This is a genomic window from Serratia sp. ME47 (assembly GCF_903970925.1).
Lineage (GTDB): Bacteria > Pseudomonadota > Gammaproteobacteria > Enterobacterales > Enterobacteriaceae > Serratia > Serratia ureilytica.
In genome coordinates, this window is record NZ_CAJCKE010000017.1 from 56849 (window position 1) to 112653 (window position 55805).

Sequence of the window (55805 nt, forward strand, 5' to 3'; positions counted from 1 at the left end):
GACATGCTGCGCTATGCGCGCCTGATTGAAAACGCGCTCTCGGTCGGCCTGGGCGCCGGCGATCCTAAGCAGTCGGCGATGGTCAGCCTGATCGCTCAGCAGGTGCAGCCGCAGCACGTTAACCAGGTGTTCACCGGCGTCGGCGCCAGCCGCGCGCTGCTGGGCCAGAACGACAGCGTGGTCAACGGCCTGGTGTCGCCGACCGGCCGCGTCGGTTGGGTGAAGATCTCTACCGGCCCATTGAGCGCCGCGGCGCCGGATGGCATCGTGCCGGTGGAAACCGCCATCGCCCTGCTGAAAGACATGGGCGGCAGCTCCATCAAGTATTTCCCGATGGGCGGCCTGAAGTGCAAGGACGAGTACCAGTACGTAGCCAAGGCCTGCGCCGAGCATGACTTCATGCTGGAGCCGACCGGCGGTATCGATCTGGAGAACTTTGAGCCGATCGTCGAGATCGCGCTGGCGGCCGGCGTGAAACGCGTGATCCCGCATATCTACAGCTCGATCATCGACGCCACCAGCGGCGATACGCGTCCGCAGGACGTGAAAGCCCTGCTGGCGATGACCAAAAAGCTGGTGGGCTGAACGCACAATGGGATGAGGTAAACGCTGGGAGGCGAAGGTTTTCCCGTGGCGCGGCATGCCGCGCCGTTACCTATATTGAGGACTACTATGCGAAACTGGCAGGCTCCAACCCGACGCACCGCGTTGTTTATAGCGCTGCTGGCCGTGACCGGCCCGGCGCTGCATGCTGAGGATGCAATGAACTCCACGTCATCTCATTTTGCCTATATCGGCACCTACAATCCCAACGGCGAAGGCGTTTACCGAGTGCGGGTCGATCCGGCCAGCGGCGCGTTGAGCCAGGTTACGCTGGTCAGCAACGTGCCGAATCCGGCGCAGCTGACGCTGGGCGCTGATGGCAAGACGCTGTATGTCGCCAGCGAAGTGGCCGATTTCAACGGCGGCAAGCACGGCGGCATCACCGCCTACCGGATCAATCCGGCCGATGGCGCACTGACTCAGCTCAACCAGGTGGATTCGCAGGGGGCGGGGCCGGTGTATCTCACCTCGACGCCGGACGGGCAGCATCTGCTGGTGGCGAACTACGTCAGCGGCAGCGTGGCGGTCTTCCCGATTGAAGCGGACGGCAGCCTGGGCGCCGCCAGCTCGGTGCAGCAGCAACAGGGCCCGGCGGGCGCGGCCAAACCGGCGGCGGCGGTGAACGGCAGCTTCGCCGTCAGCGATCACAACGGCCCGCATGCCCATATGATCGCCAGCGATCCGAGCGGCAAGTTCGTGTTTTCCACCGATCTGGGATTGGATCGCATCTACCAATGGCGCTTTGACGCCGCGAGCGGCCGGCTGACGCCGAACGATCCGCCGTGGATCGCCGCCTCTTCCGCCGGCGCGGGGCCGCGTCACTTTGTGTTCCATCCGGACGGCGAAACCGTGCTGCTGGTGAACGAAGAGGCCTCGACGTTGACCAGCTACCGTTTTGATCGCCAAAAAGGTACTCTGAAACAACTGCATGCGGTTTCCGCGCTGCCCGCCGACTATCAGGGCACCAGCTTCGCTTCGGGGTTGGCGCTCAGCAAGAACGGCGACACGCTGTACGTCGCCAACCGGCTGCATAACAGCATTGCCCAGTTCAGCGTGGGCGCTCGCGGTGAGTTGAAACCGGTGGCGGAAACCTGGACCCGCGGCGATTATCCGCGTTCGCTGGCGCTGAGCTTGGATGGCCGCTATCTGTATGCGTTGAACCAGCGCAGCGATAACGTCACCCGCTTCAGCGTCAACCCGACGGACGGCAAGCTCAGCTTTGTGGGCGGCTATCTGCCGATCGGCAGCCCCTCGCAAATGACGTTTCTGCCGCCGCCGAAGTAACCCGTGGCCCGCCCGGTTCGCCGGGTGGGCCACCTGATTGACGGACACAGAATGGTGCGATTTCCTTACCCGCGTTTGGCTTACTTGTTCGATGCTTTGCAAACCGAGACTTTGCCGCAGGATGAGCTGGCGAAGCGTTTCGCCGTGTCCACCCGCACGGTGCGGGCGGATATCACCGCGCTGAACGAGATCCTGGACAAATATGGCGCGCGCTTCGTCCATAGCCGCGGGGCCGGCTATCGTTTGCAGGTCGATAATGCCGCGCTGTTCAGCGCCCTGCAGCATCAGGAGCGCCGCAAACACGCCACCCCGCGCAGCGCGCAGGAGCGAGTGCATTATCTGCTGGTGCGTTTTTTGACCTCAGCCTTCTCCCTTAAACTGGAAGATTTGGCTGACGAGTGGTTCGTCAGCCGCGGCACGCTGCAAAACGACATGGCTGAGGTGAGAGAGCGTCTGGCGCACTATCAATTGACGATCGAAACCAAGCCGCGCTACGGCATGAAGCTGTTCGGTGCGGAGATGGCGATCCGCGCCTGCCTGACCGACCTGCTGTTCCAGCTGCAGTTGGCCGACGCCGAGAACCCGCTGCTCAACAACGAGATCCTGCTGCAGCCGCAGGTGGCGGCGTTCGCCGGATTGCTGCACCCGCTGCTGTCGCAATATGCCATTCGTCTGACCGACGAGGGCGAGCAGTACCTGATTTTCTACTGTGCGGTGGCGCTGCGGCGCATCAACGATGGCTATCCGCTGTCGGACTTCGAGGTGGAGGACGGCGACGAGGCGGTGCGCCAGGTGTCGACCCGCCTGGCGGCGGAGCTGCGTGCGGCCTCCGGCAAAGAGATCTCGATGGCCGAAGAGGCCTATCTGCGGGTCAACATCGCCGCGCGCCGCGTGCAGGACGTGCAGCCGACCGAAATCAACGCCGACGATGAAGAAGCGCTGGTGGACTACATTCTTTCCTACATCAACGCACACTATAACTACAACCTGCAGGGCGACGAGCAGCTGCGGGCCGATCTGCTTACCCATATCAAGACCATGATTACGCGGGTGAAATACCAGATCAACATCCCCAATCCGCTGTTGGCCAACATCAAGCAGCACTATCCGATGGCTTACGACGTGACGCTGGCGGCGGTCTCCAGCTGGGGCAAGTACACGCCTTATACGCTGAGCGAGAACGAAATCGGTTATCTGGTGCTGCACATCGGCGTGGGGCTGGAGCGGCATTACAACATCGGTTATGAACGCCACCCGCAGGTGATGCTGGTGTGCGACACCGGCAACTCGACGGTGCGCATGATCCAGGCGCAGATTGCGCGCAAGTACCCGCAGCTGGTGATGACGCGCATCGTCTCGCTGCGCGATTATGAGATGCTCGCGCACATCGACGAAGACTTCGTGATTTCCAACGCCCGCATCGGCGAAAAGAACAAGCCGGTAGTGGTGATGTCGCCGTTCCCGACCGATTATCAGCTGGAGCAACTGGGCAAACTGGTGCTGGTGGATCGCACCCGACCGTACATGCTGGAGAAGTTCTTCGACGCCGAGCATTTCATGGTGCTCAACGAGCCGCTGACGCAGGCGGAACTGTTCAGCCGAGTGTGCGGCCAGCTGGAGCGGGAAGGGTACGTCGGCGCGGACTTTTATCCGTCGGTGGTCGAACGCGAGGCGATCGTCTCCACGCTGCTGGGCGAAGGCATCGCGCTGCCACACTCGCTGGGGCTGCTGGCGAAAAAGACCGTGGTGGTGACGCTACTGGCGCCGCAGGGCGTCGCCTGGGGCGAGGGCGAGGTCGCGCACGTGATTTTCCTGCTGGCGATCAGCAAGAGCGACTATGAAGAGGCGATGGCGATCTATGAGCTGTTCGTCACCTTCGTGCGTGAACGCTCAATGAGCCGCCTGCTGGGCAGCGACAGCTTCGACAGTTTTAAGGCGGTGGCGCTGGACTGCCTGAGCCGGAGTTGAGGGGAATTAATCCGCTTCCGGCAGGAACAGGGCTGGGGGCAGATTGAAGCGTTTGGCCAGCGCCATAATGTGCGGAATGGTCAGCGATCTTTTGCCGTTCAGGATTTGGTTAACCAACGACTTTTTGCCGATCTCATGTTCAAAATCACTTTGGCTGAGTTGGTGCTGTTCCATCAATACGCGAAGCGCGGCCACCCCCTGCGGGAGTTGGGCGATACGCTGGTTGAATGCGGTAAATTCGGCGCTGTTGTCTTCATATTCGGCGATTTTTTTTGCCAACATGTCAATCAGCGGATGGCGTTCATCGTTTTCCAGCAGATATTCCACCAATTCGAGCGCGTCTCGGTAGTCTTGCTGAGCGTGGCTGCCCTGCAATAAGGGTACGGCGCGCAGTAGCGCATCGGCCGCCTTAATGGCATCTGTAATCATGACGAACTCCTTCGATAGTGCTGCATCAGCTTGTCGTATTCGGCGTGGCTAACGATATGCTTTATGAAGACTTTCTGTGTCTCGAAGCTGGCAAAGAACAAGATCCGCAGGTGGTTGCCGCCGACGTCAATGACCCACCATTTCTCTTTGTACTTCATACGATCGAGCGAAGGAAAAAGCGCTTTTAACTCGTCCGGCGTGCGGAACTCACCCCGTCGCAACGCTTTATAAATGGCCTCGAGAGCAGTGGCTTCATTGGGATATTGCTTCGTTGCGTTATTGAACGGTTCCCTGGAAATGATATGCATCGTTCCTTCGATTCCTACCCGGTGAACATTATAGCGACTGCCGGTGAAGTTCACAAATTGTAAACTTTCTGTTGTCCCGCAAGTAAAGCGTGGGGAAACATCCGCCTGTTGTCTGTTTTTGCGTTACACACTATTGCGATTACCGTGGTGGGGGTAAATCCATGACGTGAATTTACAGGCGGTTACGGCTGATTCTGGAAGCGGATTCGCAAAATGAGAAACGGGAGGGCTACGTTATGGGAGGGGCGGAGGCAACACATGCGCCGAGGCGACGCATGGGAAGAGTCTCAGCGACTAATCTTCATCAAACCCGGAGTTGAACAGCTCGACCACCGCCGCCAGCGCGTTGACTTCATCGGGGCCGGTCGCTTCGACTTCGATGTGCCGACCCTGGGCGGAGTCCAGCATCAGCAGCGCGATGACGCTGCTGGCTTCGGCTTCGGTGCCGCTTTCGTTGCGCAGCATCACTTCGGCGTCGAAGCTTTGCACCAGTTCGAACAGTTTCATCGCCGGGCGCGCGTGCATGCCCAGCTTGTTTTTGATTTCAACCGTCTGTTTGACCGTCATTGTTTGCGCTTTTCCAGCGTGCGGTGGCGCGATTGCACGTTCTTGCCGCGCGAGCGGAAGTAATCGGCCAGCTGTTCCGCCACGTACACCGAACGGTGTTTGCCGCCGGTACAGCCGATGGCGACCGTCAGGTAGCTGCGGTTGTTGGTTTCCAGCATCGGTAGCCACTGTTCCAGATAGCTGCGGGTCTGGTAAATGAAGTTATGCACTTCGGTATGGCGATCGAGGAACGACGCTACCGGCTTGTCCAGACCGGTCATCGGCCGCAGCTTCGGATCCCAGTGCGGGTTAGGCAGGAAGCGCACGTCGAACACGTAGTCGGCGTCGATCGGAATGCCGTGCTTGAAGCCGAAGGATTCGAACACCATCGTCAGTTCGCGCTCGCGCTTGCCGAGCAGGCGGGTGCGCAGCATTTCGGCCAGTTCGTGCACCGACATTTCCGAGGTGTCGATAATCAGGTCAGCCCGCGAGCGCAGCGGTTCGAGCAGATCGCTCTCTTCGTCGATCGCGCTTTCCAGCGACAGGTTTTTGCTGGAGAGCGGGTGCAGGCGGCGGGTGTCGCTGTAACGGCGGATCAGCGTGTTGCGATCGGCGTCGAGGAACAGCAGCTGCGGCGAGAAGCTGTCCGGCAGCTGAGTCATCGCGTATTCGAACACTTCCGGCGATTCCGGCATGTTGCGCACGTCGATGCTGACCGCCGCGGAGATATTGCGTTCCGCCAGCGTATTGGCGAGCTGCGGCAGCAGAACCACCGGCAGGTTGTCAACGCAGTAAAAACCCATGTCTTCCAGCGCCCGCAAGGCGACGGATTTTCCGGAACCGGAACGGCCGCTGACAATCATCAGCACCATGTGGCAACTCCCCTGGCATCGCGGCGGCGTTCATCGCCACCGTTAAACTTTGTTATTCCGGCCGTAGCCGGATCCATCATCGTAAAACAGTATCGTTATCCGGGCTGGAAGTCACGCCGGCCGGGCATCACTCGGTGATGATTTGGTAAAGTTCTTCGTCGCTCTGCGCGGCGCGCAGGCGGCGGCATACGGTTTTGTCTGCCAGACGTTTGGCGACCAGCGACAGCGTATGCAAATGGGTTTTGCACTGATCGGCAGGCACCAGCAGCGCAAACAGCAGATCGACCGGCTGATTGTCGATAGCGTCGAAAGCGATGGGTTGGTCGAGACGGATAAACACGCCAACGGCCCGCAGTGTGTCCTCTTCCAGTTTGCCGTGGGGAATGGCGATACCGTTGCCGATACCGGTGCTGCCCATGCGCTCCCGGGTGAGAACCGCGTCAAACACCACCTGCGAAGGCAGATTGAGCTGTTTGGCGGCCAGTTCGCTGATAATTTCCAAAGCCCGCTTCTTGCTGGTGCAGTGTACCGAGCTTTTGGTGCACTCGATGTTTAACACCGAGCTTAATTGCATATATTCGTTGTTCATCTCATCTTCACTTAAAACCGCGCCGCCGGGCGAACCCGGCAAGGCGGTTTTTCGTCGGTTTTGACCCTGATTACCGTTCGGCGCGTCACCCATGCGGGTCACGCGCCGAAGGGAGAGGCGGCGATGGATGCCGCCTCACGGAATGGGTCAGGGTGTCAGTGTTGCTTCAATTTGTCTTTATGTTTGTTCAATTGACGTGCCAATTTGTCGATCAGCGTATCAATTGCGGCATACATATTCTCGTCTTCCGAGGTGGCGTGCAACTCGCCTCCATTCACGTGCACCGTTGCTTCCGCAATTTGCTGCACTTTTTCCACACTTAATACAACATACACCTGATTGATGCGATCAAAATACTGTTCGAGTTTGGCGAACTTGTTGTTCACGAACTCGCGCAACGGATCGGTGATTTCGATGTGGTGTCCGGTAATGTTGAGCTGCATAGTGTCTTCCTTCTCAATAGAGGTCAAACCAACTGTTTGCGCTGGTTCGACGGCGGGATGGACAAAGACTCTCGGTACTTGGCGACGGTGCGCCGGGCCACGATGATCCCCTGATCGGCGAGCAGGGTGGCCAGCTTGCTGTCGCTGAGTGGTTTGGCGGGGTTTTCCGCCGCAATCAATTTCTTCACCAACGCGCGGATCGCCGTCGAGGAGGCTTCGCCGCCGCTGTCGGTATTCACGTGGCTGGAGAAGAAATATTTCAATTCGAAAATGCCGCGCGGGCTGTGCAGAAACTTCTGCGTGGTGACGCGCGAGATCGTCGATTCATGCATCTCCACGGCCTGGGCGATATCCGCCAGCACCATGGGTTTCATAAACTCTTCGCCTTGCTCGAAGAACGCCTGCTGCTGATCGACGATGCAGCGGGTGACCTTCAGCAACGTCTCGTTGCGGCTCTCCAGGCTTTTAATCAGCCACTTGGCTTCCTGAAGGTTGCTGCGGATGAACTGGCCGTCGGCTTCGCTGCGGGCGCTGTTGCCCAGCGCGGCGTACTGCTGATTGATCTTCAAACGCGGCACGCTGTCGCCGTTGAGCTCGACCGTCCATTTGTTCTGCGTCTTGCGCACCAGCACGTCCGGAATGACGTATTCCGACTCGCCGGTATTGATCGACTGCCCCGGGCGCGGATCGAGCGACTGAATCAGCAGCATCGCTTCTTTCAGTGTATCTTCTTTTAGCCGGGTTGATCGCATCAGGCTGCGAAAGTCGTGGTTGGCCAACAGATCCAGATGCTCGCTGATGATCAGCCGCGCTTCGGCCAGATAAGGCGTATCTTTGGCGTATTGGGAGAGCTGCACCAGTAGGCAATCGCGCAGATCGCGCGCGGCGACGCCGATCGGATCAAAACGCTGCACGCGCTTCAGCACCGCCTCGACTTCCTCGAGGGTCACGTTCTCGTCGCCCAGGCTTTCCAGAATGTCTTCCAGCGGGACGGTGAGATAGCCGGTGTCATCCACCGCGTCGACGATGGAAGTGGCGATGGCGGCGTCGGTATCGGAAAACGGCGTCAGATCCACCTGCCACATCAGATAATCCTGCAGCGTTTGGGTGGTCTCGCCTTGATAGACCGGCAGCTCGTCGTCGCTGTAGTCGGTGCCGGTGCCGGACGGCGTGCCCGCGGTATAGATTTCATCCCAGGTGGCGTCCAGCGGCAGCTCTTCCGGCATGTCTTTCTGCTCCAAGGCCTCGCGGGTATCGAGCCCCTCAGTCTCCTGGGTTTCTTTGGCGTCGATTTCGTCGTGCAGATCGGTCTGTTCAAGCAGCGGATTGCTCTCCAGCGCCAGCTGGATCTCTTGCTGAAGCTCAAGCGTGGACAACTGCAGCAGGCGGATCGCCTGCTGGAGCTGAGGTGTCATGGCCAGCTGTTGGCTGAGCCTGAGTTGCAAACCTTGCTTCATAGTTTTCTGTCTACTTCCGTTAACGGTGTCGTCCCGCAGGACGCGCCGGCGCTTAGAGGCGGAACTCTTCGCCCAGATAAACGCGTTTAACCTGCTCGTCGGCCAGAATAGCATCCGGCGTGCCGTGGGCAATCAGTTTGCCCTGGCTGACGATGTAGGCGCGTTCACACACGTCCAGCGTCTCGCGCACGTTGTGGTCGGTGATCAGCACGCCCAGGCCGCTGTCACGCAGGTGCTCGATGATTTTCTTGATATCGATAACGGAAATCGGATCCACCCCGGCGAAGGGTTCGTCCAGCAGAATGAATTTCGGGTTGGCCGCCAGCGCGCGGGCGATTTCGACGCGGCGGCGTTCACCGCCGGACAGCGCCTGGCCGAGGCTGTCGCGCAGATGGGAGATATGGAACTCTTCCATCAGCTCTTTGGCGCGGTCTTCGCGCTGTTCGCTGGTGAGATCGGGACGGATCTCCAACACCGCCATCAGGTTGTCGTACACGCTCAGGCGGCGGAAGATCGACGCTTCCTGCGGCAGGTAACCGATGCCGCGGCGCGCACGGGCGTGCAGCGGCAACAGGCTGATGTCTTCCTCGTCGATCACGATGCGCCCGGCGTCGCGCGGCACAATGCCGACCACCATGTAGAAGGTGGTGGTTTTACCGGCGCCGTTCGGGCCGAGCAGGCCGACGATCTCGCCGGATTTCACTTTCAGGCTGACGTCTTCGACAACTTTACGGCCCTTATAGGCTTTCGCCAGGTTTTCTGCGATGAGTGTTGCCATAAGTGATTAGTTACTCTTTTTTTGCCCGTTTTTGTCTTGCAACTGCGACGGTACCAGAACCGTTGTCACGCGTTTGCCTTTGTCGCTAAACGCCTGCATTTGCTGCTGTTGCACCAGATAGGTGATGCGATCGCCTTTCACGTTGCTGTCGAGCTGCTCCAGATAGGCGTTGCCCGTCAGGGTCACCAGCTGGGTCGCCACGTCGTAACGCACTTTCTGCGCGTGGCCTTTGACCGGCTTGCCGCTGTCCTGCATCTGGTAGAAGGTTACCGGGTTGCCGAACGCTTCAATATAGGTCTTATTCTGATCTCCGCCCGGACGGGTGACCACCACCTTGTCAGCGCGGATATCGATGGTGCCCTGTTTGATCACCACGTTGTCAGTAAAGGTGCTGACGTTGCTTTGCATATCCAACGACTGCTTGAGCGAGTCGATGCTGACCGGCTGGCTGGAGTCGGATTTCAGCGCCAGAGCAGGGGCGCTGGCGGCCAAAACTAAGCTGCCGATCAACAGATTACGGAGTTGGTTTTTGGTTCTGGATTTCATAGTTGGTCTTAACCTTATCAATCAGCTCAGCGGTTTTGGTCCGCAGGTTCCCACGCATTTTCATGCCGTTAGAGGTAAAATTGGTCCCGTAAAGCGTGACTTCGTCATCGGAGGTGACGTCCTGGGTGACCAGGTTTACTTGAGCGTTGTCCGTCTTAATTTTTTCCAGCTGCGAGGTGGTGGTCAGGCTGTTTACCTCGACGTGGCCATACAGATACAGCATCCGGTCTTTCGTCAGTTTGGCGCGATCGGCGCGAACTGACCAGGTGGCCACCGCATTCTCGTCGAACAGCGTCATCACCGGCTGGGTGAACCAGCTCAGCTCGCCGGCGGTGTAATACTTCGCGTCTTCCGCCACCAGCTTATAATTCAGTTTACCGGCCGGATTGTACACCACGGTGACCGTGTGCTGGCTCTGGTAGGTCGGATCCTGATCGTTAGCCGGGCCAGGAGCCGTATCGTCGCTGAAGTCCGTCATGTTCCAGCCGATCAGCGCCAGAACGATCACCGTCAACAGGATGGTGATCCAAAGTTTGGTTTTACTCATATCGACAGCCCTTTGGCGTCCTCCAGCTTATTTTGAGCCAAAAGAATGATGTCGCACAGTTCGCGCACCGCGCCGCGGCCGCCGGCAATGCGGGTGACGTAGTGGGCTCGCGGCGTCAGCAGCGGATGAGCGTCTGCGACCGCGACCGCCAGGCCTACCTGCGCCATCACCGGCCAGTCGATCAGGTCATCGCCGATATAGGCGACCTGATCCGCCGTTAACGACAGTTTATCCAACAGTTCGCGGAAGGCCAAAAGCTTATCGGATTGCCCCTGATACAGATGGGTGATGCCGAGCGTTTGCGCGCGGTCTTCCAGCAGCCTGGCGGAGCGACCGGTAATGATCGCCACCTCGATGTCGGAGGTTTTCAGACAGCGGATGCCGTAACCGTCGCGCACGTTGAACGCCTTCAATTCTTCACCGTTGTTGCCCATGAAGATCAGGCCGTCTGACAGTACGCCGTCAACATCGCAAATCAACAGGCGGATGTTCCCGGCACGCGCCATAACCTCTTGTTCTACCGGCCCGTAGCAGGTTTCTACCATACCCATTCCGTTCTATTCCTTAATTAAACGACGCCGGCGCGCAGCATGTCATGCATATGTACCACACCCAGCAACTGGTCGCCATCGGCAACCAGCAGCGCGGTGATGTGGCGTTGCTGCATCAGATTCAGCGCATCGACCGCCAGGAGGTTGGGACGCACCCGCACGCCGCCCGGCGTCATGACATCGGCGATCTTGGCTTCGTGCAGGTTGATGCCCATATCGAACACCCGGCGCAGGTCGCCATCGGTAAAGATGCCGGCGATTTTCATCAGATCGTCGCAGATCACCGTCAGACCCAGATTTTTGCGGGTGATTTCCAGCAGCGCGTCGCGCAATGAGGCGTCGGCGCTGACGTGGGGCATTTCGTCGCCGCTGTGCATGATATCGCTAACCCGCAGCAGCAGCTTGCGGCCGAGTGCGCCGCCCGGATGCGACAGCGCGAAATCTTCCGGCGTGAAACCGCGCGCCTTCAGCAGCGCGACGGCCAGCGCATCGCCCATCACCAGTGTGGCGGTGGTGCTGGTGGTCGGCGCCAGCCCCAGCGGGCAGGCTTCCTGCGGCACCTTGATACACAGGTGGATGTCCGCCGCCTTGCCCATCGAACTTTCCGGATTGTTGGTCATGCAGATGAGGGTGATCCGCTGCCGTTTCAACACCGGGATCAGCGCCAGGATCTCGCTGGACTCACCGGAGTTGGAGATGGCGAGCACGATATCCTGCGCAGTGACCATGCCCAAATCGCCATGGCTGGCTTCCGCCGGGTGAACGAAGAATGAGGGGGTGCCGGTGCTGGCGAAGGTCGCGGCGATCTTGCAGCCGATATGGCCGGATTTGCCCATGCCCATCACCACCACTTTGCCGCCGCAGGCGGCGATCGTTTCGCAGGCGCGGGTGAAGTCTGCGTTGATGTAGCTGTCGAGCTGAGCCAGCCCGTCACGCTCTATCTGAAGCACTTCTTTGCCGGCCTGTTGAAAATCGAAGCCCGGTTGCAACTCAATGTTCGACATACTCATTCCCGTCGGTTTAGCCGAAAGTACTGAAAGGGTTAAAGAACAGCACCGCAAGATACGCAATAAAGCCGCATAATAACAGCGCGCCGGCCAGGTGGCCGATGCGGTGTTTGCGGCCGATGCACAGCACGCTCAGCAGCACGCTGGCCGCCAGCATCACCCAGTAATCGCGCTGGAAGGCGGCGGCGTCCACGCTGCCCGGCGACAGCAGGGCGGGGACGCCCAGCACGATCACCGTGTTGAAAATATTGGAGCCGATGATATTGCCAATCGCCATATCATCTTCGCCCTTTAATGCTCCGGCGATGGACGTGGCCAGCTCGGGCAGGCTGGTGCCGATGGCGATAATGGTCAAGCCGACCACCAGTTCGCTCAGGCCGAAATAGTGCGCGATCACCGTCGCGTTATCGACCACCATTCTGGAAGAGAGCGGCAGAATGATAAACGCCAGCACCAGCCACAGCACCGCTACGGTATTGCTGCTGTCCTGCGGCAGTTCAGCGATCTGCTCCATGGTCAGGCTGTCGCTGCCCTCGCGCTGCGCCAGCCGGGCGATTTTCAGCATCAGCAGGATGAAACCGGCGGCGGCGGTCAGCAGCAGCACGCCGTCCAGCCTGCTTAGGGTGCCGTCCATCAACACGAAACCGCACAATACTGTGACCGCTAACATCAGCGGCAGTTCGCGCCGCAGTATTTCCGATCGTGCAGCCAGCGGGTGAATCAGCGCCGCTACACCCAGGATCAATAAAATGTTGGTGATGTTGGAACCTAATACGTTGCCAACGGCCATATCTATCTGCCCGTTCAGCGCGGCGGTGGTGGACACGATCAGCTCCGGCAGTGAAGTGCCGATGCCGACGATGGTCATGCCGATGATCAACGGCGGCACGCCAAGCGAACGGGAAATCACGGCAGCACCATAAACTAAGCGGTCTGCACCATACACCAGTAGAAATAAACCAACGATTAATAATGCTATTGCGAGAAACATGCAGGGTCCTTTGTCGGGTATTATCCCGGTTCGTTGGTTAAAGCCGTCAATGCGGCGGTATTGCTTGCCCTCCGGTGCGTGCGCTTGAGCGCAGCAACGGTTTTTCCCGGCTAATTGTTGAACACTTTCGTTTTTTTTCGTTATGGCGCCAATTTTGACCGGGTGGCGCGGAAAAGTAAAACCAATGGCATCATTGGTTGCGAAATGGCAGTAAGTTTTTGTAAAGATGAGACGGATTGCGCCCATTGCTTTAACATCACGGGTAGATTCAGCAAAAGATGAGTCGTAAAGGGTCCATTAACATGCTCCAAAAGGCAGATAATTTGGTCGAAGTGCGCGACATGAGCTTCTCGCGCGGCGACCGGCGGATATTTGAAGACATCAACCTGACGGTGCCTCGCGGTAAGATCACGGCGATCATGGGGCCGTCGGGCATCGGCAAAACCACGCTGCTGCGTCTGATCGGCGGTCAGCTGACGCCGGACCGCGGGGAGATTTGGTTTGACGGCGACAACATTCCCGCATTGTCCCGCCGTCAGTTGTACGACGCGCGCAAAAAGATGAGCATGCTGTTCCAGTCGGGCGCGCTGTTCACCGATTTGACCGTATTCGAAAACGTGGCCTACCCGTTGCGTGAGCACAGCAACCTGCCTGAGCCCCTGCTGCGCAGCACGGTGCTGATGAAGCTGGAAGCGGTCGGGCTGCGCGGTGCGGCGCAGCTGATGCCCAATGAACTCTCCGGCGGCATGGCGCGCCGGGCGGCGTTGGCGCGCGCGATCGCGCTGGACCCGGAGATGATCATGTTCGACGAACCTTTCGTCGGCCAGGATCCGATCACCATGGGGGTGCTGGTCAAGCTGATCGACGAGTTGAACCATGCGCTGGGCATTACCTGCATCGTGGTGTCGCACGACGTGCCGGAGGTGCTGAGCATCGCCGACTACGCCTATATCGTGGCCGATCACCGGGTGATTGCCGAAGGCACCACGCAGCAATTGCAGAACAATCCTGATGCGCGCGTGCGCCAGTTCCTGGATGGTATAGCGGATGGACCGGTGCCGTTCCGCTATCCGGCCGGGGATTATCAGACTGAACTGCTAGGCTTAGGGAGTAAATAAGCTCATGTTATTAAGAGCGTTAGCGTCTCTGGGGCGCAGTGGCATCAACACCAGCGCCAGCTTCGGCCGCGCCGGGTTGATGCTGTTCAACGCATTGATTGGCCGGCCGGAACCCGGCAAGCAGTGGCCGCTGTTGTTGAAACAGCTTTACAGCGTCGGCGTGCAGTCGCTGCTGATCATCATGGTTTCCGGGCTGTTTATCGGTATGGTGCTGGGCCTGCAGGGGTATATCGTGCTTACCACCTACAGCGCTGAAGCCAGCCTCGGCATGATGGTGGCGCTGTCGCTGCTGCGCGAGCTGGGGCCGGTGGTGACGGCGCTGCTGTTCGCCGGCCGCGCCGGTTCCGCGCTCACGGCGGAAATCGGCCTGATGAAGGCGACGGAACAGATCTCCAGCCTGGAAATGATGGCGGTCGATCCGCTGCGGCGCATCGTGGCGCCGCGTTTCTGGGCGGGGATGATCAGCATGCCGCTGCTGACCATCATCTTCGTGGCGATCGGCATTTGGGGCGGCTCGGTGGTCGGCGTGGATTGGAAGGGCATCGACAGCGGCTTCTTCTGGTCGGCGATGCAAGGCGCCGTAGAGTGGAAAAAAGATCTGCTTAACTGCCTGCTCAAGAGCGTGGTGTTCGCCATTACCGTAACCTGGATTGCCATTTTCAACGGGTATGACGCCGTGCCTACCTCTGAAGGGATTAGCCGGGCGACGACGCGTACCGTGGTGCATTCGTCACTGGCGGTGTTGGGATTGGATTTCGTGCTGACCGCACTGATGTTTGGGAATTGATTCGATGCAAACGAAGAAGAGTGAAATCTGGGTTGGGGCATTCATGCTGATCGCGCTGTGCGCCATCGTGTTTATCTGCCTGCAGGTGGCGAACCTTAAATCGATCGGCAGCGAGCCGACCTACCGCGTTTATGCGACGTTCGACAATATCGGCGGCCTGAAACCGCGTTCGCCGGTGAAGATCGGCGGCGTGGTGATCGGCCGCGTGGCGGACATCGAACTCGATCCGAAAACCTACACGCCGCGCGTGGCGCTCGATATCCAGAAAAAGTACGACGAAATCCCGGATACCAGCTCGCTGGCGATCCGCACCTCCGGCCTGCTGGGCGAGCAATATCTGGCGCTTAACGTGGGCTTCGAAGATCCTGATATGGGCACCACCATTCTGAAAGACGGCGGCACCATTCAGGACACTAAATCAGCCATGGTTCTGGAAGATCTGATCGGCCAGTTCTTGTATAAAAGCGGCGGTCAGGACAGCGCCAAACCGGGAGACGCGGCCGCTGAGCCGGCTGCCGGCGCTGCACCGCAACCCGCTGTTCCAAATCATTAAGAGAGGATACCTGCATGTTTAAACGTTTACTGATGGTGGCTCTGCTGGTGGTTGCGCCGCTGGCGAGCGCAGCCGACCAAACCAATCCTTACAGCATGATGCAAGACGCGGCGCAGAAGACCTTCAGCCGTTTGAAGAACGAACAGCCGAAGATCAAGCAGGACCCGAACTACCTGCGCTCCATCGTGCATCAGGAACTGATGCCGTTCGTGCAGGTGAAATACGCCGGCGCGCTGGTGCTGGGCCGTTACTACAAAGATGCGACGCCTGCGCAGCGCGAAGCTTACTTCACCGCTTTCCAGGCTTACCTGGAGCAGGCTTACGGCCAGGCGCTGGCGATGTACCACGGCCAGACTTACCAGATCGCGCCTGAACAGCCGCTGGGCAACGCCGACATCGTGGCCATTCGCGTCACCATCATCGACAACGGCGGCCGCCCGCCGGTGCGTCTGGATTTCCAATGGCGCAAGAACAGCAAAACCGGCTACTGGCAGGCGTATGACATGATCGCCGAAGGCGTCAGCATGATCACCACCAAGCAAAACGAGTGGGCGTCTACGCTGCGTACTCAGGGCATCGACGGCCTGACCAAACAGCTGCAGGCCGCTGCCGCGCAGCCCATCTCGCTGGACAAGAAAAACTGATGTCGGCAGCGCTCAGCTTCGAATCAGAGCAGCAGACGCTGATCCTGCGCGGTGAACTGGACCGTGAAACGCTGCTGCCGTTGTGGCGGCAGCGCGACGCGCTGATGGCGGATAAAACCGCGATCGACGTGGCGCAACTGCAGCGCGTGGACTCCTCCGGGCTGGCGCTGTTGCTGCATCTGCAGGAAGAGCAGCGCCAACGTGGCGTCGCGCTAAAAATTTTCGGCGTCACCGAGCGTCTGAAAACGCTGATCGCGCTCTACAACCTGCAGGCGATAATGCCTGTCGATACCGCCGGTTAGCGGCGTTTTACACCGTCTTTGCGTGGTTAAACGATACAAAGCCCCTGTTATGCAGGGGCTTTTTCTTTAGTTTAAGAAAACATCGTATTCCACTAAGATACTAGGCTGTTTATGATCCTTTAGCGGCAGAACTGGATACTATGGAAACCAACGAGATTAAAGACGTGCTGATGCAGGCATTGGCACTGGATGAAGCGCACGTGACGGGCGACGGCAGCCATTTTCAAGCGATCGTGGTCGGCGAACTGTTCGCCGGCATGAGCCGCGTCAAAAAACAGCAGACGGTTTACGCACCGCTGATGGAATACATTGCGGACAACCGCATTCATGCCTTGTCTATCAAGGCGTACACCCCTGAAGAGTGGCAGCGAGACCGCAAACTCAACGGATTTTAAGGCTGTTTGCCCTGCCGGGCGGGCAGCTTCAGATTAGATAACAGAGAGTAGTCAGATGGATAAATTTCGTGTGCAGGGTCGGACCCGCCTGAGCGGTGAAGTGTCTATTTCCGGGGCCAAAAACGCCGCCCTGCCGATCCTGTTCGCCGCCCTGTTGGCGGAAGAGCCGGTCGAGCTGCAGAATGTCCCCAAGCTGAAGGACATCGACACCACCATTAAACTGCTCAGCCAGTTGGGTACCAAGATTGAGCGCAACGGTTCGGTCTTCGTGGACGCCAGCGGCGTGAACGAGTTTTGCGCGCCTTACGATCTGGTGAAAACCATGCGCGCTTCCATCTGGGCGCTGGGGCCGCTGGTGGCACGTTTCGGCCGCGGCCAGGTTTCCCTGCCGGGTGGCTGCGCGATCGGCGCGCGTCCGGTCGATCTGCACATCACCGGCCTGGAGCAGTTGGGGGCCGAGATCAAGCTGGAAGAAGGTTACGTCAAGGCGTCCGTCGATGGCCGTCTGAAAGGCGCGCACATCGTGATGGACAAGGTGAGCGTGGGCGCGACCGTGACCATCATGAGCGCCGCGACCCTGGCGACCGGCACGACCGTTATCGAGAACGCCGCGCGTGAGCCGGAAATTGTCGATACTGCCAACTTCCTCAATACGCTGGGCGCGAAGATCAGCGGCGCAGGCAGCGACAAGATCACCATCGAGGGCGTCGAGCGTCTGGGCGGCGGCGTGTATCGCGTGCTGCCTGACCGCATCGAGACCGGTACCTTCCTGATCGCCGCCGCGGTTTCCGGCGGCAAAGTGATGTGCCGCAACACCCGTCCGGATACGCTGGATGCGGTGCTGGCCAAGCTGCGTGAAGCCGGTGCCGATATCGAAGTGGGCGAAGACTGGATCAGCCTGGATATGCACGGCAAGCGCCCGAAAGCGGTCACCGTGCGCACCGCGCCGCACCCGGGCTTCCCGACCGACATGCAGGCTCAGTTCAGCCTGTTGAACCTGGTGGCGGAAGGCACCGGCGTTATCACCGAGACCATCTTCGAAAACCGTTTCATGCACGTGCCGGAATTGATCCGCATGGGGGCGCACGCGGAAATCGAGAGCAACACCGTGATCTGCCATGGCGTTGAACAGCTGTCCGGCGCTCAGGTGATGGCGACCGATCTGCGCGCTTCCGCCAGCCTGGTGATCGCCGGCTGCATCGCCGACGGCGTGACCGTCGTCGATCGCATCTACCATATTGATCGCGGCTATGAGCGTATTGAAGACAAGCTGCGCGCGCTGGGTGCGAACATCGAGCGTGTGAAAGGCGAGTAAGGCATTAACGCCGGCGCGGCTGCGTCGGCAGGATGAAAATCAAAGGGCCGGCTATCAATGCCGGCCCTTTTTTAATTGCTGTCTTCCGGGAATTCACCCACCGTCATTTTCAACGTAATGCGCTTGCCGTCGCGCAGCACGATAACCGGTATCTCGGTGCCCGGTCTGATCTCCGCCACCTGATCCATGGTCTCCAGCACGGACACCGCCGGTTTGTTATCCACGTTGATGATGATGTCGTTGATCTGGAAGCCGGCGTTGCTCGCCGGGCCGTTCGGCGTAATCTCGGTCACGATGATGCCTTGAAGGCGATCGATGCCGGAATTGGACGAGCGCAGCGGAATGATCTCTTTGCCCTGAATGCCGAAATAGCCGCGGATGACGCGGCCGTCGCGGATCAGCTTGTCCATGATTTTGGTGGCCAGTTCGATCGGAATGGCGAAGCCGAGGCCCTCCGGCGTTTCGCCGTCGGTAATTTTGTCATAGGTCAGGGTGTTGATGCCGATCAGCTCGCCCAGCGAGTTGACCAGCGCGCCGCCGGAGTTGCCGCGGTTGATGGAGGCGTCGGTCTGCAGGAACGTCTGTCGGCCGGTGGTGCTCATACTGATGCGGCCGGTGGCGCTGAGGATGCCTTGTGTGACGGTCTGCCCCAGGTTATAGGGGTTGCCGATCGCCAGCACGACGTCGCCGACGTGGGCAACGCGATTTTTATTGGTCGGGATCACCGGTAGATTGCCGGGATCGATCTTCAGCACCGCCAAATCGGTCAGGCCGTCCGAGCCGACCAACAGCGCTTCGTAGCGGCGGCCATCCTGCAACACCACGGTGATCTGCTGAGCGTCTTTGATCACGTGGCGGTTGGTGATGATATAGCCGCGTTCATTCATGATCACGCCGGAACCGAGCGACAGTACGTTGGCGGCCCCGTTCAGGTTGCGGTTGTAAATATTCACCACGGCGGGCGCGGCGCGGCGCACCGCTTTGTTGTAGCTCACTGGCGTTTCGTCGCTGGTGCTCTCAGGTTTGTCTGCAAACAGGCCGTTGGAAGAACGCAGCATGGGCAGTGCGGCCAGCAGCAGGCCGGCAACGATGAGACCGATAACGACAGAACGCAAGAGCTTAGCAAACATGGAGTTTTCGTGGTGTGGTGAACGATGTTCGGAGGATAGCATGAGTTAACCGGGCGCAGTATGTCACCGAGCCCGGTTTTTGCACAAATTAACGCAGCAGCAGATAAATGGTTTCGTTGCCGCGCACGATATTGAGCGCCATCACCGGTGGCTTGGCCTCCAGCACTTTACGCAGCGTGGTGATGTTGTCCACGCGCTGACGGTTGACGCCGATGATCACGTCGCCTTTCTGCAGGCCGATCTGCGCCGCCGTTGACCCTTTATCCACGTTCTCCACCTTCACGCCCTTGTCGCCGCTCGGCAACGCGCCATTGCTGAGGGAAACCCCCTGCAGCGCCGGCGACAGCGTTTCGGCGTTGGTCGAGGCGCTCTCGCTGTTGTCCAGCGTGACCGAAACTTCCTGCGGTTTGCCATCGCGCAGCAGGCCCACCTTGAGGGTTTTGCCCGGCGCGGTGGTGCCGACTTTGGCGCGCAGTTCGGCGAAGCTGCTCACCGGTTTACCGTCGACGGAGACCAGGATATCCCCGGCCTTGATGCCCGCCTTGGCGGCGGCGGATTTCGGCAGCACTTCGCTGACGAAGGCGCCGCGCTGCGCGTCGGTGTTGAAGGCTTTGGCCATATCCGGGGTCATTTCGCTGCCCTTGATGCCCAGCAGGCCGCGTTTCACTTCGCCGAATTCAATCAGCTGCTGGCTCAGGTTCTGCGCCATATTGCTCGGAATGGCGAAACCGATGCCGACGTTGCCGCCGCTCGGCGCCAGAATGGCGGTATTAATGCCGATCAGCTCGCCGTTCAGGTTAACCAGCGCGCCGCCGGAGTTGCCGCGGTTGATGGAGGCGTCGGTCTGAATGAAGTTTTCCAGCCCTTCCAGATTCAGGCCGGAGCGGCCCAGCGCCGAGATAATGCCGGAAGTGGCGGTTTGGCCCAGGCCAAACGGGTTGCCGACCGCGACGGCAAAGTCGCCGACGCGCAGCTGATCGGAGTCGGCCATTTTGATGGCGGTCAGGTTTTTGGTGTCGCTGAGCTGCAACAGGGCGATGTCGGATTGCTCATCGCGGCCGACCAGCTTGGCGTCCAGCTCGCGACCGTCGTTCAACTGCACGCGGATTTTATCGGCGTTGTTGATGACGTGGTTGTTGGTCAGCACATAGCCTTTGGCGGCGTCGATGATCACGCCGGAACCCAGCCCTTCAAACGGACGGGAGCTTTGCTGCTGGCCGGGGAAGTTAGGGCCGAAGAAGCGTCTGAACTCTTCCGGCAGTTGTTGACGCTGCACCTGAGTGCCGGCGACATGCACGCTCACTACGGCGGGCAAGACTTTTTCCAGCATCGGCGCCAGGCTCGGCAGCGGCTGCCCCTGAACGGCGACGGGCAGGGCCGCGTTGGCCACCGGTACGGAGCTGAGCGTCAGGCCGAGGCTCATTGCCAATGCACTAAGAATTAACGACTTTTTCTTCATTGATTATAACTCTCTCAATACCTGCCGATGAAAATTTGATGATAAGGCAATCACCTTGTCATAGTGAAGGGTAAGACCGTGAATTTGCGTGCAAAGTTCAGTAAAGGTAATGCGAGGGAAGGTCAAGACGGTAAACGGAGGAAGCCCGCGGGTGGCCCCGCGGGCGAAGGGGGTCAGTCGCGGCGCGCGCTTTGCCCGCGCAGCAGGCCGGAGGCGCCTTCCGAATAGTCGCGCGGCATTTCCACCGGCGCTTGATCGTTGTCTGCTTCCGCTTCGGTCAGGCGATAGCGGAACGGATTTTCCTGCATCGGCAGATCCGGCAGCAGGTTGTTCGAGCTTTTCGCCATGTGCTGATACAGCTGACGATAATCGCGCGCCATGTTGTCCAGCAGCTCGGCGCTGCGGGCAAAGTGGCCGACCAGCTCCTGACGGTACTCTTCCAGCTCGGTTTTGCTCTTGTCCAGCTCGTTCTGCAGGACTTGTTGTTGACGTAATTTACGGTTGCCAAAACGCATCGCCACCGCACCAATCACGATACCGACGACCAAACCAATCAGCGCATACTCCCAGGTCATGATGACTCCTATTTTGACTTCGTTGTTCCGCAGGGATTTTTCACTTAATAATATCCACTATAACCGTTAACCTTGTCCGAGTGGAATCCTGATGCGCTTCCACCTAATTTTTACAGGGTTTTCAGCGGCGCCCGCAGCGGGCATTTGTGGCGATAACGGTGCGAATCGGCATCAACTTGCCGCCAACGTTGGCTAAATAATTTCTAAGCGTTCTTAGGGAACATCGAACAGATGCAGGCACTATCACCGTTATCTCGCTACCAGCAGGCGCTGGATGCGGGGGAATATCAGGCCGATGAGGTTCAACGCCGGGCCGTCACTCAACTGGATCGCATTTATCAGGCTCTGTTGCAAAAGCCGGCGGCGAGCGCGCCTGCCGGCGGGCTGCGCGGTAAGCTCAGCCGCTTGCTGGGCAAGGGCGGCGACACGGCGCCGCAGCGCCCGGTGCAGGGGCTGTATATGTGGGGCGGCGTCGGGCGCGGCAAAACCTGGTTGATGGATATGTTCTTCCACAGTTTGCCGGGCGATCGCAAAATGCGTCTGCACTTTCACCGCTTCATGCTGCGGGTGCATGAAGAGCTGACCGAGCTGCAGGGGCGGGAAAACCCGCTGGAAATCGTCGCCGACGGGTTTAAGGCCGAGACCGACGTGCTGTGTTTCGACGAATTCTTCGTGTCCGACATCACCGACGCCATGCTGCTGGCCACGCTGCTGCAGGCGCTGTTCGCGCGCGGCATTACGCTGGTGGCCACATCGAACATCCCGCCGGACGATCTGTACCGCAACGGTCTGCAGCGGGCGCGTTTCCTGCCGGCCATCGATCTGATCAACGAGTACTGCGACGTGATGAACGTCGACGCCGGCATCGACTATCGTCTGCGTACCCTGACCCAGGCGCACCTCTACCTGACGCCGCTGAGCGACCAGACGCGCGAGACGCTGGATCGGATGTTCGTCAAGCTGGCGGGCAAGGCGGGGGAGGACGCGCCGGTGCTGCAGATCAACCATCGGCCGCTGCAGGCTATCCGTTCGGTGGACGGCGTGCTGGCGGTGGATTTCCACACGCTGTGCGAAGAGGCGCGCAGCCAACTGGACTACATCGCGCTGTCGCGGCTGTATCACAGCGTGATCCTGTATAATGTGCGGGTGATGGGGCCGCTGAAAGAGAATACCGCGCGCCGTTTCCTGGCGTTGGTGGACGAATTCTACGAGCGGCACATCAAGCTGGTGATCGGCGCTGAAGCGTCGATGTTCGAGATCTATCAGGGGGTGCAGCTGAAATTTGAATTCCAGCGCTGCCTGTCGCGCCTGCAGGAAATGCAGAGCGAAGAGTACCTCAAGCTGCCGCATTTGCCCTGAGTCTGCCGGGCTTGCCGCCGCCGTATCGCCGGTTGTCCGCCGCCGGCGATAAATTTATTTTCCATTCAAAAACCGTTCGATCTTTGTGAGCGACTTCTCTATAATCTTGCGACCCCACGTTACAACAAAGTTTTTTTTCCCAAAAACTTTATAGTGCCGGCAATGGCTATTCGAAGGGGTAGGTTTGCTGGACTTGTATGGTCGTGTGAGCCTCAACTGTTTTCGAGCGTTTGGGTGTTCACCAACGTGTAACTAATTATTGGGTAAGCTTTCTAATGAAAACTTTTACAGCTAAACCAGAAACCGTAAAACGCGACTGGTACGTTGTTGATGCAGATGGTAAAACTTTAGGCCGTCTCGCTACTGAACTGGCTCGTCGCCTGCGCGGCAAGCATAAAGCGGAATACACCCCGCACGTGGATACCGGTGATTACATCATCGTTCTGAACGCTGACAAAGTTGCTGTAACCGGCAACAAGCGTACAGACAAAGTGTACTACCACCACACCGGCCACATCGGTGGTATCAAGCAAGCGACCTTTGAAGAGATGATTGCCCGCCGTCCTGAGCGCGTGATTGAAATCGCGGTTAAAGGCATGCTGCCAAAGGGCCCGCTGGGTCGTGCTATGTTCCGTAAACTGAAAGTTTACGCGGGCACCGAGCACAATCACGCGGCACAGCAACCGCAAGTTCTGGACATTTAATCGGGATTAATGGCAATGGCTGAAAATCAATACTACGGCACTGGTCGCCGCAAAAGCTCCGCCGCTCGCGTCTTCATCAAGCCGGGCAACGGTAACATCGTTATCAACCAGCGCAGCCTGGAACAGTACTTCGGTCGCGAAACTGCCCGCATGGTAGTTCGTCAGCCGCTGGAACTGGTCGACATGGTTGGCAAACTGGATCTGTACATCACCGTTAAAGGTGGTGGTATCTCCGGTCAAGCTGGCGCCATCCGTCACGGTATCACCCGTGCACTGATGGAGTACGATGAGACTCTGCGTTCTGAACTGCGTAAAGCTGGCTTCGTCACCCGTGACGCTCGTCAGGTTGAACGTAAGAAAGTCGGTCTGCGTAAAGCACGTCGTCGTCCGCAGTTCTCCAAGCGTTAATTTCCGCTGCTTCGGCAGTGCGATTTACGCAAAAAACCCGGTGCTTCACCGGGTTTTTTTATGCCTGAAATCCGCCTTCCCCGACTAAAATCTGTGGCATATCAGACAATTCAACATGAATTCGCCGCAGCGCCCCCACAAAACAAGCAAAATCTGGTAAACTATCACCCACTTTTGCGCCTGTTCGCCGTGCAGTTGACCTCCTGGGCCGGTTTTTTATGGGTTCGGGTCGCGCTGCGTGCTGCCGGCCTGCGGCAAGATTATTCAGGATAGCAGCCTGTCAGTTGGCTATTCGCAGTATTTTCTAGATAACTTGGAGGTTTTCATGGCTGTCGCTGCCAACAAACGTTCGGTAATGACGCTGTTCTCTGGCCCGACCGACATTTTTAGCCATCAAGTACGCATCGTACTGGCGGAGAAAGGTGTCAGCGTCGAGATCGAGCAGGTCGAAATGGATAACCTGCCGCAAGATCTGATTGACCTCAACCCTTACCAGACGGTGCCTACGCTGGTCGATCGCGAACTGACCCTGTATGAATCCCGCATCATCATGGAATACCTGGATGAGCGCTTCCCGCACCCGCCGCTGATGCCGGTTTACCCGGTTGCCCGTGGTGAGAGCCGTCTGATGATGCTGCGCATCGAGAAGAACTGGTACTCGCTGATGGACAAGATCGAGAAGAGCAGCGGTCAGGAAGCAGAATCCGCCCGCCGCCAGTTGCGTGAAGAGTTGCTGGCGATCGCGCCTATTTTCGGCCAGGCGCCGTATTTCATGAGCGAAGAGTTCAGCCTGGTGGATTGCTACCTGGCACCGCTGTTGTGGCGTCTGCCGCAGCTGGGCATCGAGTTGAGCGGCGCCGGCTCCAAAGAGTTGAAAGGCTACATGACCCGCGTCTTCGAACGCGACGCTTTCCTGGCTTCCCTGACCGAAGCCGAGCGTGAAATGCGCCTGCAAACCCGGGGCTAAGCGCGATGGACATGTCTCAGATGACGCCGCGTCGCCCGTATCTGCTGCGGGCGTTCTATGACTGGCTGCTGGATAACCAGCTGACGCCGCACCTGGTGGTCGACGTGACTCGCCCTGATGTTCAGGTGCCGATGGAGTTCGCGCGCGATGGCCAGATCGTGTTGAATATCGCGCCGCGCGCGGTAGGCAACCTGGCGTTGGGCAACGAAGACGTGCAGTTCAACGCGCGCTTCGGCGGCGTGCCGCGCCAGGTCTCGGTGCCGATGGCCGCCGTGCTGGCGATTTATGCGCGTGAGAACGGCGCCGGCACGATGTTTGAACCGGAAGCCGCCTACGACGAAAGCGAAGGCGTGTTCGAAGGTTTGGACAATGAGACGATCCCTTCGGAAACGTTGATGTCGGTGATCGACGGCGATCGCCCGGATACCGCGGAAGATGACGGCCCGGACGACGAACCGCCGCAGCCGCCACGCGGTGGCCGACCGGCGCTGCGCGTGGTGAAATAAGCCCGCGTGAACAAACGAAAAAGCACCCCGTGGGGTGCTTTTTTTGCCCGGACGAAGCGGATCAGCCTTTCAAGGCGGCAATGCAGGCATCGCGCGGCGCGCTGAGATCGCCTACGCGCACGGTGGACAGCGCGCGGGCCGCGCGCTCACGGAAGCTGGTGATGGCGGTGTCGCCTTGCACTTCCGGCGGCGCGGTGCAGATGTCATTGAGCGGCAGATCGTTGCCTTTGTTGAGCGCCTGCAATACCGCCGCCGGGTTGTAGATCAGGGCGGCGGAGAGGGCAGATTTAATGCCGGCGGTAAATCCGGCATTGCCGCCGCCGGCCAGCTTGGGCGCCAGGGCAATCCAGTTGTCGTCCCCCAACCGGATACTGTTTTCCACGGCGCTGAACTGCCCGGCCTTGCCCAACTGCGCCACGACCGGCCGCGCGCCGCGCGCTTCGATATTGTAACCGACCTCCTGCGAATCCAGCGCCAGGGCTGAGGCGCTGAAACTGACGGCCAGCAGTGCGCCGGCCAACAGGGAAATGGAGCATTTCATGTTCGCTATCCTTATCTCGGTGTCAGGCGCAGCCGCGCCCTGCAATGGTGCTAACTCAATACTATAGCGCGTTGAGGCAGTGAGAAGGGGGGAGGTTGTTACAAAGCGTGGCCGGTTAAAACAAAGGCCCGGCAATGTGCCGGGCCTTTGGCGGTACGGAAGGTTTACACTTCCAGGTAGTTCATGATGCCGTCTGCCGCTTTGCGGCCTTCGGCGATCGCCGTCACCACCAGGTCGGAGCCGCGGACCGCGTCGCCACCGGCGAAGATTTTCGGGTTGCTGGTCTGGAACGCGTTGTCGCTGCCTTCCGGCGCCACGATGCGGCCCTGTTTATCGAGCTGCACGTCGTGCGCCGCCAGCCAGTCCATGCGGTGTGGGCGGAAGCCGAACGCCATCACCACCGCGTCGGCGTCGATCACGTGCTCGGAACCCGGCACCTGCTCCGCCGCCTGGCGGCCGTTGGCATCCGGCGCACCCAGCTGAGTGCGCACCATTTTCACCCCGGCCACGCGGCCGGCGCTGTTCAGTTCGATGCTCAGCGGCTGCAGGTTGAACTGGAAGTCCACCCCTTCTTCCCGGGCGTTCTTCACTTCGCGCTTGGAGCCCGGCATGTTGGCCTCGTCGCGGCGGTAGGCGCAGGTGACCTGCGTCGCGCCCTGACGCACCGAGGTGCGCACGCAGTCCATGGCGGTATCGCCGCCGCCCAGCACCACCACCCGTTTGCCTTCCATGCTGACATAAGGCTCGTGCTGCTCGGTTTCATACCCCATCAGCTGCTTGGTGTTGGCGATCAGGAACGGCAGCGCGTCGTACACGCCCTGCGCATCCTCATTCTCCAGCCCGCCACGCATCGATTGATAGGTGCCGACGCCGAGGAACACCGCATCGTACTCGCTCAGCAAAGTCTCCATGCTGACGTCTTTGCCCACTTCGGTATTCAACTGGAACTCGATGCCCATCTCGCTGAAGATGCCGCGGCGTTTGACCATCACTTCCTTTTCCAGCTTGAAGGCCGGGATGCCGAAGGTCAGCAGACCGCCGATCTCAGGATGACGATCATACACTACTGCCTTAACGCCGTTGCGGGTCAGCACGTCAGCGCAGGCCAACCCGGCGGGGCCGGCACCGACGATCGCCACGCGCTTGCCGGTCGGCTGCACGTGCGACATGTCCGGCTTCCAGCCCATTTCGATGGCCTTATCGCTGATGTAACGCTCGATATTGCCGATGGTGACCGCGCCGAACTCGTCGTTCAGGGTGCAAGACCCTTCGCACAGGCGATCCTGCGGGCATACGCGGCCGCACACCTCAGGCAGGCTGTTGGTCTGATGCGCCAGGTCCGCCGCTTCCATGATGCGGCCTTCGTTGGCCAGCTTCAGCCAGTTCGGGATGTAGTTGTGCACCGGGCACTTCCACTCGCAATACGGGTTGCCGCAGGACAGACAGCGGTCCGCCTGGGCTTTGGCCTGGGTTTCCGAAAACGGTTCGTAGATCTCGACGAACTCTATTTTGCGGATCTTCAGCGGTTTCTTAGGCGGATCAACACGCTGCAGGTCGATAAATTGATAAACGTTCTGGCTCATTAATGACCTACCTCTTACTGCGCCTGCACCCGCAGCTCGGCTGCGGAACGGCTACGGTGACCCAACAGCGCTTTGACATCGCTGGACTTCGGTTTGACCAGGGCGAACTTCGGCGCCCACTCCGGCCAGTTGGCCAGGATCTCTTCCGCGCGGGAAGAGCCGGTCGCCTGCACGTGTTCGGTGATCAGGCCGCGCAGATGCTCCTCATGGATCGCCAACTGATCGACATCCAGCACTTCCACCAGCTCCGGGTTCACGCGCTTGCGGAACTCGCCGTCTTCGTCCAGCACGTAGGCGAAGCCGCCGGTCATGCCGGCGCCGAAGTTGATGCCGGTTTTACCCAGCACGCAGACGATGCCGCCGGTCATGTATTCGCAGCCGTTGTCGCCGATGCCTTCCACCACGGTGATGGCGCCGGAGTTGCGCACCGCGAAACGCTCGCCCGCGCGGCCGGCGGCGAACAGCTTGCCGCCGGTGGCGCCGTACAGGCAGGTGTTGCCGACGATGCTGGCTTCATGGCTGCGGAAGGCGGAGCCGATCGGCGGACGCACCGCGATGCTGCCGCCGGCCATGCCCTTGCCGACATAGTCGTTGGCGTCGCCGGTCAGGGTCAGCTCGACGCCGCCGGCGTTCCAGACGCCGAAGCTTTGCCCGGCGGTGCCGGAGAAATGCGCCTTGATCGGATCGGCCGCCATGCCCTGATCGCCGTGCACGTTGGCGATAGCGCCGGACAGCATGGCGCCCACGGAGCGGTCGGTGTTGCGAATGTCGAAGTAGAAGGTTTTACCCTGTTTCGCTTCGATATGCGGCTGCGCCTGCGCCAGCAGCTCTTTGTTCAGCAGGCCCTTGTCGAACGCCGGGTTGCTGCTTTCGGTGCAGTACACCGCTTTGCCCGGATGCGGCGTGGCGGTTTTCAGCAGCGGCGACAGATCCAGCTTGTTCTGCTTGGCGGAGATGCCGTCCAGCTCGGTCAGGAAGTCGGTGCGGCCGATCAGATCCACCAACTGGCTCACGCCCAGTTGCGCCATGATCTCGCGGGTTTCACGTGCGATAAACTGGAAGTAATTCGTCACGCGTTCTGGCAGGCCGTGGTAGTGATCGCGGCGCAGCTTGTCGTCCTGAGTCGCGACGCCGGTCGCGCAGTTGTTGAGGTGGCAGATGCGCAGGTATTTGCAGCCCAGCGCCACCATCGGCCCGGTGCCGAAGCCGAAGCTTTCCGCGCCCAGGATCGCCGCTTTGACGATGTCCACGCCGGTTTTCAGGCCGCCGTCCACCTGCAGGCGGATCTTGTGGCGCAGACCGTTGGCCACCAGCGCCTGCTGGGTTTCCACCAGGCCCAGTTCCCATGGGCAGCCGGCATATTTCACCGAGGACAGCGGGCTGGCGCCGGTGCCGCCGTCGTAACCGGCGATGGTGATAAGATCGGCATAGGCTTTCGCCACGCCGGTGGCGATGGTGCCGACACCCGGCTCGGACACCAGTTTCACCGAGATCACCGCCTTCGGGTTGACCTGCTTCAGATCGAAGATCAGCTGCGCCAGATCTTCGATCGAGTAGATGTCGTGGTGCGGCGGCGGGGAGATCAGCGTCACGCCCGGCACCGAGTAACGCAGTCTGGCGATGTACGGGGTGACTTTGTCGCCCGGCAGCTGGCCACCTTCGCCCGGCTTGGCGCCTTGCGCCACCTTAATCTGGATCACGTCGGCGTTCACCAGGTAGGCCGGCGTTACGCCGAAGCGGCCGGAGGCCACCTGTTTGATGCGCGACACCTTGTTGGTGCGGTAGCGCGCCGGATCTTCGCCGCCTTCGCCGGAGTTGGAGAAGCCGCCGAGGCCGTTCATGGCGATCGCCAGTGATTCGTGCGCTTCCGGGCTCAGCGCGCCGATCGACATCGCCGCCGTGTCGAAGCGTTTGAACAGCGATTCCGCCGGTTCGACCTGATCGACCGGGATCGGTTCGCCTTTCGGCGTGATGGCCAGCAGATCGCGTAGCATGGCGACCGGCCGCTCGTTCACCAGCTTGGCGTAAGCCTGATAGTCGCTGTACTCGCCGCTGTGTACCGCTTTTTGCAGCGAGTTCACCACGTCCGGGTTGTAGGCGTGGTATTCGCCGCCGTGCACGAATTTCAGCAGGCCGCCTTGCTCCAGCGGTTTGCGTTTCAGCCAGGCGCGCTTGGAAAGGTTCTGCAGATCCTGCTGGAAATCGCTGAAGCTGGCGCCGCCAATGCGGCTGACCACGCCCTGGAAGCACAGATCCGCCAGATCGCGGTGCAGGCCGACCGCTTCGAACAGCTTGGAGCAGCGGTAAGAGGCGATGGTCGAAATGCCCATCTTGGACATGATCTTGTACAGGCCTTTGTTGATGCCGTTGCGGTAGTTCAGCATCACGTCGCGGTATTTCTTGTCGATCGCCTGGCTGTCCACCAGCTTGGCCAGGGTTTCATAGGCCAGATACGGATAGATGGCGGTCGCGCCGAAGCCGAGCAGTACGGCGAAGTGGTGCGGATCGCGGGCGCTGGCGGTTTCAACGATCAGGTTGGCGTCGCAGCGCAGGCTTTTTTCCACCAGGCGGGTTTGCACGGCGCCGACTGCCATCGGAGCAGGCACCGGCAGGCGGCCGGGCGCGATGGCGCGGTCGGACAGCACCAACAGCACCGCACCTTCACGCACCTTGCGTTCCGCTTCGTCGCACAGGGCGCGAATGGTCTGCTCCAGATCCTGCTGCTGCGGATCGAAGGTCAGATCGAGCGTCTCGGCGCGATAGTATTCGCCTTCCAGCGTGGTGAGCTGTTTGAAATCGGAGTACAGCAGGATCGGCGATTTGAAGCTCAGGCGGTGCGCCTGGCCTTCGGCTTCGCAGAACACGTTCATTTCGCGGCCGATGCTGGTGGCCAGCGACATGACGTGCGCTTCACGCAGCGGATCGATCGGCGGATTGGTGACCTGCGCGAACTGCTGGCGGAAATAGTCGTAAACGATGCGCGGCCGGCTGGAGAGCACGGCGAACGGGGTATCGTCGCCCATCGAACCGGTGGCTTCCTGGCCAATTTCGCCCAGCACGCGGATCACCTGATCCAGCTCTTCACTGCTGTAGCCGAACTGTTTCTGATAGGTTTCGAGCTGCGCGTCGTCGAGCTCGCGGCTGCCGACCTGATCGTCCGGCAGATCTTCGAACGGCACCAGGCGTTTGACGTTTTTCTCCATCCACTCTTTATACGGGTGGCGGCTTTTCAGATCGTTGTCGGTTTCCGCCGAGTGCAGGATGCGGCCGCTGCGGGTGTCGATCACCATCAGCTCACCGGGGCCGACGCGGCCTTTTTCCACCACTTCATCCGGCTGGTAATCCCAGATGCCGACTTCGGAGGCGCAGGTGATCAGCTTGTCTTTGGTGATCACGTAGCGCGCCGGGCGCAGGCCGTTGCGATCGAGGTTACAGGCGGCGTAGCGGCCGTCGGACATCACGATGCCGGCCGGGCCGTCCCACGGCTCCATGTGCATCGAGTTGAAGTCGAAGAAGGCGCGCAGATCGCCGTCCATGTCCGGGTTGTTCTGCCAGGCCGGCGGCACCAGCAGGCGCATGGCGCGGATGAGATCCATCCCGCCCGCCAGCAGCAGCTCCAGCATGTTGTCCAGCGAACTGGAGTCGGAGCCGGTTTCGTTGACGAACGGCGCGGCGGCCTGCAGATCCGGGATCAGCGGCGTTTGGAATTTATAGGTACGGGCGCGCGCCCACTGGCGGTTGCCGGTGATGGTGTTGATTTCGCCGTTGTGCGCCAGGTAGCGGAACGGCTGCGCCAGCGGCCAGCGCGGCACGGTGTTGGTGGAGAAGCGCTGGTGGAACAGGCAAATGGCCGACTCCAGGCGCAGGTCCGCCAGATCGAGATAGAAGCGCGGCAGATCCGCAGGCATGCACAGGCCTTTATAGATCGTCACCAGGTTAGAGAAGCTGCAGACGTAGAAACTGTCGTCCTGCACGCGTTTCTCGATGCGGCGACGCGCCACGAACAGGCGGCGTTCCATATCACGCGGGCGCCAGCCGGCCGGGGCGTTAACGAAGATTTGCTCGATGCGCGGCAGGGAGGAGAGGGCGATTTCACCCAGCACGTCCGGGTTGGTCGGCACTTCGCGCCAGCCGACGATCGACAGCGTTTCGTTTTGCAGCTCTTCTTCCACGATGCGGCGGCTGAGGCGCGCTTCCTCTTCATTCTGGCTGAGGAACATCATGCCGACGGCGTAGTTCTTGGCCAAACGCCAGCCGCGCTCTTCCGCCACCATGCGGAAGAAACGATCGGGTTTTTGCAGCAACAGGCCGCAGCCGTCGCCGGTCTTGCCGTCGGCGAGGATCGCGCCGCGGTGCTGCATGCGGGCCAGCGCGTGAATGGCGGTGCGCACCACCTTGTGGCTAGGTTCGCCTTCTATATGGGCGATCAGGCCGAAACCACAGTTGTCCCTCTCTTGGGATTTATCGTACAACATATCGTGAACCTCCCCAGGCTCTGCGTGACTCTCACAACCTACTGCGAGGGGGCTTCCCAATTTCAGGCAGAAGTCCAATCAGCAAGTTAACCCCGCCAATCTGCTTTTCCGCCCTCCATCAATGGCCTCTCGTGACGGTCTCACAAGTGGTATAGGACTTGTTTTAAGAGGGAGTCTTCAATTACTGCATAAATATGACGAGACGTTTGCCCGTCCAGAAAGCTTCCAGCGGACTTCCAACTTAGCGAGAAAGAATTCGCAGGTCAAATGTGGGCTTAAGATAGATTCTTATCGAATTACTGATGTTTATTTATTTGATAAATAAGTAATTTAATGCATTTTTGCACTATCGTGGGGCAACGCCGATCCCTGCAGAAGTGTGAGCTGTCTCACTGTAGTGCAACCCCTTAATCTCTGCACCATGCTAGTGCGGGGGGTAATGCCAGAATTTTATTCTATAAGATATTGCTTAGCTGATGTTTATGACTATTTTTCACCGTGTTGTCATATTGCCGTTAACGGTTGCGTGACGATTAGAATAATTCATCAGAATTAGAGTGAATTGATTTGCGTTTATGGTGAATAGTTATGCTTGATGGCGCCTTGCGGGGAAAGCGTTGATCTCTGTCATCGCGGGAAAAACCGTTTCTTATTAGCATCGCGGCTTTGAACACAGAGAAGCACCAAGATTATGCAGTTGCCGCAATTAGTCAATATGTTTGGCGCGGATCTCCAGCGCCGCTATGGCGAAAAGATCCATAAACTCACGCTGCACGGCGGATTCAGCTGCCCTAACCGCGACGGCACGTTGGGGCGCGGCGGCTGTACGTTCTGCAATGTCGCCTCGTTCGCCGATGAAGCGATGCAGCGGCAGAGCATCGCCGAACAGCTGGCGCAGCAGGCCGCGCGGGCCGATCGGGCGCGGCGCTATCTGGCCTATTTCCAGGCCTATACCAGCACCTATGCGGAGGTTGAACGGCTGGAGACGATGTATCGGCAGGCGTTGGCGCAGAGCGCCATGGTCGGCCTGTGCGTCGGCACCCGGCCGGACTGCGTGCCGTCCGCCGCGCTGGATCTGCTGACGGGATACCGCGAGCAAGGCTATGAAGTGTGGCTGGAGCTGGGGCTGCAGACGGCGCACGATAAAACGCTGAAGCGCATCAACCGCGGCCATGATTTTCGCTGTTATCAGCAGACTGCGCGACTGGCCCGGCAGCGCGGGCTGAAGGTGTGCTGCCATCTGATCGTCGGGCTGCCGGGAGAAACTCAGCGCGATCATCTGCTCACGCTGCAGCGGGTGACGGAGACCGGCGTGGATGGCATCAAACTGCATCCGCTGCACGTCGTCACCGGCAGTACCCTGGCGCGGGCGTGGCATGCCGGGCGGTTGCCCGAACTGGCGTTGGAGGACTACGCCGCCAGCGCCGGGGAGATGATCCGCCATACGCCGGGCGGGGTGGTGTACCACCGTCTTTCCGCCAGCGCCCGTCGGCCGACGCTGCTGGCGCCGCTGTGGTGCGAAAACCGCTGGAGCGGCATGCAGGCGGCCGGTGCTTATCTGCAGCAATACGGCGGGCAGGGCAGCGCGCTGGTTGAAAAGCGGCGCTACCGTCCCGGAATGCCGCTCTGAAGTGCAATCTTTGCCACACTTCGGCGTTTGCCGCCTTATCTCATCGCGGTTTTACGGTATGATTCAAAAGATTGTGTCTGATGGGAGCCGCTATGAAGCAAATCCGGGTGTTGGCCCAGTACTACGTTGATTTAATGGTGAAACTGGGGTTGGTGCGCTTCTCGCTGCTGCTGGCCTCGGCGCTGGTGGTGCTGGCGATGGTGGTGCAGATGGCGGTGACCATGCTGCTGCGCGGCGAAGTGGAAAGCATCGACGTGGTGCGTTCAATCTTCTTCGGTCTGTTGATCACCCCGTGGGCGGTCTACTTTCTCTCGGTGGTGGTGGAACAGCTGGAAGAGTCGCGCCAACGGCTGGCGCGGCTGGTGGACAAGCTGGAAGAGATGCGCCACCGCGATCTGGAGCTTAATCAGCAGCTCAAAGACAATATCAGCCAGCTGAATCAGGAGATCGCCGACCGTATCAAAGCGGAAGAAGAGCGCCTGCAGGTGATGGAAAAGCTGACGGAAGAGATGGAGCAGCGCGAGCAGGCGCAGATTGAGCTGGGCCAGCAATCGGCGCTGCTGCGTTCCTTCCTCGATGCCTCGCCGGATTTGGTCTACTACCGCAACGAAGACAAAGAGTTTTCCGGCTGTAACCGCGCGATGGAACTGCTGACCGGCAAAAGCGAGAAGCAGCTGATCGGCCTGACGCCGTTCGACGTCTACGGCCAGGAGATCGCCGAAAAGGTCATTGAGACCGACGAGAAGGTGTTCCGCCATAACGTCTCGCTGACCTACGAACAGTGGCTGGTATATCCCGACGGCCGCAAAGCCTGTTTCGAGCTGCGCAAGGTTCCGTTTTACGACCGGGTGGGCAAACGCCACGGCCTGATGGGCTTCGGCCGCGATATTACCGAGCGTAAGCGCTACCAGGACGCGCTGGAGAACGCCAGCAGGGAGAAGACCACCTTTATCTCCACGATCAGCCACGAGCTGCGTACGCCGCTTAACGGCATCGTCGGCCTGAGCCGCATTTTGCTTGATACCGAGCTGAACGACGAGCAGCTGAAATACCTGAAGACCATTCACGTCAGCGCCATCACCCTCGGCAATATCTTCAACGACATTATCGAAATGGACAAGCTCGAGCGGCGCAAGGTGCAGCTCGACAACCAGCCGGTGGACTTCACCGGCTTCCTGGCGGATCTGGAGAATCTCTCGGGCCTGCTGGCGCAGCCGAAAGGGCTGCAGTTCATCATGGAGCCGCAGACGCCGCTGCCGCAGCAGATCGTGACCGACGGCACGCGCCTGCGGCAGATCTTGTGGAACCTGATCGGCAACGCGGTGAAATTTACCCAGCAGGGGCAAATTGTGGTGCGCGTGCGGCGCGAGGCGCAGGAGAAGCTGGTGTTCGAAGTGGAAGACTCGGGCATGGGCATCCCGCAGGACGAGCAGGACAAGATCTTCGCCATGTATTATCAGGTGAAAGATCAGCGCGGCGGCCGTCCAGCCACCGGCACCGGCATCGGGCTGGCGGTCTCCAAACGGCTGGCGCAGAGCATGGGCGGCGACATTACCGTGCGCAGCGAACAAGGGCACGGTTCTTGCTTCACTTTGACCATCAAGGCGCCGGCGGTGCAGGAAGCCGTCAGCGCGGCGCCGGAGGAAGAGGAGCTGCCGTTGCCGGCGCTGCACATCCTGCTGGTGGAAGATATCGAACTGAACGTGATCGTGGCGCGCTCGGTGCTGGAGAAGCTGGGCAACAGCGTCGAGGTGGCGATGAACGGCCATGACGCGCTGGCGATGTTCGATCCGGACGAGTTCGATCTGGTGCTGCTGGACATCCAACTGCCGGACATGACCGGGCTGGATATCGCCCGGGCGCTGCGTGAGCGTTACGCCGGACAGGCGCTGCCGCCGTTGGTGGCCCTGACCGCCAACGTGCTGAAAGACAAAAAAGAGTATCTCGAGGCGGGCATGGACGATGTGCTGAGCAAGCCGCTGTCGGTGCCGGCGCTGACCAAGGTCATCAAACACTATTGGGATCATCAACCTTCTCACACTTCTAAGAAAACGGAGCACAAGGCGATGCAGATTAATGAGTCGTTACTCGATACCGCGATGCTGGAGCAGTACATGGACCTGGTTGGCCCGCAGTTGATCCATCAAAGTCTGGAGATGTTCGAACAGATGATGCCGGGTTATCTGGCGGTGCTGGATTCCAATATGACGGCGCGCGATCAGAAAGGCATCACCGAGGAAGGGCACAAGATCAAGGGCGCCGCCGGTTCGGTCGGCCTGCGTCACCTGCAGCAGTTGGCGCAACAGATTCAAACGCCGACGCTGCCGGCCTGGTGGGATAACGTGCAGGACTGGGTAGATGAGCTGAAGCAAGAGTGGCGCAACGACGTGCAGGTACTGCGGGCTTGGGTAGATAACGCTGAAAAAAAATGACCCCGACGTGAGCCGGGGTGCGCGAATATTGCGCCAACACCAGGGAAATTGTGAACCTGCGTATTGGTTTCAGTGTTCTGGTCGAGCAGGTTGTAGCGAATTCCTAAACATCATACAGCCAACAACATAGCAAATGTAAGCGCTCTTGTTAGAAGATTCATTAAAATGTGTGATGTAGAGTAGTGTTTGTCAACTCCGAGCACGAACCAGTTGACAGCAGCGACAGGAGGAAGAGTGATGAAAAAGGTGGGTGTAGTCCTCAGCGGCAGCGGCGTTTATGACGGTACGGAGATCCACGAAGCGGTGCTGACGCTGCTGGCGCTGGACCGTGCCGGCGCGCAGGCGGTGTGTTTTGCGCCTGATAAACCGCAACGCCATGTTATTAATCACTTATCTGGTGAGGAGATGGCGGAATCGCGCAACGTCCTGATTGAATCGGCGCGCATTGCCCGCGGCGCAGTGCAGCCGTTGGCGCTGGCGGAGGCCGCGCAGCTGGATGCGCTGATTGTGCCCGGCGGCTTTGGCGCCGCCAAGAATCTCAGCAATTTCGCCGAGGCCGGCGCGGAATGTTGGGTCGATGAAGCGTTGGCGCGTCTGACGCGCGAGATGCATAAGGCCAACAAACCAATTGGCCTGATGTGCATCGCACCGGCGCTGTTGCCGAAGCTGCTCGATCAACAAGCGCGGCTGACCATTGGCAACGATCCCGACCTGGGAGAAGTGATTGACGCCATGGGCGGCGAGCCGGTGATTTGCCCGGTGGACGACATCGTGGTGGACAGCGAGCACAAGATCGTGACCACGCCAGCCTATATGCTGGCGCCGTCGATCGCGCAGGCGGCCGTCGGCATCGATAAACTGGTGGCGCGGGTGCTGGAACTGGCTGAATGAGCAAATCGGTCGGCGGATGGCGGCGGCTGCGTCCGTGGTATTGGCTGAAACGCGGCGTCATCGCGATTATCGGCCTGTGGGTGTTGGGCATTGTGGCCTTCGCCTTCCTGCCGGTGCCGTTTTCCGCCGTGATGGTGGAGCGGCAGATCAGCGCCTGGCTGAGCGGCGACTTCGGCTACGTCGCTCATTCGGACTGGGTGTCGATGGACGACATTTCGCCGCAGATGGCGCTGGCGGTGATGGCGGCCGAAGATCAGAAGTTTCCAGACCATTGGGGCTTCGATGTGGCGGCCATTGAAAAGGCGCTCAGCCACAACGAGAAGCGCCCGACGCGCATCCGCGGCGCGTCCACGCTGTCGCAGCAGACCGCCAAGAACCTGTTTTTGTGGGATGGCCGCAGCTGGCTGCGCAAAGGATTGGAGGCCGGGCTGACGTCGGGCATCGAGCTGGTGTGGACCAAGCGGCGTATTCTGACGGTGTATCTGAACATCGTGGAGTTCGGCGACGGGGTGTTCGGCGTGGAAGAGGCTTCACAGCGCTTTTTCCATAAGCCGGCCAAGCGCCTGACCGCGGCCGAAGCGGCGCTGCTGGCGGCGGTATTGCCGAATCCGCACCGCTTCAGGGCCGATGCGCCGTCCGGTTATGTGGCGCAGCGACAGCAGTGGATTATGCGCCAGATGCGCCAGTTGGGTGGGGAAGGTTTCCTGAAAGAGAACAAGCTGGATTAAGCGGGCGATACCCTGCTTTCGGGCAAGGTATCCCTCTCTTCGGTGGCTAATGCCGCATCAGGGCTTTTCGCTGATAAATGCAGTTAAATCCGCGTGCATCTTTTTAAGCGATAGTTCATCCACGTACGGCATATGCCCGGTGTCATACCAATAGAAACGGATATTGTCGCGTAATTTGGGCGACACGGGCAGATGGCTCATCTCATATTTGGCGACGAAGTAAGGGGTGGCCAGGTCGTAAACCCCGCCAATCACCATCACTCTCATTGTCGGAGTCATTTTCATCACTCGCGACAGGTTCGGCAACACGTTAAATGATCTGTCCCGGCTGTTGCTGGACATGTTCCAGTCATAGACCTCATTGGAAAATGCGCGATAGTTTTGGTCGGCGCTAAAATGCAGCGTTTTGCCAAGATAATCGTGGAATTGCGCGACGTAGGCGGAAGTAATTGCACTGACGTTGGGATCGTAGTTGGATGTTTCAGCGATATTATCCAGCGACGGCCCACGATAGCGGGTATCGATTCTGCCAATGGTCTCGTCTTGGCTGCGCAACAGTTGCTTGGCGAAGACCGGTCCACTCAGGCGCAAATTGGCCTTGAGCCAATAATCGGCCGGAATGCCGGTAAATTGGTAAAGCTGCTCGGCGAGCGTTTGGCGATCTTTTTCAGGCAGATTGGTACCTTGCAGCAAGGCTGGGGCATAAGTCCCCAGCGCAAACTGCTCGGCCTGGTCTAACAGGGTTTTCAGGCTCTGGTGTTTGCCCGGCAGCCGCTGGTGGTACCATGCGCTGGCTGCGTAGGTTGGGAGCGCCAGATAGTAAGGTTGATCGACGCCGGGGTTTTGATTGGGATCGTCGACGTTATTGTCGTAGTTCAGAAACTGCGACATCAGGATAATACCGTTAAGATCGATATTCTGATTTTTTAGCGTCTCGGCCAATACCACCGAGCGGGTAGTGCCGTAGCTTTCACCCAATAAATATTTAGGTGAGTTCCAGCGTTGGTAATGCGTTAAAAACTGAACGATAAATTGAGAAAAAGCCTGAGCATCACCGTTGACGCCATAGACGTTGCTGGCACTCTGTGCTTTTTGCTGCGCTCTCTCCGGCTGGCTGGCGGCACTGCTGGAAAAGCGGCTGTAACCCGTTCCGGGGGCATCGATAAACACTAGATCGCTGACGTTGAGCAGACTGTATTGGTTATCGGTGAGTTGGTAAGGCGCCAGCTGTGTTTTCTCTGGCTGAGTAGCGATAACCCGTTTAGGCCCCAGCGCCCCCATATGCAGCCACAGCGAGGCGGAGCCCGGCCCGCCGTTGTAGATAAAGGTAATCGGCCTGCTTTCGTTCTTATTCTCATTCTTTTTGAAATACGCAACATAGAACATGCCGGTCACGGGATCTTCCGGATCCTCTTTACTCAATTCCAGCACCCCGGTTTGCGCCTGATAATTGATTTTTACCTGGTCGACCGTGATCGCGCCTTGAGTAGCAACGGTTTGACCGGTCATCGGGGGCGGGGCATGTTCGGCGCGTGGCGTATCCTGAGTGGGATTGGCGGCGGAAACTCCGGCGGTGAATAAAGAAACGGCAGTGAGAAAACCGATTAAAATTCTGTCCATTTGAATTTTATCCGTAATGAAGTGAGAGATTACTTTAAACGCGGCTCATTAAACCAGGGTAAAACAGCGGGAAGCGTACAGAAAAGCGGCAAGGGGAAGCCCCCTTGCCTGAAGGATCATTTCACATAGGTAAAGGCGGTGGTGACGTGCTTCACGCCGCTGACCTGGCTGGCGATCTGCGCCGCCGACTGTCCTTCCTGCTGAGTGACCAGGCCCAGCAAGAACACTTCGCCGTTTTCGGTGGTGACTTTCACGTTGGACGATTTCACCGTATCGCTGGTCAACAGCTGCGAACGCACTTTGGTGGTGATCCAGGTGTCGGAGGACGCGGTGCTCAGGCTGACCGGCGTGCCCTGACGGATTTCGTTATACACTTCGGTCGTGCCTTCCACGCCCATGGCGATCTGCTTGGCGCGCGCGGTGAGATCGGCGTTAGGCGACTGGCCGGTCAACAGCACCTTGCCCTGATAGGCGGTGGCGACCACCCGGGCCTCTTTCTTCAACTGCTGGTCTTTGCTCAGGGCGCTTTCTACCCTGGCTTCCAGCGTGCCGTCATCCACCTGGGTCCCTACGCTACGCGGGTCGGTGGCGGTTTTGGTGGCGACGGCCGCACTGCCGACGACGACGCCGGCGATACAGCCTTGCAACAGCAGGGCGCTGGACAGCACTGCAAATGTGGCTTTTAGCTTCATCTCAGTTCCTTAATCGTCCTGGTGGGGGAATAACGTATTGTCTATCAGGTCGCACAGGCAGTTTACGGTCAGCATATGCATTTCCTGAATGCGCGAACTGCGGTGCGACGGGATGCGGATCTCGACATCCTGTTGGCCGAGCAACCCGGCCAGCTCGCCGCCGTCGTAACCGGTGAGCGCGACGATGGTCATATCACGCGTGACGGCCGCCTCGACCGCTTTCACAATATCACGGCTGTTGCCGCGGGTGGAAATCGCCAGCAGCACGTCGCCGGTGTGCCCGAGCGCGCGCACCTGCTTGGCGTACACTTCGTCGTGCAGGCGATCGTTGCTGATCGCGGTCAGCACCACGTTGTCGGCGTTGAGGGCGATGGCCGGCAGGCTGGGGCGCTCGGTTTCAAAACGGTTGATCATGCTGGCGGCGAAGTGCTGCGCGTTGGCCGCCGAGGTGCCGTTGCCGCAGCACAGGATTTTGTTGCCGTTGAGTAAGGATTGAACCAGCGTCATCGCAGCGCGGGAAATGGCGTCAGGCAACGCTTCCGCCGCCGCGATCTGGGTTTGGATGCTTTCGGTAAAACAGACTTTAATTCTATCCAGCACGTTGTATTAATCCACTAAGTCAAAGGGCCGGTCTGCGCCGCAAAACCCCAATTAATCCGCATTGAAGGCGTTGGGTATCCATTCTAACTGGCTACCGGTAATGGCCAAAACATCAAAACGGCAAGATGATGTGTCAAAACTGGCGCCGCGCCCCGCCAGCCAGACGGCGGCGGCGTGCAGCAACCGCTGTTGTTTGCGAGAGGTAACGCTGGCGGCCGCGCCGCCGAAGGCGTCGTTGCGGCGGTAGCGCACTTCGACGAACACCCAGGTGGCGCCGTCGCGCATGATGAGGTCGAGCTCGCCGCCGCGCACCGCAACGTTGGCGGCGCAGAAGGTGAGCCCGGCGCGTTCCAGATGACGGCGGGCCAGTAACTCATAGCCCGCCCCGGCGGCGCGTGGGTTCAAGAGACCGGCACGACCGTACCCTGACGATATTGCAGCCAAGGCAGCTTGCGGTTGATCACGCAGTTCGGCGACGCGCTCAGCGTGCCGGTGGTGCCGGAAACCTGGAAGCCCGGCAGCTGGCGCATTTCAGCAAAGTGGTTGGCCAATGTCCAGGCATCCATCCCCATCGCATACAGGCGCACCAGCGAGTAATCGTTGCGGAAACGCGCGCTGGCTTGCTGCAACAGCTGAGGGTTTGAGCCCGCCAGCAGAGGGATATCGCTGAACTGCAGACCTTCCATTTCCAGACGGAAGTCCGGGCCGGCGCCGGCCTGGTAGCTGCGCGAGCTGGCGTACATCGCCGGTTTGCCGCGCGAGCTGGTGGCCATGTCGATCATCGGTTTGATCAGCGTCAGCTGGGACTGGGTAGCGACGATATACACCGCGTCGACGCTGCCGCCGGTAGCGGCGGGCACGTCGCTCGGCGGCGCCGGAATGGTCAGCCCGGCGATGGTCACGCTCTGCGGCGCCGGGGCGCTCGACATCGGCGTGCCGGTCATGCGGATGCCGCCGCTGTTCACCATCTGGCGCAGTTCACCGGCGGAGCCGATGTCCTGACGCAGCACGGTTTGTCCGCCTTGCTTCTGCCATTCCTGGTTAAAGGCCTTGGCGACGCGATCGCCGAAGGCGCCGCGCGGCACCAGCAGCAGCGGTTGACGTTTCTGTTGTTCCCAGATGTGGCGGGCGGCGTCGCGCGCTTCATCTTCCGGCGACAGGGCGAAGTAACAGATGTTCAGATTGTCCTTCGGCGTTTCGGGCTGGTTGAGCGCCAGCACGTTCAGCGTGGTGGTGCTGGCGGACAGCTGATCGACGTTCTCTTTCAGCAGCGGCCCGACCACCAGAGTGGCGCCATCCTGCTGCGCCTGGCTCAGCAAGGCGGCCAGCGGCTGGCTGGTGGTGTCGTACACTTTGACCTGCGCATTAGCGGCCTGCAGCGGCGTTATCGGCGCGCTGGACGGCGCAGCGGGTTGCGCGGCGGTCACGGCCGGCTGGCTCTCTTGCGCCGAAGGGCTGATCGCGCCGTTGGCGTTGATGTCACCGGCAGCGGCCTGATCGGCCGGCGCCGTTTGGGCCGGCGCGCCGGCCGGTTGCGCGGCTTGAGGCTGCGGCGCCGGCAGGGAACCGCCGTTTTTCGCCGCTTCGAACCCTTGCTGGATGGCGTCGGCGAACACTTTCGCCTGGCCGTTCAACGGCAGCAGCAGGGCGATTTTCGAGGTGGAGGCCTGGGTGAAGTTCAGCACCTGATTCAGGCGAGCCGGCAGCGTTTTGGCCGCCGGGTTCTTCGGATAACGGTTCTGCCAGTCTTTGATGCCGGCCTTCAACAGATCGGGATCCTGCTTGTTGTCCTGATAGACGCGCAGCAGATCCAGCCAGCCTTGCAGCACGTTCTCGTCGGCGTTGATCACCAGGCTGTTCATCTCCTGCGGCGTCAGCTGCAGCAGGGCCTGCCAGGTTTGATCCAGATTGTCCTGGTGCGCCTTGCCGGTCAGCAACGGCTCCTGAGCGATATAGGCGCGGATCAGCGGCAGCGATGCTTTGCCCTGGTTGGCGGCGATCTGCGCCTGGTAGTAGCGCACCTTTTGATTCGGCGACAGCGCACCGCTGTCCAGGTGGCCCAGCGTGCTGCGGGCGCTGACGTAGCTCTTGTTGGCGATCTGCAGTTCGGCGGTCAGCAACTGGCGTTCGGTCTGCTGTGCGCCGCTGAGGTTTTTCGGCAGCTGATTCAACTGGTCGCCGGCCTGCGGCAGTTTTCCTTCACGCAGCAAGGCGCGAATAGCAAGTAATTGCCAGTCAGCCTTGTTATCATCGCTGCTTTGCTGCAACTGCTGCAGGTAGTAATCGGAGCTGGCGCTCGCTTCGTCCTGTATATTGGCGGGCGGCGTTTGCGGGGCCCGACTCGGACAGCCTGCCAGGAAAAGGGCGGCCGCGATGACTGCGGTAAGTCGGACAGGCTTGGAACGCCCTGCTTTGGTACGAACGAATGTTGAGGAAAGCATACTGTATCCAGTGATGTTTTTTTCAAGATGCTCAATATTAAATCGGCAACCCGGATGAAACAATGAATCAACATCAACAATCAGTCATTTCTGCATCAACGCTGTATGTGGTGCCCACCCCAATCGGCAATCTGGGCGATATTACCCACCGCGCGTTAGAGGTACTGAAAAGCGTTGATCTGATCGCGGCGGAAGACACGCGCCATACCGGATTGCTGCTGCAACACTTCGCGATCAACGCGCGTCTGTTCGCGCTGCACGATCACAACGAACAGCAAAAGGCCGATCAGCTGCTGGCGAAACTGCAGGAAGGCCAGAGCATCGCGCTGGTTTCCGACGCCGGCACGCCGCTGATCAACGATCCCGGTTATCACCTGGTGCGCCGCTGCCGCGAGGCCGGCATTCGCGTGGTGCCGCTGCCGGGCGCCTGCGCCGCCACTACCGCGCTGTGCGCCGCGGGCGTCGCTTCCGACCGTTTCTGCTACGAAGGTTTTCTGCCGGCGAAAACCAAGGGACGCAAGGATACGCTGATGGCGCTGGCGGAGGAACCGCGCACGCTGATTTTCTACGAATCCACTCACCGCCTGTTGGAAAGTCTGCAGGACATGGTCACCGTTTGGGGCCCGCAGCGTTATGTCGTGCTGGCGCGCGAGCTGACCAAAACCTGGGAATCTATCCACGGCGCGCCGGTGGGCGAGCTGCTGGCGTGGGTGCAGGAAGATGAAGTGCGCCGCCGCGGCGAAATGGTGCTGATCGTCGAAGGCCACAAGGCGCAGGAGGATGCGCTGCCGCTTGAGGCGCTGCGCACGCTGGCGCTGCTGCAAAAAGAGTTGCCGTTGAAAAAGGCGGCGGCGCTGGCGGCGGAAATCCATGGCGTGAAGAAAAATGCGCTGTATAAGCACGCGCTGGAGCAACAACAGCCGTAAAGCGGTTGACCTGCCGCCGCCGCGACGCTACTATCCGCGCCGGAGTTGACCAGACAGTCGCCGCTTCATTGCCGTCCTCTTCGGGGGAGACAGATGGAGGGGAGGAAAGTCCGGGCTCCATAGGGCAGGGTGCCAGGTAACGCCTGGGAGGCGCAAGCCTACGACTAGTGCAACAGAGAGCAAACCGCCGATGGCCCGCGCAAGCGGGATCAGGTAAGGGTGAAAGGGTGCGGTAAGAGCGCACCGCGCGGCTGGCAACAGTTCGTGGCACGGTAAACTCCACCCGGAGCAAGGCCAAATAGGGGTTCACATGGTACGGCCCGTACTGAACCCGGGTAGGCTGCTTGAGCCAGTGAGCGATTGCTGGCCTAGAGGAATGACTGTCCACGACAGAACCCGGCTTACCGGTCAACTCCCTCGACAAAAGAAAACCCCGCGCAACGCCAGTTGCGCGGGGTTTTTCGTTTTCCGGCCGGCTTACACCGGCAGATCAATCAGCAGCGCGCGCAGCGGCGTCTCGGCGCGGATCGTCAGGCGATTCTCCTCGCGCACGAAGGCGCCGTCGCCGCAGGTCAGGCGTTGTTCCTCGTGGCGCTCGCCGGTGGCGGCGATGGTGCCGTGTATCGACTGCAGATAAGCGCGCGGCCCGTTAATCGTCAGCGTTTGTTCTTCGCCCGGCTGCAGATCGAGATGATGGATCCAGACCTGTTGACGCAGCTGCAGGCTGCCCTGCGCGCCGTCCGGCGAAGCCAACAGCAGGCTGCCCGCCGCCGGCAGCGCCAGGCGCTGCACCCGTTCGTTGCTGCGTTCCGGGCAGGCGTCCAGCCACAGCTGCAGGCGGGTGAGCGGCGTATCACTGCTGACGTTCTGCTCGCTGTAGCTCAGGCCCGGGTGGGTGGCCAACAGCAACGCTTCGCCGGCTTTAACGCGCGTGGTGTTGCCGTCGCTGTCGCGGTATTCCGCCTCGCCCTGCAGGATCAGGTTCAGGATATCCACGTTGGGATAGGTGCGCGGCTGGAACGACGCGCCCGGCGCCAGCACCTCCTGATTCAGCACCCGCAGCGACGCGTAGCCCATCAGTTTGGGATCGAAGTAGTGACCAAAGGAAAAGGTGTAGCGAGCCTGCAGCCAACCAAAGTCAGCTTGCCCGCATTGTTGTGCTGTTCTGCATGTAATCATGGCAATCGGCTCTCTAAATTCATTATCCAAATGGTAAGCATCTGGACGTCGGATTGTTAGCCAGTTAATCTGGTCGGCATATTCAAATTTCCTGACAGAGGGATGCGATGGCCAGAGATCGGGCGCTCACGCTTGAGGCACTAAGGGTGATGGATGCAATCGACCGGCGCGGCAGTTTCGCCGCGGCCGCCGACGAATTGGGCCGGGTGCCGTCGGCACTCAGCTACACCATGCAAAAATTGGAAGAAGAATTGGATGTGGTGCTGTTCGACCGTTCGGGCCACCGCACCAAGTTCACCAACGTGGGGCGCATGTTGCTGGAACGCGGTCGGGTGCTGCTGGAGGCGGCCGATAAGCTGACTACCGACGCCGAAGCGTTGGCGCGCGGTTGGGAAACTCACCTGACTATCGTCAGTGAAGCGCTGTCGCCACCGAGCCTGCTGTTCCCGCTGGTTGACAAGCTGGCGCTGAAGGCCAACACCCAGGTGTCCATTTTCACCGAGGTGCTGGCGGGCGCCTGGGAGCGGCTGGAGCAGGGGCGTGCTGACATCGTGATCGCGCCGGACATGCATTTCCGCGCGTCGTCGGAGATCAACACCCGCAAACTGTATAAGGTGATGAGCGTTTATGTCGCCGCGCCGGATCACCCGATCCACCTGGAGCCGGAGCCGCTTTCCGAAGTGACCCGCGTGAAGTACCGCGGCATTGCGGTGGCCGACACCGCCCGTGAGCGCCCGGTATTGACCGTACAGCTGCTGGACAAACAACAGCGCCTGACGGTGAGCACCATTGAAGACAAACGCCTGGCGCTGCTGGCCGGGTTGGGGGTGGCGACCATGCCGTACCCGATGGTGGAAAAAGATATCGAAGCCGGGCGGCTGCGCGTGGTCGGGCCGGAATACAGCCGCGAAGCCGACATCATCATGGCCTGGCGGCGCGACAGCATGGGGGAGGCGAAAGCCTGGTTCCTGCGTGAGATTCCGCGCCTGTTCGCGCAGCGTTAACGTCGGTTGGATGACATCCCCTTGCCGGGCGGCAAGGGGATTTTTTTCACCTTAACCGAAGCGCTGGTCGCGGCCGTGCGGCTCGTCCAGATCCTGCGCCGGCCCGATGGAAATGATGCCGTGCGGGTTGATGGTGGCGTGGCTGCGGTAGTAGTGGTTGCGAATGTGCGGCAGGCTGACCGTCTCGGCGATGCCCGGCATCTGGTAGATGTCTCGCAGGAAGCCGTACAGATTGAGGTAGTCGCTGATGCGGTGTTTGTCGCACTTGAAGTGGGTGACGTACACCGGATCGAAACGCACCAGCGTGGTCCACAGACGCAGATCGGCTTCGGTCAGCCGATCGCCGGTCAGGTAACGATGCTGCCCCAGGATCTGCTCCAGGCGTTCCAGCGCGTTGAATACCCCGTTGACCGCTTCGTCATAGGCTTCCTGGCTGGTGGCAAAACCGGCCTTGTACACGCCGTTGTTCACTTGATCGTAAATCCAACCGTTCAGCTCATCGATCTTGCCGCGCAGCGCGGTCGGGTAGTAGTCGCCTGCCCGAGCGCCGACGCCGTCAAACGCGCTGTTGAACATGCGGATGATGTCGGCGGACTCGTTGCTGACGATGGTTTGCCGCTGTTTATCCCACAGCACCGGTACGGTCACGCGCCCGCTGTAGTGCGGATCGGCCCGCAGGTAGATCTGGTACAGGAAGTCGGCGTGATACAGCGGATCGCCGGTGGTTTCAGGAAAATCCTGGCCGAAGGTCCAGCCGTTTTCCAGCATCAGCGGGTGCACCACCGAGACCGGAATGATCTGCTCCAGCCCTTTCAGTTTGCGCATCAGCAGCGTGCGATGCGCCCAGGGGCAGGCGAGAGAAACATAAAGGTGATAACGGCCCGCTTCGGCCTGGAAGCCGCCCACGCCGTGTTCGCCCGGCTGACCGTCGGCGGTCACCCAATTGCGAAACTGAGCGGTTGAACGTTTGAAACGGCCGCCGGTAGATTTGGTGTCATACCAGATGTCTTGCCAAACGCCATCGACGAGTTGTCCCATGGGAATCTCCTTGGTGTCCGAGTTAAAAAAGGACAAGGCCCGGCATGCCGGGCCCTGAATGACAGTTTAGATTACCATTTCTTGTTCAGAAGACGGTCGATGCTGAAGCCGCCCGGGCCTGCGACCGCCAACACGATGAAGCCGCCGGCGATGGTCAGGTTTTTCATGAACATCAGCTGGTTTACTTCGTTCGCAAAATCAGTGTGGAACAGCAGCGCGGTCAGGATGGTGAAACCGGCGGTGAACAGCGCCACGGTGCGGGTCAGGAAACCGAACAGGATCGCCAGACCGCCGCCAAATTCCAGCAGGATGGTCAGCGGCAGCAAGAAGCCAGGCACGCCCATCGATTGCATGTACTGTTGGGTTCCGGCGTAGGCGTCACCCATTTTGCCGTAGCCTGCCACGATAAACAGGATTGGCATCAGAATACGAGCAACCAACAAACCTGTATCTTCTAATTTTTTCATCATCTACTCCAAAGTGTTTTTGTATGCCTGTTCGGCGGAAGCCATGTCAACGAGCGGTATATCAGGACGTTCGCCCTGTCCGGCTCGTATCGTATTGATGGAGTGAATGTTAAGCGGGAAGTGCTCAGGTTGTTAGCAAGTAAAACTGTCGTAATTTTTCAAAAAATCTGAATCTTTAGCGTGCTAATAAAATGCCGCCGATCAGCAGGTTGCCCGGCCCCGGGGTTGGACGCGTTGTATCAAGGGAGAAAATGCGGGCAGAGCAACAGGAGGTTTGAAGGAAAGACTAAGCGGCTTACTTGGCGGAAAACGTCTTTTTAAACAGACGGATAGCGCTCCATGCGCCGAAGGCGCGACGCGACCAGCGGATCATCTTGCTGGGGTGGCGGATGCCGTACAGCGCCATGACGCTGGAACCGAGCACCAGATAGCGGCGCAGGCCAAACACCGTTTGCCAGCCGCGGTCGATGCGTTCGGTCTTTTCTAGCCACAGAGACTTGTGTTCGGCCAGATCCAGACGCTGTTGCTGGATCTGCCGAATCAGCCTCTCTTTTTTCCATTCCAGATAGCGGCGGCGGCTCATGGCTCTCGCTCCAGCTCGGCGCGATCGAGCTCCAGTTGCTTGCGCGTGGCGCCCAGCAGCGTGGTGCGACGGGCCTTGACCAGCGTCCAGATGGTGCCGACTACGGCGAGGAACAGCAGCACGCCGGTTGTCGCGCCCAGCGCCACCAGCCGATAGACCGGATCGATGGCCCAGAAGATCAGGATCAGCAGGCTCATCAAACCGAAGGCGGTGAACAGCAGCGTCATGCCGGCCATGATCAGCAGCTGAATGAGGTTGGCTTTCTCCTCTTCCAGCTCGACTACCGCCAGCCGGACACGGGTTTCCACCATGCCGACCAGGATCGTGATGATGCGCTGACCGATATCCAGGACCCCTTTAGCGGGGCCCTGCGCGCGCACTTGCGGTTGTTCAGCCATGATTAACGACGCGCGAGCAGCACGCCCAACACCACGCCGACCGCCGCGCCGATACCGATGCCGGTCCACGGATTGTCGCGCACATAGTCGTCGGCCTGGCCGGCGATCTGTTTGGTTTGCGAAGCCAGCTTGTCACCGGCGTCGCTCAGGCGAGCGCGAGTCTCTTTCAGCGCGCCTTCCGCCTTCGAGCGCAGCTTCTCCAGCTCGGCTTTCGGCTTGTCGGTGGAGGAGTTCAGCACTTCCTCCAGCGTATCGGCTAAGGACTTCAGTTCAGCGCGTAAGTTTTCTGCATTTGAATCATGTGCCATGTGATTATTCCTTAACGTTTATTTCGACAGACTTTTAACATAGCGGATTTTTTCGCCGGAGCAAAGGGGTGATGACCAGCAGATAACACCAGACATCAATTCCATATGCTTAAGAAATCCCGTGTGATGGGGCTCTCATCGATAAATCCGCTGGTGTAAAAAAATTATTCCGCCTGGGCGCGTTTCAATTCAGCCTGCGCTTCGGCCAGCTTTTGCTGCTTCTTGGCGACCTTGTCCAGCTTGCCGGTTTGTTGCGCTTCTTTCAGCTCTTCCCGGCGCTCGTCCACCTTGCGCTGTTTCTCTGCGATATTTTTCTGGCGTTCGGCCTGCAGGCCGGCTTCAGTGCAGTGGGTCTGCACTTCGCTCAGCGCTTTTTTCAGCCCATCCACGCGGTGGGTGTTGCCGTGCTGAGTCGCGTAGTCGATTTGCTGCTGGATATTTTGCGCTTTGGCGGCGCAGCCGCCCTCAGCGGCCGAGGACAGCGTCGGCAGCGCGCAGAGTGGCAGCAGCAGTAACAGTGAGTGGCGAAATTTCATTTCTCAGTTCCTTTTCATGGGATGCCTGAACAGGCATCCGCTTTCCTGACTGCCGGAGGCGGCAGCGCGAGAGGAGGGCGTTCATCGCCGGCTGAAGTTATCCTTCAGCATAGCCATGAAACCGGCACGCCCCCAAAGAATCAGCCGAAATTCGGCGCGACTGATTGTTTTTTGAGCTAAATGATGCGAATGAAAATGAAGATAACGGCAATGAAAGGAATCCCCTTCATTTGAAGGGGATTATCCCAGATTGAGTGGGGAGCGCGCAAATTCGCGCACCCAATGCGTTGGCACGGGAGATTCGCTCAGCGCGATGTGATAACCGGGAGGCAGGATGGTTTGCAGCGCTTCGCGCGCCAGCAACTGCTGCTCCGGCGAATCCAGACGGATAACCAAGCCATCGCCTTCCGGCGTGATGCTTTTGATGCGGATACCGCGCTCATCCAGGCGCTGGTAGACATAAAAACCGTCGGGCAGCGACAGCCCTTGCTGGCTGGCGCGAATGCGCAGCTCGCTCTCGGTGCGCACCATGCAGGGCACCAACAGCGTCGCCAGCGCCAGCAGGGCGAGCGCGATCATCAGGACGTATTGCCAGCGCGGGCGCTTTGCTGTCACGCCCCTTTCCCCGGGTTCTGGCCGCTGGCGCGTTTCTTGCGCCACAGCACGATCAGCGAGCCGACCAGGCCGACCACCAGCAACACCAGCGGCAACATCATCAGGCAGAACATCAGCTGATCTTCATACTTGCGGAACACCGGAGTTTTTCCGAGGGCGAAGCCCAGCGTCGTCAGGATCAAGACCCACAGCAGGCCGCTCATCCAGTTAAAGAACTGGAAGCGTGCGTTGCTCAGGCCGGACAGGCCGGCGATGGTTGGCAGCAGGGTGCGCACGAAGGCCAGGAAGCGGCCGACCAACAGGGCGGAAAGGCCGTGGCGGTGGAACAGGTTATGCGCACGCTGATGGTAGTGGGCCGGCAGATGCGAAAGCCAGCCTTGCACCGTTCGCGTATTGCCGAGCCATCGGCCCTGTATGTAACTGACCCAGCACCCCAGGCTGGCGGCGACGGTCAGGATAACGATGGTCAATGGGAAGCCCATGGTGCCTTTGGCGATCAGCACGCCGACCAGGATCAGCAGGCTGTCGCCCGGCAGAAAAGCGGCCGGCAGCAGGCCGTTTTCCAAAAACAGGATCATGAACAGCAGGATGTAGAGGGTCCACACCAACGAAGGGTTCGCCAGCGTTTCAAAATCCTGCTGCCATAAGGCATGTATCAGTTCTTTAATGATGTCCATCCGGTGTTCCTAAAACGTCATTGTTTATTTTTATCTCAGCGGCGGAGCGGGCGTGGGCTGAAAGCGCGCGGCGATCCTGAATGCTGATAACGATGAAACGGCGTTGCTTTAAGGTTTCTAAGCGGTGCGACACCGGTCATAGGTGGTAAGTCAGCGTGCCACGGTACTGCATGTTGCTTTCTTTCCAGCCGGCCTGCCGACTTTGTTGTCTGGAGGCGTCCAGCATCCAGTCGACCTGGGCAAGCCGGTTGGGGGCCGGGGTGTCCTGGCGGGGGAAACGAATTCGGTAGCCCGGCTCTGCGGCCAGGATATAGACCGGCGCCGGCAGGGAGGACGCGAGCAGCGAACCGGGGAAAGAGTACGCTCTGGGCAGCAGCAGCGGCAACTTGCCGGGCGCTTTGCGGCGCGCTTCGGCCGGCGCCCGATACACATGATCATAGGGGGAAAGCGCCGGCTCCGCCAGCAGCGGCAGGCTGCTCAGCGCGCTGGGGGTGGGCTTGGATGACGCCACGCATAGCTGTTGGCCGGAGACCGAACCGGTCCAGCAGAAAAGAGCAATCAGCATGGCAAACAACCAGCGCATTTATTCGCGTCCCGCCCCCGCAGCAATGGGTAAAAAAGTGGGCTAACTCTACCAAAATAGCACGATTGGCAACAGGGAAATCTACGTTGCCGACGGTGAAATAGTACACGGCAAACGGCGGTTCCGGCATCGATTCAGCGGATTTTACATTACCTGACATAAGCCGACGGTTTTTGACCGCCGTGGCTATTTCTGCTCGTGACTCACGCCGTCCAGATGCACCACCGGGTTCTCGGCGAACAGATAGCGGTCGGCGTTGTATTCGAAGTCGTCGCTGGTGGCGTTGAACAGCATCTGCTTGGTGTTCTCCAGGTGCTGCCACATCGCCAGTTTGGCGGCGTAAGGATCTTTGCGCATCAGCGCCTTGAGGATCTGATCGTGATCGTCGCACCAGCTGGCGATCGAGCGTTCGTCGATATGCTCGTGCAGTTTCTTCCAGTAAGGGTTGTTGACCCGCTGCACCCACATTTTTTCCACGATGCTGGCCATGGCGGTGTTCTGGGTGGCCAGCGCCACCTGCACGTGGAACTTCAGATCCCACTGCGAGTCGCGGAAACGATCTTCTTTGCGGGCGTGCTCCTGGATCTCCATCAGTTGCACGATATCCTGCTTGGTCACCTGGGTGGCGGCGAATTCGGCGATGTTGCTTTCTATCAGCTGGCGCGCCTGCAGCAGCTCAAACGGGCCGGCGGTGGCGAACTCGATGCTGTCGCCCGGCACCACCAGGTGCTTTTGCTGGTTGGACACCACGTGGATCCCGGATCCCTTACGCACGTCCACATAGCCTTCCACTTCCAGCATGATGATCGCCTCGCGCACCACGGTGCGGCTGACATTCATCTCTTCGGCGATGTATCGCTCGGCCGGCAGCTTGTCGCCTACCGGGTAACGGCCGCTTTCGATGCGTTGCTTCAGCTCGGCGGCCAGTTGCTGATACAGGCGTCTGGTTTCAGTGAATTCCATAGTGAATGCTCTATACGGTGCGGTGGGAAGGGGCGCGTGGCCATCGGATTTGTTATACCACTTATTCGGCACCGCTGCCAGAGGAGCAAGGGGCCCGGCGCAGCGGCCGGGCGGGGGATCAGCTGCGCGCCGGGGTGGGCTGCAGCGCGGCCGGTTGCGGTTCGGCGGCCGGGCGGTTTTGCAGCACCGTCCAGATGACGATGGCGCCGAGAATGTCGAAGACCGACAGCGCGGCGAACAGCGGGCTGAAGCCGAGGGTGTCTGCCAGGGCGCCGACCACCAGGGCGAACAGCGTGCTGGCGGTCCAGGCCGCCATGCCGGTCAGCCCGTTGGCGGTCGCCACCTCATTGCGGCCGAACACGTCGGAAGAGAGGGTGATCAACGCGCCGGACAGCGCCTGATGGGCGAAGCCGCCGACGCACAGCAGGGCGATAGCCGCGTAAGGGCTGGTGAACAGGCCGATCATGCCGGGGCCGATCATCAACACCGCACCCATCGTCACCACCAGCTTGCGCGAGACGATCAGGTTGACCTTGAAATACTTCTGGAACAGCGGCGGCAGATAACCGCCGACGATGCAGCCGAGATCGGCGAACAGCATCGGCATCCAGGCGAACATGGCGATCTCTTTCAGGTTAAAACCGTAGGCCTTGAACATGAACAGCGGGATCCAGGCGTTGAAGGTGCCCCACGCCGGCTCCGCCAGAAAGCGCGGCAGCGCGATGCCCCAGAACTGGCGGTTGCGCACGATCTGCCAGGCGGACATCTTTTTGGCGTTAGAGGTCTGGTGCTGCGCTTCCTGGCCTTCGAGGATGTAACGGCGTTCTTCCTGGCTCAGTTTCTTCTGATCTTTCGGGTGTTTGTAGAACAGCAGCCAGCAGATGGCCCAGATCAGGCTCAGCACGCCGGTGATGATGAATGCCATCTCCCAGCTGTGCGCGACGATGGCCCATACCACCAGCGGCGGGGCGATCATGCCGCCGATCGACGAGCCCACGTTGAAATAGCCGACGGCGATCGAACGCTCTTTGGCCGGAAACCATTCGCTGCTGGCCTTCAGCCCGGCGGGGATCATCGCCGCTTCCGCCATGCCGACCGCGCCGCGCGCCAACGCCAGCCCGCCCCAACTGTTGGCCAACGCGGTGCCCATGCAGAACAGCGCCCACAGAATGGCGAACATGGCGTAGCCGACCTTGGTGCCCAGCACGTCCAGCACGTAGCCCGCCACCGGTTGCATCACGGTGTAGCACGCGGAGTAGGCGGCGACGATATAGGAATACTGTTGGGTGGTGATGTGCAGCGTATCTTCCAGCGTCGGCGCCGCCACGGCGATGGCGTTGCGGGTCAGGTAACCCAGCACGGTGCCGATGGTCACCAGTCCGATCATGTACCAGCGTAACCCTTTAATTTTACGCATCCGAAGTGTCTCCCCGTTTGAAGGTGTGGCCGTCGATGCGGCTGGCGAGACAATAACCTGTCATACAGGTTTAAAAGTTGAGTGATATCACAAAAGGAATTATTCGCCTGAGTGATACTGTGGCCGGTGAAACAGGGCATTTTTGCCGGTAAATTGAGCGAAAAAGGGCGTAGAGAGAGGATGAACGGCAGACATCGGGAAAAATTTGCTGGACGCCAGTAAAAATTGGTGTGATAACTTTTGTGATTCGAACCCCGTGCCGCACGGCAAGTAAGGAGCCCGAGATGGCGACGTTTTTGAGCGAAGATTTCCTGCTGGACAGCGAATTTGCCCGGCGCTTGTATCACGACTACGCGGCGCAGCAGCCGATTTTCGATTACCACTGCCATTTGCCGCCGCAGCAGATCGCGGAGAATACCCGCTTCAGCAATCTGTACGATATCTGGCTGCAGGGCGATCACTACAAATGGCGGGCGATGCGCACCAACGGCGTGGCGGAGCGGTTATGCACCGGCGATGCGGGCGATCGCGAGAAATTCGACGCCTGGGCCGCCACGGTGCCGCACACCATCGGCAACCCGCTCTATCACTGGACGCATCTGGAGCTGCGCCGCCCGTTCGGCATCACGGATATGCTGTTGTCGCCGGCCACGGCGGATGAAATCTGGCAGCGCGGCAATGCGCTGCTGGCGCAGGATGCGTTTCGCGCGCGCGGCATCATGCAGCAAATGAACGTGAAAATGGTCGGCACCACCGACGATCCGATCGACGATCTGCGTCATCATCGGGCGATCGCCGACGATCGCAGTTTCGCTATCAAAGTGCTGCCGAGCTGGCGGCCGGACAAGGCTTTCACCATCGATGCGCCCGGCTTCAACGACTATCTGCGGCAGCTGGAGGCGGCGGCGGACACCGCCATCGGCCGCTTTAGCGCGCTGTGCGACGCCCTGTACAAGCGCATGGATCACTTTGCCGCCCACGGCTGCAAGGTGGCCGATCATGCGCTGGACGTGGTGGTGTTCGGCGAGGCCGATGAAGCGGCGCTGGATGCGATCCTGCTGCGCCGCCTGAACGGCGAGCTGCCGACGCCGGAACAGAGCGCCCAGTTCAAAAGCGCGGTGCTGCTGTTTTTGGCCGGCGAATACCGGCGTCGCGGCTGGGTGCAGCAGTATCACATCGGCGCGCTGCGCAATAACAACAGCCGCATGTTGGCCGCCGTCGGGCCGGATATCGGCTTCGACTCGATCAACGACCGGCCGCTGGCGGAACCGCTGTCGCGGCTGCTGGATGCTCAGGCGCGGCAGGGCGGTCTGCCGAAAACCATTCTCTATTGCCTAAATCCACGCGATAACGAAGTGATCGGCACCATGATCGGCAATTTTCAGGGGGAAGGCACGCCGGGCAAGATGCAGTTCGGCTCCGGTTGGTGGTTCAACGATCAGAAGGACGGCATGCAGCGCCAAATGACGCAGCTGGCCCAGCTCGGGCTGCTGAGCCGCTTCGTCGGCATGCTGACCGACAGCCGCAGCTTCTTGTCTTATACGCGCCATGAATACTTCCGCCGCATCCTTTGCCAGATGATCGGCCGCTGGGTGGCGGACGGCGAAGCGCCGGCGGATATCGCGCTGCTGGGCGAGATGGTGAAAAACATCTGTTTCGACAACGCCAAAAACTATTTCGCCATTGAACTGGCGTAGCCGTTATCCGGGACCGGTTTATGCAAAGTACGATAAAGATTCACGAGCAGGATAACGTGGCGGTGGCGCTGCGCGATCTGGCTGCCGGAGAGCGCGTTGAGCTGGAAGGCGCGGTCGTCAAACTGGCGCAGCCGGTGGCGCGCGGGCATAAATTTGCGCTCGGCCCGATCGCCGAGGGCGAAGACATCATCAAATACGGCCAGCCGATCGGCCATGCGCTCGCGGCCATTGCGCCTGGGGAGCATATTCATTCGCAAAACGTCAAAACCAACCTGAGCGATCTGGACAGCTACCGTTACCAGCCGCAGTTCCCGGCGCTGCCGCCGCAGGCGGCGGATCGCGAGGTGCAGCTGTACCGCCGGGCCAACGGCGAAGTGGGGATCCGCAACGAGCTGTGGATCGTGCCGACCGTCGGCTGCGTCAACGGTATCGCTCGCCAGATCCAGCAGCGCTTTTTGCAGCAAACACAGGCGGACGGGATCGACGGCGTGCATCTGTTCAGCCACCCGTTCGGCTGCTCGCAGCTGGGGCAGGATCATGCCAACACCCGCACTATGCTGCAAAACCTGGCGCGCCATCCCAACGCCGGCGCGGTGCTGGTGATCGGGCTGGGTTGCGAGAACAATCAGGTGGATGCTTT

59 protein-coding genes and 1 other RNA gene (2 of these 60 running past the window's edge) are annotated in these 55805 nt (G+C 59.9%); 24 read left to right on the forward strand and 36 right to left on the reverse strand.

The annotated features are described in order from the left end of the window. The 3 genes from H7A77_RS16880 to H7A77_RS16890 all read left to right on the forward strand — a co-directional run. A protein-coding gene (locus tag H7A77_RS16880) for a KDGP aldolase family protein (RefSeq protein ID WP_033651249.1) crosses the window boundary here: on the forward strand, positions 1-585 show its 3' portion. The gene continues 156 nt to the left of window position 1, outside the view; only the last 585 of its 741 coding nucleotides appear in the window; the start codon falls outside the window, past its left edge; the stop codon is at positions 583-585. Positions 586-672: 87 nt separating this feature from the next. Further along, positions 673-1887 (forward strand): lactonase family protein, encoded by a 1215-nt coding sequence (locus H7A77_RS16885; protein ID WP_047026557.1) that lies wholly within the window; start codon positions 673-675, stop codon positions 1885-1887. 51 nt (positions 1888-1938) lie between these two features. Then, positions 1939-3855, forward strand: a complete 1917-nt coding sequence (locus H7A77_RS16890) for a transcription antiterminator (RefSeq protein WP_033644486.1) — start codon at positions 1939-1941, stop codon at positions 3853-3855. A 6-nt stretch (positions 3856-3861) separates the two neighbouring features. Here the strand turns inward: H7A77_RS16890 and H7A77_RS16895 are convergent, their stop codons facing one another. The 13 genes from H7A77_RS16895 to H7A77_RS16955 all read right to left on the reverse strand — a co-directional run bounded on the left by H7A77_RS16895 (position 3862) and on the right by H7A77_RS16955 (position 12919). Continuing rightward, entirely contained in the window at positions 3862-4284 is a 423-nt protein-coding gene (locus tag H7A77_RS16895) for a type II toxin-antitoxin system HigA family antitoxin (protein ID WP_182074436.1), read from the reverse strand. Then, positions 4281-4592, reverse strand: a complete 312-nt coding sequence (locus H7A77_RS16900; protein WP_004937033.1) for a type II toxin-antitoxin system HigB family toxin — start codon at positions 4590-4592, stop codon at positions 4281-4283. The genes H7A77_RS16895 and H7A77_RS16900 overlap by 4 nt, the downstream gene beginning before the upstream one ends. A 294-nt stretch (positions 4593-4886) precedes the next feature. After that, positions 4887-5159, reverse strand: a complete 273-nt coding sequence (gene npr, locus H7A77_RS16905; RefSeq protein ID WP_004937034.1) for a PTS phosphocarrier protein NPr — start codon at positions 5157-5159, stop codon at positions 4887-4889. After that, entirely contained in the window at positions 5156-6010 is an 855-nt protein-coding gene (rapZ, locus tag H7A77_RS16910; protein ID WP_015379177.1) for an RNase adapter RapZ, read from the reverse strand. Before rapZ ends, npr begins: the two co-directional genes overlap by 4 nt. A 127-nt stretch (positions 6011-6137) precedes the next feature. Next, positions 6138-6599, reverse strand: coding sequence for a PTS IIA-like nitrogen regulatory protein PtsN (gene ptsN, locus H7A77_RS16915; RefSeq protein WP_016930212.1), 462 nt, complete (start codon positions 6597-6599; stop codon positions 6138-6140). A 155-nt stretch (positions 6600-6754) separates the two neighbouring features. After that, positions 6755-7042, reverse strand: coding sequence for a ribosome hibernation promoting factor (gene hpf / locus H7A77_RS16920; RefSeq protein ID WP_004937038.1), 288 nt, complete (start codon positions 7040-7042; stop codon positions 6755-6757). Positions 7043-7065: 23 nt separating this feature from the next. Next, the gene (rpoN, locus tag H7A77_RS16925) at positions 7066-8499 is read right to left on the reverse strand and encodes an RNA polymerase factor sigma-54 (RefSeq protein ID WP_004937039.1); all 1434 of its coding nucleotides are present in this window, start codon (positions 8497-8499) and stop codon (positions 7066-7068) included. Positions 8500-8551: 52 nt separating this feature from the next. Beyond that, positions 8552-9277 carry an LPS export ABC transporter ATP-binding protein gene (gene lptB, locus H7A77_RS16930; RefSeq protein WP_004937040.1) on the reverse strand — a complete coding sequence of 242 codons (726 nt, stop codon included), beginning with the start codon at positions 9275-9277 and terminating at the stop codon, positions 8552-8554. Positions 9278-9283: 6 nt separating this feature from the next. Continuing rightward, positions 9284-9823 carry a lipopolysaccharide ABC transporter substrate-binding protein LptA gene (lptA, locus tag H7A77_RS16935; RefSeq protein WP_025160121.1) on the reverse strand — a complete coding sequence of 180 codons (540 nt, stop codon included), beginning with the start codon at positions 9821-9823 and terminating at the stop codon, positions 9284-9286. Next, positions 9792-10370 (reverse strand): LPS export ABC transporter periplasmic protein LptC, encoded by a 579-nt coding sequence (gene lptC, locus H7A77_RS16940; protein ID WP_033644491.1) that lies wholly within the window; start codon positions 10368-10370, stop codon positions 9792-9794. Before lptC ends, lptA begins: the two co-directional genes overlap by 32 nt. Next, positions 10367-10921, reverse strand: a complete 555-nt coding sequence (gene kdsC, locus H7A77_RS16945; protein WP_004937049.1) for a 3-deoxy-manno-octulosonate-8-phosphatase KdsC — start codon at positions 10919-10921, stop codon at positions 10367-10369. The genes lptC and kdsC overlap by 4 nt, the downstream gene beginning before the upstream one ends. Before the next feature lie 17 nt (positions 10922-10938). After that, positions 10939-11925 (reverse strand): arabinose-5-phosphate isomerase KdsD, encoded by a 987-nt coding sequence (gene kdsD, locus H7A77_RS16950; RefSeq protein WP_046897241.1) that lies wholly within the window; start codon positions 11923-11925, stop codon positions 10939-10941. 16 nt (positions 11926-11941) lie between these two features. Further along, positions 11942-12919 carry a calcium/sodium antiporter gene (locus tag H7A77_RS16955; RefSeq protein ID WP_033644493.1) on the reverse strand — a complete coding sequence of 326 codons (978 nt, stop codon included), beginning with the start codon at positions 12917-12919 and terminating at the stop codon, positions 11942-11944. Between the two features lie 302 nt (positions 12920-13221). Between H7A77_RS16955 and mlaF the strand changes: the two genes are divergently transcribed. From mlaF to murA, 7 genes are all read left to right on the forward strand, one after another. After that, positions 13222-14037 (forward strand): phospholipid ABC transporter ATP-binding protein MlaF, encoded by an 816-nt coding sequence (gene mlaF, locus H7A77_RS16960; RefSeq protein WP_033644494.1) that lies wholly within the window; start codon positions 13222-13224, stop codon positions 14035-14037. A 4-nt stretch (positions 14038-14041) separates the two neighbouring features. Continuing rightward, entirely contained in the window at positions 14042-14824 is a 783-nt protein-coding gene (gene mlaE / locus H7A77_RS16965; RefSeq protein WP_042785434.1) for a lipid asymmetry maintenance ABC transporter permease subunit MlaE, read from the forward strand. Positions 14825-14828: 4 nt separating this feature from the next. Beyond that, positions 14829-15377, forward strand: coding sequence for an outer membrane lipid asymmetry maintenance protein MlaD (mlaD, locus tag H7A77_RS16970; RefSeq protein ID WP_033644497.1), 549 nt, complete (start codon positions 14829-14831; stop codon positions 15375-15377). 14 nt (positions 15378-15391) lie between these two features. After that, entirely contained in the window at positions 15392-16021 is a 630-nt protein-coding gene (gene mlaC / locus H7A77_RS16975) for a phospholipid-binding protein MlaC (protein ID WP_033644498.1), read from the forward strand. Beyond that, positions 16021-16323, forward strand: coding sequence for a lipid asymmetry maintenance protein MlaB (mlaB, locus tag H7A77_RS16980; RefSeq protein ID WP_033644499.1), 303 nt, complete (start codon positions 16021-16023; stop codon positions 16321-16323). The genes mlaC and mlaB overlap by 1 nt, the downstream gene beginning before the upstream one ends. Before the next feature lie 140 nt (positions 16324-16463). Then, positions 16464-16718 carry a BolA family iron metabolism protein IbaG gene (gene ibaG, locus H7A77_RS16985; RefSeq protein WP_025304370.1) on the forward strand — a complete coding sequence of 85 codons (255 nt, stop codon included), beginning with the start codon at positions 16464-16466 and terminating at the stop codon, positions 16716-16718. 55 nt (positions 16719-16773) lie between these two features. Then, on the forward strand, positions 16774-18033 hold the full coding sequence (murA, locus tag H7A77_RS16990) for a UDP-N-acetylglucosamine 1-carboxyvinyltransferase (RefSeq protein WP_019453131.1): 1260 nt from the start codon (positions 16774-16776) through the stop codon (positions 18031-18033). Between the two features lie 71 nt (positions 18034-18104). On the opposite strand, the gene degS is transcribed toward murA, so the two are convergent. The 3 genes from degS to zapG form a co-directional block, all read right to left on the reverse strand. After that, complete coding sequence (gene degS / locus H7A77_RS16995; protein WP_042785432.1) at positions 18105-19163, reverse strand: outer membrane-stress sensor serine endopeptidase DegS; 1059 nt, start codon at positions 19161-19163, stop codon at positions 18105-18107. 88 nt (positions 19164-19251) lie between these two features. Further along, positions 19252-20622 carry a serine endoprotease DegQ gene (gene degQ / locus H7A77_RS17000; RefSeq protein ID WP_025304368.1) on the reverse strand — a complete coding sequence of 457 codons (1371 nt, stop codon included), beginning with the start codon at positions 20620-20622 and terminating at the stop codon, positions 19252-19254. Positions 20623-20795: 173 nt separating this feature from the next. Beyond that, entirely contained in the window at positions 20796-21197 is a 402-nt protein-coding gene (zapG, locus tag H7A77_RS17005) for a Z-ring associated protein ZapG (protein ID WP_004937074.1), read from the reverse strand. Between the two features lie 231 nt (positions 21198-21428). Here zapG and zapE point away from each other — a divergent pair, with 231 nt between their 5' ends. The 5 genes from zapE to sspB all read left to right on the forward strand — a co-directional run bounded on the left by zapE (position 21429) and on the right by sspB (position 25141). Beyond that, positions 21429-22556 carry a cell division protein ZapE gene (gene zapE, locus H7A77_RS17010; protein ID WP_033644501.1) on the forward strand — a complete coding sequence of 376 codons (1128 nt, stop codon included), beginning with the start codon at positions 21429-21431 and terminating at the stop codon, positions 22554-22556. Positions 22557-22831: 275 nt separating this feature from the next. After that, complete coding sequence (rplM, locus tag H7A77_RS17015; protein WP_004937079.1) at positions 22832-23260, forward strand: 50S ribosomal protein L13; 429 nt, start codon at positions 22832-22834, stop codon at positions 23258-23260. Between the two features lie 15 nt (positions 23261-23275). Then, entirely contained in the window at positions 23276-23668 is a 393-nt protein-coding gene (gene rpsI, locus H7A77_RS17020) for a 30S ribosomal protein S9 (RefSeq protein WP_004937080.1), read from the forward strand. Between the two features lie 325 nt (positions 23669-23993). Further along, positions 23994-24635: a stringent starvation protein SspA gene (gene sspA, locus H7A77_RS17025; RefSeq protein WP_004937082.1), complete on the forward strand. Its 642-nt coding sequence runs from the start codon at positions 23994-23996 to the stop codon at positions 24633-24635. A gap of 5 nt (positions 24636-24640) precedes the next feature. Next, complete coding sequence (sspB, locus tag H7A77_RS17030) at positions 24641-25141, forward strand: ClpXP protease specificity-enhancing factor (RefSeq protein WP_025304365.1); 501 nt, start codon at positions 24641-24643, stop codon at positions 25139-25141. A 61-nt stretch (positions 25142-25202) separates the two neighbouring features. On the opposite strand, the gene H7A77_RS17035 is transcribed toward sspB, so the two are convergent. From H7A77_RS17035 to gltB, 3 genes are all read right to left on the reverse strand, one after another. Continuing rightward, positions 25203-25682 carry a hypothetical protein gene (locus tag H7A77_RS17035; protein ID WP_033644504.1) on the reverse strand — a complete coding sequence of 160 codons (480 nt, stop codon included), beginning with the start codon at positions 25680-25682 and terminating at the stop codon, positions 25203-25205. Between the two features lie 164 nt (positions 25683-25846). Beyond that, entirely contained in the window at positions 25847-27265 is a 1419-nt protein-coding gene (locus H7A77_RS17040) for a glutamate synthase small subunit (protein WP_033644505.1), read from the reverse strand. A 14-nt stretch (positions 27266-27279) separates the two neighbouring features. Further along, the gene (gltB, locus tag H7A77_RS17045) at positions 27280-31740 is read right to left on the reverse strand and encodes a glutamate synthase large subunit (RefSeq protein WP_046897247.1); all 4461 of its coding nucleotides are present in this window, start codon (positions 31738-31740) and stop codon (positions 27280-27282) included. A gap of 691 nt (positions 31741-32431) precedes the next feature. On the opposite strand from gltB, the gene H7A77_RS17050 reads away from it, so the two are divergent. The 4 genes from H7A77_RS17050 to mtgA all read left to right on the forward strand — a co-directional run bounded on the left by H7A77_RS17050 (position 32432) and on the right by mtgA (position 37421). After that, the gene (locus tag H7A77_RS17050; RefSeq protein ID WP_182074437.1) at positions 32432-33370 is read left to right on the forward strand and encodes a TIGR01212 family radical SAM protein; all 939 of its coding nucleotides are present in this window, start codon (positions 32432-32434) and stop codon (positions 33368-33370) included. Positions 33371-33462: 92 nt separating this feature from the next. Beyond that, on the forward strand, positions 33463-35802 hold the full coding sequence (gene arcB / locus H7A77_RS17055; protein WP_182074438.1) for an aerobic respiration two-component sensor histidine kinase ArcB: 2340 nt from the start codon (positions 33463-33465) through the stop codon (positions 35800-35802). 237 nt (positions 35803-36039) lie between these two features. Beyond that, the gene (elbB, locus tag H7A77_RS17060; RefSeq protein ID WP_033644510.1) at positions 36040-36693 is read left to right on the forward strand and encodes an isoprenoid biosynthesis glyoxalase ElbB; all 654 of its coding nucleotides are present in this window, start codon (positions 36040-36042) and stop codon (positions 36691-36693) included. Next, a complete protein-coding gene (mtgA, locus tag H7A77_RS17065) occupies positions 36690-37421 on the forward strand; it encodes a monofunctional biosynthetic peptidoglycan transglycosylase (RefSeq protein WP_033651258.1) in 732 nt (243 codons plus the stop codon). The genes elbB and mtgA overlap by 4 nt, the downstream gene beginning before the upstream one ends. Before the next feature lie 57 nt (positions 37422-37478). On the opposite strand, the gene H7A77_RS17070 is transcribed toward mtgA, so the two are convergent. The 5 genes from H7A77_RS17070 to H7A77_RS17090 all read right to left on the reverse strand — a co-directional run bounded on the left by H7A77_RS17070 (position 37479) and on the right by H7A77_RS17090 (position 42774). Beyond that, complete coding sequence (locus H7A77_RS17070) at positions 37479-39041, reverse strand: S10 family peptidase (protein ID WP_089192280.1); 1563 nt, start codon at positions 39039-39041, stop codon at positions 37479-37481. Between the two features lie 116 nt (positions 39042-39157). Further along, the gene (gene dolP / locus H7A77_RS17075) at positions 39158-39733 is read right to left on the reverse strand and encodes a division/outer membrane stress-associated lipid-binding lipoprotein (protein WP_021505102.1); all 576 of its coding nucleotides are present in this window, start codon (positions 39731-39733) and stop codon (positions 39158-39160) included. Between the two features lie 9 nt (positions 39734-39742). After that, positions 39743-40333: a DnaA initiator-associating protein DiaA gene (gene diaA / locus H7A77_RS17080; protein ID WP_004937103.1), complete on the reverse strand. Its 591-nt coding sequence runs from the start codon at positions 40331-40333 to the stop codon at positions 39743-39745. A gap of 51 nt (positions 40334-40384) precedes the next feature. Further along, positions 40385-40738, reverse strand: a complete 354-nt coding sequence (locus H7A77_RS17085; RefSeq protein WP_089192279.1) for a YraN family protein — start codon at positions 40736-40738, stop codon at positions 40385-40387. Beyond that, on the reverse strand, positions 40735-42774 hold the full coding sequence (locus H7A77_RS17090; RefSeq protein WP_047026550.1) for a penicillin-binding protein activator: 2040 nt from the start codon (positions 42772-42774) through the stop codon (positions 40735-40737). The genes H7A77_RS17085 and H7A77_RS17090 overlap by 4 nt, the downstream gene beginning before the upstream one ends. A 62-nt stretch (positions 42775-42836) precedes the next feature. Here H7A77_RS17090 and rsmI point away from each other — a divergent pair, with 62 nt between their 5' ends. Together rsmI and rnpB are read left to right on the forward strand one after the other, a co-directional pair. Next, entirely contained in the window at positions 42837-43700 is an 864-nt protein-coding gene (rsmI, locus tag H7A77_RS17095; protein WP_004937108.1) for a 16S rRNA (cytidine(1402)-2'-O)-methyltransferase, read from the forward strand. A gap of 41 nt (positions 43701-43741) precedes the next feature. After that, an RNA gene (gene rnpB, locus H7A77_RS17100) (RNase P RNA component class A) lies at positions 43742-44120 on the forward strand. A gap of 57 nt (positions 44121-44177) precedes the next feature. Here rnpB and H7A77_RS17105 read toward each other — a convergent pair. Beyond that, positions 44178-44879, reverse strand: coding sequence for a pirin family protein (locus H7A77_RS17105; RefSeq protein ID WP_033651261.1), 702 nt, complete (start codon positions 44877-44879; stop codon positions 44178-44180). A 107-nt stretch (positions 44880-44986) separates the two neighbouring features. Between H7A77_RS17105 and H7A77_RS17110 the strand changes: the two genes are divergently transcribed. Further along, entirely contained in the window at positions 44987-45883 is an 897-nt protein-coding gene (locus H7A77_RS17110; RefSeq protein WP_025304355.1) for a LysR family transcriptional regulator, read from the forward strand. Positions 45884-45934: 51 nt separating this feature from the next. Here the strand turns inward: H7A77_RS17110 and H7A77_RS17115 are convergent, their stop codons facing one another. The 11 genes from H7A77_RS17115 to H7A77_RS17165 form a co-directional block, all read right to left on the reverse strand. Beyond that, positions 45935-46921 (reverse strand): glutathione S-transferase family protein, encoded by a 987-nt coding sequence (locus tag H7A77_RS17115; protein ID WP_033651262.1) that lies wholly within the window; start codon positions 46919-46921, stop codon positions 45935-45937. A gap of 71 nt (positions 46922-46992) precedes the next feature. Further along, complete coding sequence (locus tag H7A77_RS17120; protein WP_033644519.1) at positions 46993-47388, reverse strand: DoxX family protein; 396 nt, start codon at positions 47386-47388, stop codon at positions 46993-46995. A gap of 295 nt (positions 47389-47683) precedes the next feature. After that, complete coding sequence (locus tag H7A77_RS17125) at positions 47684-47971, reverse strand: YqjK-like family protein (protein WP_004937121.1); 288 nt, start codon at positions 47969-47971, stop codon at positions 47684-47686. Continuing rightward, positions 47968-48369, reverse strand: coding sequence for a phage holin family protein (locus H7A77_RS17130; RefSeq protein ID WP_015379160.1), 402 nt, complete (start codon positions 48367-48369; stop codon positions 47968-47970). Before H7A77_RS17130 ends, H7A77_RS17125 begins: the two co-directional genes overlap by 4 nt. 2 nt (positions 48370-48371) lie before the next feature. Then, complete coding sequence (locus tag H7A77_RS17135; RefSeq protein WP_004937125.1) at positions 48372-48677, reverse strand: YqjD family protein; 306 nt, start codon at positions 48675-48677, stop codon at positions 48372-48374. A gap of 164 nt (positions 48678-48841) precedes the next feature. After that, positions 48842-49213, reverse strand: coding sequence for a DUF1090 domain-containing protein (locus tag H7A77_RS17140; protein ID WP_033644521.1), 372 nt, complete (start codon positions 49211-49213; stop codon positions 48842-48844). A gap of 240 nt (positions 49214-49453) precedes the next feature. Next, complete coding sequence (gene mzrA, locus H7A77_RS17145) at positions 49454-49828, reverse strand: EnvZ/OmpR regulon moderator MzrA (RefSeq protein WP_071845111.1); 375 nt, start codon at positions 49826-49828, stop codon at positions 49454-49456. Further along, positions 49825-50505: a DedA family protein gene (locus H7A77_RS17150; protein WP_033644523.1), complete on the reverse strand. Its 681-nt coding sequence runs from the start codon at positions 50503-50505 to the stop codon at positions 49825-49827. The genes mzrA and H7A77_RS17150 overlap by 4 nt, the downstream gene beginning before the upstream one ends. A gap of 136 nt (positions 50506-50641) precedes the next feature. Continuing rightward, on the reverse strand, positions 50642-51088 hold the full coding sequence (locus H7A77_RS17155; RefSeq protein ID WP_182074439.1) for a hypothetical protein: 447 nt from the start codon (positions 51086-51088) through the stop codon (positions 50642-50644). Positions 51089-51274: 186 nt separating this feature from the next. Next, on the reverse strand, positions 51275-52051 hold the full coding sequence (exuR, locus tag H7A77_RS17160) for a transcriptional regulator ExuR (protein WP_182074440.1): 777 nt from the start codon (positions 52049-52051) through the stop codon (positions 51275-51277). A 118-nt stretch (positions 52052-52169) separates the two neighbouring features. Then, complete coding sequence (locus H7A77_RS17165) at positions 52170-53468, reverse strand: MFS transporter (protein WP_025304349.1); 1299 nt, start codon at positions 53466-53468, stop codon at positions 52170-52172. Positions 53469-53752: 284 nt separating this feature from the next. Between H7A77_RS17165 and uxaC the strand changes: the two genes are divergently transcribed. Continuing rightward, a complete protein-coding gene (gene uxaC, locus H7A77_RS17170) occupies positions 53753-55165 on the forward strand; it encodes a glucuronate isomerase (protein ID WP_182074441.1) in 1413 nt (470 codons plus the stop codon). Positions 55166-55185: 20 nt separating this feature from the next. Continuing rightward, a protein-coding gene (locus tag H7A77_RS17175) for a UxaA family hydrolase (protein WP_182074442.1) crosses the window boundary here: on the forward strand, positions 55186-55805 show its 5' end (the start). Its footprint extends 868 nt past the window's final position; only the first 620 of its 1488 coding nucleotides appear in the window; it begins with the start codon at positions 55186-55188; the stop codon falls past the right edge of the window.

Coding starts and splice junctions, on each gene's coding strand:
- H7A77_RS16885 (WP_047026557.1), top strand. CDS start 673: ATGCGAAACTGGCAGGCTCCAACCCGACGCACCGCGTTGTTTATAGCG.
- H7A77_RS16890 (WP_033644486.1), top strand. CDS start 1,939: ATGGTGCGATTTCCTTACCCGCGTTTGGCTTACTTGTTCGATGCTTTG.
- H7A77_RS16895 (WP_182074436.1), bottom strand. CDS start 4,284: ATGATTACAGATGCCATTAAGGCGGCCGATGCGCTACTGCGCGCCGTA.
- H7A77_RS16900 (WP_004937033.1), bottom strand. CDS start 4,592: ATGCATATCATTTCCAGGGAACCGTTCAATAACGCAACGAAGCAATAT.
- npr (WP_004937034.1), bottom strand. CDS start 5,159: ATGACGGTCAAACAGACGGTTGAAATCAAAAACAAGCTGGGCATGCAC.
- rapZ (WP_015379177.1), bottom strand. CDS start 6,010: ATGGTGCTGATGATTGTCAGCGGCCGTTCCGGTTCCGGAAAATCCGTC.
- ptsN (WP_016930212.1), bottom strand. CDS start 6,599: ATGAACAACGAATATATGCAATTAAGCTCGGTGTTAAACATCGAGTGC.
- hpf (WP_004937038.1), bottom strand. CDS start 7,042: ATGCAGCTCAACATTACCGGACACCACATCGAAATCACCGATCCGTTG.
- rpoN (WP_004937039.1), bottom strand. CDS start 8,499: ATGAAGCAAGGTTTGCAACTCAGGCTCAGCCAACAGCTGGCCATGACA.
- lptB (WP_004937040.1), bottom strand. CDS start 9,277: ATGGCAACACTCATCGCAGAAAACCTGGCGAAAGCCTATAAGGGCCGT.
- lptA (WP_025160121.1), bottom strand. CDS start 9,823: ATGAAATCCAGAACCAAAAACCAACTCCGTAATCTGTTGATCGGCAGC.
- lptC (WP_033644491.1), bottom strand. CDS start 10,370: ATGAGTAAAACCAAACTTTGGATCACCATCCTGTTGACGGTGATCGTT.
- kdsC (WP_004937049.1), bottom strand. CDS start 10,921: ATGGGTATGGTAGAAACCTGCTACGGGCCGGTAGAACAAGAGGTTATG.
- kdsD (WP_046897241.1), bottom strand. CDS start 11,925: ATGTCGAACATTGAGTTGCAACCGGGCTTCGATTTTCAACAGGCCGGC.
- H7A77_RS16955 (WP_033644493.1), bottom strand. CDS start 12,919: ATGTTTCTCGCAATAGCATTATTAATCGTTGGTTTATTTCTACTGGTG.
- mlaF (WP_033644494.1), top strand. CDS start 13,222: ATGCTCCAAAAGGCAGATAATTTGGTCGAAGTGCGCGACATGAGCTTC.
- mlaE (WP_042785434.1), top strand. CDS start 14,042: ATGTTATTAAGAGCGTTAGCGTCTCTGGGGCGCAGTGGCATCAACACC.
- mlaD (WP_033644497.1), top strand. CDS start 14,829: ATGCAAACGAAGAAGAGTGAAATCTGGGTTGGGGCATTCATGCTGATC.
- mlaC (WP_033644498.1), top strand. CDS start 15,392: ATGTTTAAACGTTTACTGATGGTGGCTCTGCTGGTGGTTGCGCCGCTG.
- mlaB (WP_033644499.1), top strand. CDS start 16,021: ATGTCGGCAGCGCTCAGCTTCGAATCAGAGCAGCAGACGCTGATCCTG.
- ibaG (WP_025304370.1), top strand. CDS start 16,464: ATGGAAACCAACGAGATTAAAGACGTGCTGATGCAGGCATTGGCACTG.
- murA (WP_019453131.1), top strand. CDS start 16,774: ATGGATAAATTTCGTGTGCAGGGTCGGACCCGCCTGAGCGGTGAAGTG.
- degS (WP_042785432.1), bottom strand. CDS start 19,163: ATGTTTGCTAAGCTCTTGCGTTCTGTCGTTATCGGTCTCATCGTTGCC.
- degQ (WP_025304368.1), bottom strand. CDS start 20,622: ATGAAGAAAAAGTCGTTAATTCTTAGTGCATTGGCAATGAGCCTCGGC.
- zapG (WP_004937074.1), bottom strand. CDS start 21,197: ATGACCTGGGAGTATGCGCTGATTGGTTTGGTCGTCGGTATCGTGATT.
- zapE (WP_033644501.1), top strand. CDS start 21,429: ATGCAGGCACTATCACCGTTATCTCGCTACCAGCAGGCGCTGGATGCG.
- rplM (WP_004937079.1), top strand. CDS start 22,832: ATGAAAACTTTTACAGCTAAACCAGAAACCGTAAAACGCGACTGGTAC.
- rpsI (WP_004937080.1), top strand. CDS start 23,276: ATGGCTGAAAATCAATACTACGGCACTGGTCGCCGCAAAAGCTCCGCC.
- sspA (WP_004937082.1), top strand. CDS start 23,994: ATGGCTGTCGCTGCCAACAAACGTTCGGTAATGACGCTGTTCTCTGGC.
- sspB (WP_025304365.1), top strand. CDS start 24,641: ATGGACATGTCTCAGATGACGCCGCGTCGCCCGTATCTGCTGCGGGCG.
- H7A77_RS17035 (WP_033644504.1), bottom strand. CDS start 25,682: ATGAAATGCTCCATTTCCCTGTTGGCCGGCGCACTGCTGGCCGTCAGT.
- H7A77_RS17040 (WP_033644505.1), bottom strand. CDS start 27,265: ATGAGCCAGAACGTTTATCAATTTATCGACCTGCAGCGTGTTGATCCG.
- gltB (WP_046897247.1), bottom strand. CDS start 31,740: ATGTTGTACGATAAATCCCAAGAGAGGGACAACTGTGGTTTCGGCCTG.
- H7A77_RS17050 (WP_182074437.1), top strand. CDS start 32,432: ATGCAGTTGCCGCAATTAGTCAATATGTTTGGCGCGGATCTCCAGCGC.
- arcB (WP_182074438.1), top strand. CDS start 33,463: ATGAAGCAAATCCGGGTGTTGGCCCAGTACTACGTTGATTTAATGGTG.
- elbB (WP_033644510.1), top strand. CDS start 36,040: ATGAAAAAGGTGGGTGTAGTCCTCAGCGGCAGCGGCGTTTATGACGGT.
- mtgA (WP_033651258.1), top strand. CDS start 36,690: ATGAGCAAATCGGTCGGCGGATGGCGGCGGCTGCGTCCGTGGTATTGG.
- H7A77_RS17070 (WP_089192280.1), bottom strand. CDS start 39,041: ATGGACAGAATTTTAATCGGTTTTCTCACTGCCGTTTCTTTATTCACC.
- dolP (WP_021505102.1), bottom strand. CDS start 39,733: ATGAAGCTAAAAGCCACATTTGCAGTGCTGTCCAGCGCCCTGCTGTTG.
- H7A77_RS17090 (WP_047026550.1), bottom strand. CDS start 42,774: ATGCTTTCCTCAACATTCGTTCGTACCAAAGCAGGGCGTTCCAAGCCT.
- rsmI (WP_004937108.1), top strand. CDS start 42,837: ATGAATCAACATCAACAATCAGTCATTTCTGCATCAACGCTGTATGTG.
- H7A77_RS17105 (WP_033651261.1), bottom strand. CDS start 44,879: ATGATTACATGCAGAACAGCACAACAATGCGGGCAAGCTGACTTTGGT.
- H7A77_RS17110 (WP_025304355.1), top strand. CDS start 44,987: ATGGCCAGAGATCGGGCGCTCACGCTTGAGGCACTAAGGGTGATGGAT.
- H7A77_RS17115 (WP_033651262.1), bottom strand. CDS start 46,921: ATGGGACAACTCGTCGATGGCGTTTGGCAAGACATCTGGTATGACACC.
- H7A77_RS17120 (WP_033644519.1), bottom strand. CDS start 47,388: ATGAAAAAATTAGAAGATACAGGTTTGTTGGTTGCTCGTATTCTGATG.
- H7A77_RS17125 (WP_004937121.1), bottom strand. CDS start 47,971: ATGAGCCGCCGCCGCTATCTGGAATGGAAAAAAGAGAGGCTGATTCGG.
- H7A77_RS17130 (WP_015379160.1), bottom strand. CDS start 48,369: ATGGCTGAACAACCGCAAGTGCGCGCGCAGGGCCCCGCTAAAGGGGTC.
- H7A77_RS17135 (WP_004937125.1), bottom strand. CDS start 48,677: ATGGCACATGATTCAAATGCAGAAAACTTACGCGCTGAACTGAAGTCC.
- H7A77_RS17140 (WP_033644521.1), bottom strand. CDS start 49,213: ATGAAATTTCGCCACTCACTGTTACTGCTGCTGCCACTCTGCGCGCTG.
- H7A77_RS17150 (WP_033644523.1), bottom strand. CDS start 50,505: ATGGACATCATTAAAGAACTGATACATGCCTTATGGCAGCAGGATTTT.
- H7A77_RS17155 (WP_182074439.1), bottom strand. CDS start 51,088: ATGCGCTGGTTGTTTGCCATGCTGATTGCTCTTTTCTGCTGGACCGGT.
- exuR (WP_182074440.1), bottom strand. CDS start 52,051: ATGGAATTCACTGAAACCAGACGCCTGTATCAGCAACTGGCCGCCGAG.
- H7A77_RS17165 (WP_025304349.1), bottom strand. CDS start 53,468: ATGCGTAAAATTAAAGGGTTACGCTGGTACATGATCGGACTGGTGACC.
- uxaC (WP_182074441.1), top strand. CDS start 53,753: ATGGCGACGTTTTTGAGCGAAGATTTCCTGCTGGACAGCGAATTTGCC.